This window comes from Sphingomonas alpina (genome assembly GCF_014490665.1).
Taxonomy (GTDB): domain Bacteria; phylum Pseudomonadota; class Alphaproteobacteria; order Sphingomonadales; family Sphingomonadaceae; genus Sphingomonas; species Sphingomonas alpina.
Genome location: NZ_CP061038.1, coordinates 5,119,455 through 5,177,125, shown reverse-complemented (window position 1 = coordinate 5,177,125; position 57,671 = coordinate 5,119,455). Strand labels below are relative to the sequence as shown.

The following is a 57,671-nucleotide window of genomic DNA, read 5'->3' as shown; positions in this document are numbered from 1 at the left end:
GCTCCGCCTGGATCGCCTCGGCGAGCCGCGCATTATCGGCCCTGAGCTCAAGCTCTAGCGCGCGCCGCCGCACCGCGAAGCGCTGCTCGATCAGGTCGATACGGCCATGCTGATCCTTGTCGAGATTGAGCTGCTCATGCAGCAGCTCATGCAGCTGATTCTCCACCGGCGGTTCGGGGACGACGAACTCGCGGCCTACCACCACGCCGGCGATCGCTGCCGCAAAGGCGATGAGCGCGATGAGAATGATGCGGCGATAGTCTCTCACTCGCCGGTTCCCAGAAGCGTCGAGGGGGCAAGTGCCGAGGGTGCGCCGAAGGGCGAGATCGGCGCGGCGCGGGCGGACCTACCGGGAAGGGCAGCGCCGGCAATGCCGATGGCAAGCGCCATGACCGCCGCCACGCCAAAGGCCCTGGCGCTGAGCGGCGGCGGGGCCGCGGCGCGCGCGGCGAGTTCGTCGAACACCGCCGCATCGATCATGGCGAGCCCGGGATGGACCGGCGCGTCCCGCAGGCGCGCGAGCATCGCCTCAATTTCGTTCATGCATCAGCCTCCGAGCTCATATCATCTCATACGCAGCAGATGGCGATCCCCCTCATATCGACCTGCGCAAAAGTACCGAGGGGTAAGCTCTGCCCTTGCGTATTGAGCATATCGGCCCCGAAGGAGATACCAATGAACTTTGTGCGTACGGCCCTTTTGGCAGCTCTTGCCCCGGCCGCTCTGATCGGCCTTTTCGGGGCACCCCCTGCCCTGGCGCATCCCAGGCTGCTGTCCGCGCAACCGGCCACCGGCGCATCGGTCGCCAAGCCGACGCGGATCGCACTCGCCTTCAGCGAAAAGCTTGTCCCGCAGATGTCGGGCATGGATGTGGTGATGACCGGCATGCCCGGCATGGCCAATCATGCGCCGATGAAGATGGGCGGCTTCAAGACTGCGCTCGACAAGGATGGCAAGACGCTGGTCGCGACTTTCGCGCGCGCACTTCCGGCCGGAACGTACCAGGTGCAATGGCATGTCGTTTCGGTCGATACGCACCGCGTGGAAGGCCGCATCGCCTTTACCGTGAAGTAATCGCTTGGGCGACTGGCCGATCATCGCGGTCCGTTACGCACTCTTCGTCGATCTCGGGCTGTTGTTCGGGATTGCGTTCTTCGGCCTGTATGGAATGAGTGGCCTGGGTCGGGACGGACGCAGCGCCCTACCGATCCGGCCCATGCTTCTTGCCCTGGCAAGTGCCGGAGTGATGCTTTCCGGCTTCGGGTTCATTCTACAGGCAGCCGGTATGGCCGGAACCTCGATCACGGAGGTGGATCAGGCGACCCTGGTCATGCTGTTGTCCGGGACGGCGCTGGGCTGGGCCTTGTTGATACGGCTCGCCGTTCTGTTCGGCATTCTGATCTGCGCGCCGGCAATCGCCCGACGGCCGGTCGCGGCCCTGCTTCCGGCTTCGCTGCTGAGCGGCGTGGCCGTCGCCACCCTCGCCTGGTCGGGCCATGGCGCCGCCACACAAGGCATGGCCGGCTGGATACATTTGCTGTCCGACATCCTGCACCTGCTCGCGGCCGCCGCCTGGCTTGGGGCGCTCTTCATCCTGCTGTTCCTGGTGCTGCGCGATCGAGCGGCGGCGGACGTCGAGCGGGTGAACACCGCCCGGCGCGCGCTTGCCGGGTTTTCCACCATGGGAACGATCATCGTCGCGCTGCTTGTCGCTACCGGGCTGATCAACAGCACGTTCCTTGTCGGCGCCGATCATGTCCTGACGCTCCCCGCAACGCCTTACGGGCAATTGCTGATCGTGAAGCTGATGCTGTTCAGTGCGATGCTTGGTCTGGCCGCGCTCAACCGTTTCCGCCTGACGCCAGCCCTGAAGGCCGCGCTCGATCAGGGCATGCCGCAACCCGCACTCGCGCTGCTGCGCCGCAGCCTTGCCGTCGAGACCGGCCTTGCGCTGCTGATCTTCGGGCTTGTCGCCTGGCTCGGCACGCTCTCCCCGCCTGTCGCCGGGGTCTGAGCTGGGATTAAGTGGTGGTGGAGCAGTTACGGTGCATAGATGGCAGGCCTGGACCCGCGCCAAGTTGACGATCGCTCGCCCATATGATCGTTCCTGGTACCTCGTGATGTTACACAGCGCGAAAATGTCGTGCGCGGACATTCCTCCCCGACGAAAATTGCGCTCCACACTGCGACCCGATTCAACTCCACCCCAGGGCCATGGCAGCGTCGAACCAGGCGTGACTTTACCAAGCCGCGCCGCGCTGTTTCTCATGACGATTTAATCGAGGATCCCCAATGTCGCCGTTCCCGCTGTTATGGCCGAACCTGACCGCTGTTATCCGCTGTTCCCACCGCTGTTCCACCGCTGTTATCCCGTGGCGGCGTATTGGGGTCATTGCACTGATAATAAAGGATAATCTCTATGAAATTCTCCAACTTAACAGGGGTGGGGTTTTTTATTTCCCGAACAACAGCGGTGGAATCGGATCATTTGGCGGCCGTTCCCCTGGCCCGGAGCGAGAATTTCACCGCAACGGCGGCGGGAATCTGGTCGGTCGTCGACCACTCCCCCTGACCGACCCCAAACAGGGTCCGGTCGATCGTGAACGTGCCATGCGCTGCTGCGGACTCATCCTTGATCCTGACGGTGAAGGGCAAGCTGAACTTCTTTCGTATGCCGCGCAGGTCAAGCGTTCCGCTCGCGACATAATTGTCGCCGCCGGTGGATCGGATTCGCTCGCTGCGAAAGACGGCGGAAGGATGTGTGGCAACATCGAACCAGTCGGAGGTCGGCAAGGCGGCGTCGCGCTGACTGTCTCCGGTCGATACCGATGCGAGATCGATGCGAACCGTCAGGCTCGACCGATCGAGAAGTTCGGGTGAGAAGACGATATCCGCGGTCCAGCGCGAGAAGGATCCGGTAATGGGCGTATCGGCCCAGTTGGTGGAGAAGCCGAGCTGCCCGTCCTGTACCGTCCAGCGGACGAGCCGGGCTGCGGATTCAGCCGGTGTGGGCGTGGGCGTCGGAACGAGCGGTGTCACACCCGGCGATGGAGTCACCGTCGAAGCCGGCGACGCGGTCGGTACGGCGCCGAGCGCTGCCGGCAATTGGGCGGTCGGACGCTGGGTGGCGGCACGATGTGGTCCCCGCTCACGCGCCAGGCTGGAGCCAATCAGCACGGCAATCAGCGCCAATGCGGCGAGACCCCAGAAACGCGGTTCTTTCCAACCGGGCAGGGCCCCCGGCGCCATGCGCGCGAACACTCGGTCCCTGTCGATGAGCTGATGCTTCAGAACGGCGCCGAGATGCAGCACCAGCAAGGCGATGGTGACATAGACCAGCACCGCATGGCCATTGCTGCCGAAACTGTTCCAGATCGCCCTGGTCGCGGGTTCGAGGTTGGACAGGCCCGGGATCGAGGGCCATGGCACCAAGCCAAACAGCCGTGTCGGAATGGCCAGCTTGCTGGTCGACACCATGATCCATCCGGTCGCGGGCAGGCCGATCATGATGGCATAGAGACCCCAATGGACGACACCCGAGGCCAGGCGCTGCCAGCGGGGCATTGGCTCCCCGGGAGGAGCCGGATGCAGCAGGCGCCAGGCGAGGCGAGCGACGCTGAGCAGCAGGATCGATATCCCGATCGACTTGTGCAGCTGGAACGCCGCATAGCGCGCAGGCCCGTCCGGGACGTCGTTCAGGCCCCATCCCAGCGCGATCTGCCCGAGGAGACACAGCGCGATGATCCAGTGCAGCGCGATCGCCACACGCGTGTACGATCTTGCGCCGGACAAGGCGGAGGTGGCGGGGGTGGCGGCTGCATCGACCGGATCGCTACTCGCAGGATCGGCAATCGGACTTGGATCGGTCATGGCTATATCGAGATTCCCTGCGGGCCTGCTGCGGAACCTCATGGACAGGCATCCCCAGGTCAACCGACGTTTCGCCCCTTCTTCTTGAATTCGGCCTCGATCGCCAGCTGAACGTCGTCGCTGGTGACGGTATTGGGCTCGAAGCGCCGAACCGGCGGAACGGATCACCGATTATGGCCCAGGCACATCATCGGCCATGGGCGTTGCCAGTCGCGCAAATGCGCAATTCAGGTCCGGATCGCCGCCGCCCCGCCGCTGGCCGGGGCAGTCGCGGTGCCGGCTGTGGTCGATCCGCCGGGAGCCACGGTACCGGCAGGCGGGTTTGGAGCGGCGCCCCCACTCGATGCACTGCCTCCAACCGCTGTCCCACCTGCAGCTGTTCCTCCGCTCCCACCCGCCGGTGCGCCGCCGCCCGGGGGACTACCCGCCCCGGCAGTCGGTGCTGACCCGGCACCGGTCCGGGCGGCACCTGCCGTGGTCGAGCTGCCGGCTGCGCCGCCGCCCGAGGTCGAGCCGGCGCCCGCGCCGCTCCCGGCTGCCCCTCCCGCGCTCCTGCCGGTAACCGCGCCGATCGCGGAATCGACCGCGCTCGGCGGTGGCGGCGGTGGTGTGGGCGCCAGCGCGGGCGGGCGGTTGGCCGCTCGCGCGGTGTTGGCCGCCTGGTCTGCGGTGATGCGTGCGCGATCGGTTTCCGCCGCGATCGACAATTCGCGTTCGGGATTGAGCGTATTGAGGCGAAGGCGCTCGACCGTCTGCTCCGACGCAATGCGGTCGAGCGGCACCTGATCGGTGCGGAAATGGAGTTCGACCGAGCTGTTGAGGTCAGCGGAGGCGTTGGTCTGTTCCCGCGTCGCGACATCGTCGGTGCGGACATAGCCGATCGTCGTATTCACCGAAGCCGATGCGCTCCACAAGCCAAAGCCGCCCGACGCGCTAGCGCCCATCGTCGTCCGTGTGTCGAAGCCGCTGTGCGACTGTTCCTCGGCCGCCGAACTCGCATCGATGTGAAAGCGCATCGATGCGTTGATGCGGCCCGAATCGATCACGATGCGCTGCATGCCCATCTGCACCATGGTGGCCAGCATCTGCTGGCGATTGCGCGCGAGCGACGCGCGCACGAACGGCACGAGTTCCTGCGCGCCGGTCGGCACCGCCGTGCCCGGTTCGACGCTGAGTGCGGCACGAATGGCATCCGCGCTCGGCGGCGCACCACGCGTCGTGAGCCGCACCGGTTCGGGCTCGTCCTCCGGGTCGGGCACGTCGCGCGGGTCGGGCGGCTCGGGTTCCTCGACCGCGAAGCTCTGCGGAAATTGCTGCGCGAGCCAGCGCTTCGCCGGATCGTCGCTGCTGCCGCCGAGCGAGGAAAATCCGTCGAGCGACTGCGAGACCCCGCGAACCAGCTCGACATATTGTTGCAGCTGCTGCTGGTTGGTTTCGACCATCGCGCGAAAGACGCCGGTGATCAGTTCGTTGACGAAGCGCGGGAAGCTGATCGCCTGCAGCATGCGCCGCGTCGTGCCCGCCATCCCCTCCACCGCCGAACCGCCATAATGTTCTTCCGCATCCATCGCACGGGCCACCGGCGCCGCCGCCCTCGCCGGAGCCGGAGCACTGCTCTCCTCCTCCAGCAATTTTGCCGCATGCGCGATGCGGACCAGCGCGTTGGCGATCGTCCGCCGGTCGTCCGGCGCGACTTGTTCGAACCCTTGCGCCTGAGTCAGTGCGTCGTGCACCACCGCCCGGACATGACCGGGCGGTTGCGCCAAAGCCGCGGTGGCGGGCGCGGTCGTCGTCATGTCAGCGCCCGAGGTCGCGCCAGGCCGACCCGCCCGCATCCGGTGCCCTGCCGCCCGCCGGAGCGCGAGCCGATACAGCCGGTTGTTCGCTTTCACCGCGCACGATCGACAGCGTTTCGTCGACCCAGTCGATCGCCGCGTCGACAACGAGATCGCCATTGGAGACCAGCGACCCGCCGCCTCCCTCGATCGTATCGACATGGTCGGCCAGCCAGGCGAGCACCGCCATCCCCGCGCGCCCGCGCCGCAGATGCGTCAGCGTCGGCCGCGATGTCCGGCGAAAGCGGCGATCGATCGCGGTCACCGCATCCCACATCGTTCGCGCGGCAAGCATCGCGCGCACCGAAGGATGATTGAGGATCGCGATCGCCTGACCCAGCGATTGCAGGATCTCGCGCGCCAGCATCTGCACCATGTCATTCGACGCCGCGGCGACGTTTTCCGCCAGACGGGCAGCGGCGGCGCGGGCACGTCCCTGGCCGCCGCCATCGACCGCTTTCATGATCGAGTCGCACAAATCGAGCAGCATTTCCTCGAAGTCGCTGTTCGCGCCGCCGGCGGCATCGTCCGGCCCGGCCGGCGCGCCGAACAACCGGCCGAACAGCGCCAGACGTTCGGGCTCGCTCGCGCGGTCGTTACGTCCATCCCAGAAGGCCTCGATCAGCGCCGCCGCTTCGCCGAGATCCCCGCCCAGCGCGCCGGTCCGCACCAGCCGCGTCAGGTCGTCGGCAGCCTGGATCAGGCCGGCCGCCTCGAGCGTCGAGGCGAGGTACAGGCTGGCGATCGCGCGGAGCTGCATTGCATCGGCGCGCTCCGCCGGAGGCAAGTCGATCTGGCCGAGCTCGGCCATCATCACGCTGTGCGCTTCGGCCGCCAGCACCAGATTTTCGGCCTCTTCGAGCACACGGCGCAGGCCGAAGGGTGTCGCCGTCGTGAGCGACCGGGTGTCCACGCCGGTCATTGTCCCGGCGTCGCCGGCGCGGCAGGCGTCGGCGTCGCTCCGGAACGCGCCATGTTGCGCGGCGGGGTGGGCTGCGAATTGCCCTGAATCGCGCCGATCATCTCGGGCGTCGCCATTTTCTCCAGCGGCAGATAATCGGACTTGAAGTTGACCCGGACCTCGCCCTGCAGCTTGGCCGTCAGATCGAGTTTCGACTCGCTCGTCTCGTCGACACCAGTGCTGACGGTCGCGACATGCGATTGTTCGTTGACGTTGACCGAGCCACCGCCAAAACCGAGGAACCCGCCGCCAAAGGCGCTGACATTCTTGTTCCGGCTGGTCTGGCGATCATAGGCCGAAGCACGATAGCCGCGCTTCGCTTCATCGGTCGCGCGCATGTCGAACTTCACCTTGGCGACGATCGAGCCGTCGGTCACGACGATACGGTTGATCCCGAGCATCACCATCGACGCCAGAAGCTGCTGCCGCGACTTGGCCATGGTCAGGCGCGCCGCATTGACCAGCGCCATCTCGGTCTCTTCTTCAGAAAGGTCGGTCGCCGCCTCCCCGCTCATGCCGAGCGTCGAATGCACTTCGGCCAGAGCGGCTTCCTCATCGTCCGAGGTCACCTTCAACTTCGAATTGCCGTCATCGTCGATGTCCACGTCGAGCAGATCGGGGAAGCGCTGCGCCAGATAATCGCGGCCCTGACCCATGCCGATATTCTCGGCCATATAATCTTCCGCGGTCTTCGCAACGGCGGCGACCAGCTCCCCATAAGCGCGCATCTGTTCGATCGAGGTTTCCACGATCGTCTTGAACACATTGTTGATCAGCCCGCCGACAAAGGCCGGGAAATCGACTTCCTTGACCAAGCGAACGAACTGGTCGGTACCCTGTGCCGCGGCGCCGGCGACGAAATCCTTGCCGGCAAAACCGGGCGACTGGGACAGGTTCTTGCGCGTCTGTTCATTGGCGTCGGCCTGCGCTTCGGCCAGGACGGGGGCCAGCACGGGGGCGGTCTGTTCGACGATGCGGTTGGGGTCGTCCATATAGGCGAGCACCTTGACCATGTCGTGCGCGAGCTTGGCCTGTTCCTCGTTCGTCATCTGCGCATAAGCGGGAATCTGCGTCAGCATCGACTGCACCTTGGGGCGCACGCGGGCCAGCGCATCGGGAGACAGGCCGGTCGGCGGCTGAACCGCGACCTCGTGGCGTTCGATGACGGATGCGGCGTTCATGGCTCAGGCCCTTGCCGGCGCCGGGGCAGGTGCCGGCGCAGGCGGCGGCGCAGCAGCGACCGGTGCCGGTGCGGGACCGGGCGTATATTGTGGCTTGTTGTGATCGATCGGCTTGGAGCGCATCTGGATCGCCGCCATCATTTCCGGCGTCGCCATCTTGTCGAGCGGCATATAGTCCGATTTGAAATTGACCTCGACCGCACCCATCAGGCTCGCCTTGGCGGAGAAATTGTCGTTCTGCGTCTCGCTCGCCATCGACTGCGCCGTCATGACCGGCTTCTCGGTATATTTATACTTGCCCTTGGTGTAGTAATCGGCGTCGTACGTGCCGGTGTAACTACCCTTTCCGGCCTCGTAGGAACTATTGCGCGAGCGCGAGCCCTTGTCGCTCGTTTCATTCTCGGTTTCGGTCGTCCCCATTTTCAGCAGATTGCCTTGCGCATCGCGGGCATAGTCACGCGCCATGGCGGTACGCGAGAGCTGACGTTGGCTCGACGCGTTGAAATCATACATGATCTTCGCCGAGATCTTGCCGTTGGTCACGACGATGCGCGACAGGCCCATCAGCACCATCGTCGCGAGCAGTTGCTGCCGCGACGTAGCGATCTGCCCGCGCGCGGCCTTGATCAGCGTTTCCTGCACTTCCGGATCGGACACGTCGATTGACTCGATCGGCTTGTCGGCATGCTGGTTGAGCGTACCGGCGACATTGGCGAGCGCCGCGTCCTGATCCACCCCGTCCTTCAGTTTGAGGACCGGTTGCGTGCCGCCGGTAAAGCTGTCGGGCCCGATATCGAACACATCGGGAAACGCCTCGCACAGCTGATCCTTGCCGTCGTCTGACGTCGTATTGTCGTCGCGAAACTGGTTGAGCGATTTCGAGACGTCGGAGACCATCTTCGAATAGGCCTCCATCTGCTGGATGTTCGACGTCACGATCGAATTGAACACGCCGTCGATCAGCCCCGAAACGAATTCGACGAAATTGACCTGCTTCATGAACTCGCCGGCGATCGCCGCGCCTTCGCGCGCAGCGCCGGCGGTGAAGGGGTCGTTACCGATCGCATCGACCGCCGCCTGGTCCGACTCATACTGGTCGACGCCGCCCGCCATCGCCTGCGACGAAACGGACGAGGTGCCCGGCGCGGCCTGACCGACCAATGCGTCGGCGATCCGCGCGGTGTCGCGCGCGACCTGCATCTGCTGGCTCGACGGCAGTTGATGAAAGGCCGGCGTCGCGGCGAGCAGTTCCTGCACCTTGGCGCGAACCTCCGGACGCGGTGGCGGCTCGACACCAATGTCGTCGAGCGGGATGCGAGCGGCTGCGTTCATGACATGGATCCTCGAACAATCGGCGGCAGAGCGGTGGCGGTAACAGAGCGACGACGGCGCGGTTCAGTGCACCGACAATGGCGTCCCCTCGGACACGAGCCCGGCGGACGGGCTGATCTCGAATTCGACCGGACGCAGGAACAGGCCGATCTTGGGTGGGCCCGATGGCGCGATCTTGACGCTCAGGATGCTGAAGCGTCCCGGCCAGACATTGTCTTCCGGCGTAAAGGCCTCGAGAAAACGTTCCAGCGTGCCCAGTTCGCGCGGACGCTCGCGCAAGTTCATGGTCAGCAATTGCAGGAAATTCGGCGGCACGTCGGGGATCGCGTCGAGCATCACCTGCAGCTCGAGTTCGACGCCCTGCGGGCTGCGGCCGAACGCGACCAGCGCGGCGCCGGGCGGGATCTCGAAGCGCCCGCCAAGCGCGACGCCGATTACCTGGAGGATGCTGGCGAGCCGCTTGCCCAGCCCGAGTTCGTCGAGCATCGGCTGCATCTCGGCAAGGCGGAAGCCGTTGGTCATCAGGAAGGTGACCATCTGGCTGCCATAATCCCGGCCCGCGACAAGCGTCGTGAATACCGGCCGCATGCCCGGCATGGTCGACATGGCGGCGCCGATCAGTCGTGCCAGCGCCGGGTTGACGTCGTTGGTCGCGCCCGAGCCGCCCTCATAGGTGACGGTCGCCGATTGCAGGCCGTTGGCATCGAAACTCGATCCGAAGAACGCGCCGTAATTGAGCGCGGAGGATCGCGACAGGCCGCGCTTGCTCTCGCTTGCGCCATCGTACCAATGCAGCGCTTCATTGCCGAAATTGTCGGCGACGAGGCGGCGCATCTCGCGCGTGGCGGCATCGCGGCGGTCGCCCGCCGACGCATCGGGGCCAAGCGGTTCCAGGTCGAAAGCCAGCGTACGAGGCTGCGCCGCGCCGAATTTCGGGACGAACGGCGCGGCACCGCGCAACAGCGGATTATCCTCGTAGCGCCGGTCGCCCATCGGATAGGCGAAACTGTCCTCGATCATGTTGTTGACGAAATGCCCCGGGTCGGCGGTGCGGAGCGAGCGCGACGCCGTCATCAGGCGGGTCTTGATCCGTCGGCTCAATGGTTCGTAGCGCATGGCGCAATCCTCCTTGTGCGGGCGTGGCTCTCAATAGCCCGCATAGCTGCCATGACCGTTGGCACGGCCGTTGGCGCGCGAGAGTCCCGGATCGAAACCCATCCCCAGGCCAAGTCCGGTGCCTTCGAGCAGATCGCGCGCGATCGACGGAATCTGGATCGGGCGGCTGGTCACCTGCGGCGATTCGCGCGGTTGCGACATCTGCTCGACGCGGTCCTCGCCCATCGCCGAGTCCGCCAGCCACATCTCGCACGCGTTGACGAGATCATAGTCGGTCGGCTTGGACACGGGTGTCTGGCCCGATGCGCGCGCCGGCGGATTCTCGACATCGCGCAGTTCGACCATCGGTGCTGTCGGGTCACGCAGCCGGTCGGTATGGTTGGCGATCCAGTTGGTGATGATCGCGCCGCTCGTCGCCAGCATGCGATATTTGGACGAGTTGCGGGCGCCGCCCAGTTCGGTCTGGGCGATCTGGTCGATCACGCCCCACATGTCGCGGGCACCGAACGCCGCGCGCAGTTCCGGATCGCGCAGCAACGCGATCATGTCGTTGATCTGCTTCTGCAGGTCGGCGGCGGCATAGAAGATCATGCCATAACCGCGCGACGACATGTTGACCGCCAGGTCGCGCGCCGCCTTCTTCACCTGTTGCTGGTTGATCGCGACCGGCAGCGACGAGCGGATCAGGCGATCGACGCGGCTCTCGCGAACCAGCGACGACACCGATGAGACGAAGCGCAGCCACAGGTCCTGGAAGTCGCTGTTGACCGACACACCGGGCTGACCGGTCGGCAGGCCTAGCGTCATGGCGTAGAAATTCTGCCGCTCGACTTCGCTCATCCGGTTCGGGGCTTCGCGCCAATAGCTGTAGAGCTGCGTGCCTGCGGGGCCGCGGATCAGCGGAATCTCGCCGCGCTGCGACATCTCGACCAGCTTGTCGACGACCTGGAACGCCTTCAGCTCCTCAAATGCCGATGCGAAGATGAACGAGCCCATCAGCCGGCAATGGTCGCCGACCACTTCGAACTCGGTCGTGGCTTCGAGGTCGGGCAAGTTGATCTCGAATTCGTGCATCGGCTTTTCGGCGCCGATATCCTGCACGCGCCCGAACGATTCCTCGACCTGCGGCTTCAGGTTCGGATCCTTCGCCGAGATATTGCGCTCGACCAGCTTTTCGAAAACCTGCGCGTATTCGAGGCTCGATATCTCCGGCTCGCGCGCGTCGCCCGCGACATTGACCGCATCGGACATTGTCTTGAGGATACGTACGGCGAGGTCGATACGCGTAGAGACGCGTGCCATCGCCTTGACGAGCTGTTCACCGAACTCGCCGAAATTCGGGCTGGTGTCGTCCGCCTTCACCTCACCGGTCGAATCCGCGATGAGACGCGGCAGTGGCGCTTTCCACAATTGCAGGAGCCCCAGGACCAGGCCGATCCGCGCGACTTCGCGGTCGCGCGTCGCTTCGTCGGCATTGGCGAGCTTGGGGAACTCCAGCCTGGCGCTGGATGCGGCAGTGAAGCCGCGATGCTCGACCTCGATCGGCTGCAGCCCGAGATCGTCCTGCCGGAGCAGGTGCCGCGTCGCACCGAACAGCGGATCGAGGAATTGCGGGGTCTTGGTGGCGGTGCCGTTCACCACGGCAAGCAGTTTGGTGAGGCGGTTATATTCGGCCTGGTCATCCTCGCCCAGCGTGCCGACCTTCTGCTTGCGCTGTTCGAGCATCTGCCAGTCGGAGCGGACGTCGCTACGAGCCGTGATCTCGCGATCGCGGATGTCCAAGAAATCGATGTTGACGATCTTGATGCCACCGCTGCCTTTGGATGCTGCACCGGACGGAGAGGCGGGCGGGGTCGGGGTTGTCGGAGTTGCCATGTCGATGTTCCTTTCGAAGAGAGTGTAAGTGTCGGTTCAGTGCCGGGCGGAGGGTGGATCAGCCGTCATCGGCACCTCCCAATTCAGTCGTTTCATCGGCGTCGAGCGCCTGATCGAGCAGTTCGAGCGCGCGCGCGGCATCAAGCACGCCCGCGCCATTGCCGGGGCCGACATCGCCGCGGTGCGGTTGCGCGCTGTCGATCAGCAATGACTTGATCGTAGCCGGGTCGAGCGCGGCAGCGCGCGTGTTGGCGCGCGCGACAAGCAAGGCGGCGGCGCCGGCGACGAAGGGCGCGGCAAAGCTGGTACCGGTCGCGCTCTGATAACCATCGAGCGACGCGGTCCGGACGCGCTCCCCGGGCGCACAAAGCGCAACGTGCTTGCCGTGCGTCGAGAAGCTGCTGACCGACCGGTCGAGCGCGACCGAACCAACCGCGATGACATCGGGAAATGCCGCGGGCCAATAGATATGGTCGTCGCCGCTATTACCCGATGCCGCGACCAGCGCGCAGCCACGCGCGGTCGCGAAAGCCACCGCCTCGGCATGTGGTTTCGGCGCGCCGGGTTCGAGCGCGTCATCCTCGGTGCCGAAGCTGCAATTGATGACTTTCGCGCCGAGCTGCGCCGCCATGACCAGCGCCATGTCGAGATCGCTGAGCGCGCCGACGCCCACCGCGGCATCGCGCCCGGGGAAGCGCGCGGCGCCCAGCGCGCGTAACGGGAGCATGCGGCAGTCGCCGCCAAGGCCCGGCGGCATCTCGCTGCCGCACCCGCCGATGATCCCGGCACAGCCCGTGCCATGGCCGACATAGCGGTCGGTGGGGTTGGTATCGGCACCCTGATTGTCACCGAGCAGCGCGACGCCGCCGGCCAGCTCGCCCTTGCCCAGTTGCACCGTGTCATAGCCATGGCGCAGCCGGCCGGCGAATTCGGGATGCTCCAGCGCCAGCCCGCTGTCGACCACACCGACGATGACGCTGGCATCGCCGCCTTCATAGGCGAGCGCGCGCCGCGCATTGACCAGGTCGCGCGGATCCCAGCCATCGTCATCGCCCGAAGGGCGCCGGGGCATATCGGGCCCGTCGAGACCGACGGTGGTGATATAATTGGGGATCGCGGACTCGACCAGATCGAGTTGCATCAGCGAGATGGCAAGCGACCCGACATGCGTGCCCTCGGCCACGTCGAAGCGCAGGACCCGAGCGATGCCCGACACCTCCTCTTCCTCGCTATACCCCATGTTGCGCGCGCCGACGTTGCGGAGCGCCCGCGCCGCGGCATGGAGCCGCGAGACCTGTACATGGCTGCCGAAACTGCTCACCACCCGGTCGAGCGCACCGTGCCCGGTGCTGCCGGCGGGCGACGCGGCCTTGCGCCGGACGTCGAGCGCGGCCGGGATCCCGGCAGGCACTTCGCCAAGCTTCAGCCGCACGAGCAGGCTGGTCGGCAATGCATAGGCACCCGAGCGATGCGCCCAGGGCAGGATGGCGCGGCTGACGCTCATGCGTGGCCTCCATTGCCGTACAGCGCACCATTGCCCTCGATGACGGGCTGCATCAGCGGCGGCGCGGCATGGCTCTGGTCGAACCACAATTCGGTCGGGGCTTTGCTGTCATGGCTCAGGCTCATCTGCCCGGCGAGCTGATCGATATCCGGCGCCAGCACGATTTCGGTATCGCTGGCATGGACGACATTGACCGGCCGTCCGGCGATCGACACGCGCGGTGGCGTGCCGTCGCGCAGCAAATTGCGCCCCTTGATACGCAGCCGCTGGCGCAACTCGTCGGCACCGTCGGGCTCGCTCGACACATCGTCGACCAATGGCCGGGTAGCGCGCGACAGCACGCTTTCCAGCTTGTCGATCGGCAGCCGCGTGATCCGCCCGACCGATCCGCCCAATCCCTGTTTGCGGATTTCGTTGAGCTTCGACACGGTGCGCACGCCGATCCCCTCGAGCCGGCGGCGTTCGTCCTGGTCAAGCTCGTCATCGCCGAGGGACGACAACAGGACATCGTCCTTGTTATCGATCGCGAGCTGGACCGCATTTTCCTCGATCATCGGCCGCGTGATCGCGGTGAAGGTCAGCTTCAGGACCGTTGGATCCTTGTCCTGAGGACCAGCCGGACGAATGCGGATTTCGCCGTCGTCGAGTTCGACATGCGCTTTCAGATCCATCGCGATGTCGCGAATCGCGAAGGTCAGCGGCAGCCTGTCGTTCTGCGCCTTGAGGCTCATGCGCGTCTGGGCGGTGTCGAGCTGAAGCTGGACCGCCTGGATGAAATCCTCCAGCGCGATGGAGCCGTTGCCGGTCATGACACGGCCTCGACCGGTACTTCGGCCAGGGTCAGCGTGAAGCGGCCGACCGGCAAGTCGAAATCGGTTCGCGTATGGGTGCGCGGCATGTCGGCTTCGATGCGCAGCCCCGCAGGACCGCGCGTGACGCGCGTTTCGACCGGCAAGGTGAGTTCGATGCGGGTGGTGCGCAGCCCGCCGCCCGCTTGCGTCTCGGGCAACGCGATCATGCTGTCGGCGAGCTCGCCGATCATGTCTTCGAGTAGGCGGCGGGCGGACGTCATGGGGTTGCGCCGATCGGCTGTGACGGGGTGATGATCGAGGCCGGTGCGAGGACGGGCGGCGCTGCGACCGGCGGCGACGGTGGCGCAGCAATTGCTGCCGGAGCGATCGTAGCGGGCGGGACGGCGGGAGCGGGAGCCGTGGCGGGAGCAGTCGGCGGCATCGGCCGCGCGGCGCGCTCGAGCATGGTCCGGCGCGCATCGTCGGCGAAACGGTCGAGCGGGATCGTCTCGCTGGCGAAATTGATCTTCACTTCGCCGAACAGTTCGGCATTCATCGTCGTGTCGGTCTGCGCATTGACGCCGACCGTCGATACCTTGGTGACGGGTGCCGCATAGGCGGTACTGCCGCGGGTCGACCAGTTGCCCGACGGCGTCGCGCTGCCGGGATCGTCGCTGACCGCATAATCGACCGACGATTTGTCGCTGGCTGCCGCGCGGAACTTCAGCCGCGCGGTGATCGAACCGTCGCGCACGACGATGCGGTTCATGCCGAGCATGACCAATGTCGCCAGGGTCTGCATACGGTCGCCCGCCAGCCGGTCGCGCGCCGCGGGTATCAGCACTTCCTCGATCAGCTCGGGGGTGAGCGGCTGATCGGCGGCACCGAAATCGCGCAGCCAGTCCGGCGACGGACCGCTGCCGAACTCGTCGAGCGCGCCGCGCGGCACGACCGCGACGCCGCTGTCGTCGCGCGCCAGAGCCAGATCGCCGGGATATTGCGAGACAAGCCAGTCGCGCGCCTGGTTCGCGGTGACATTCTCTTCGCGGAACTGCGCCATCGGCTTGGAAATCGCCGCGACCAGATCGGCATAGGCGTCCATCTGGCGGATCGACGAATCGACCATCGCGTCCCACGTGCCATGGATCAGGGAAGAGACGAATTCGGGAAAGTCGAGCTCATCGGTGACCGCGCCCGCCCGACGGCCAAGCGTTTCCGTCGCGGGCGGCGCCTTGGTGCTGGCGGGCGTGGGCGACGTCTCGGTCGTCGTTTCGGACATATCGCTGCCGTCGCCAGCGGGCGCGGTCGTTCCGGACCGGCCGCCCCAGAAGTCCCCCGCCAGGGCGCTGGCGGGAACACGCTTCGATGCCTGGAGCGAGCGGTGCGCGGGCGGGGAGCCGTAGGACGATGCCATGATCGATCTCTGTCCCTGGCTCAGAGTTCGCGACCGGATTCGACGTACTGGCCAGTCGGCAGCAGCGTGATCACCTTTTCATAGACCTCGTCGCCCCGCACCATTCGCTCGCGACGATAGGTGATCGTCACGACCAGCATCGCCCCGGGATTGTTGATATAGCGCGGCGCACTGGTCGGGCTGGTACCGATAAACGGTTTATCGGTTTCCGAAATCTGCGCGTGCACGGCCAGCGCATCGCCGACGGCATCGTTGAAGCCATGCGCGACCATGATGACGTTGCCGAGCGACCAGCCATCATATTGCCAGCGAATGTCGAGCTTCATCCCGATCGAGTCGAGGATCGAATCGTCATCCCAATCGATCGTGATCGACGCGTCTTCGACAATGTTGAGCGGCGCCTGGGCATCGAGCTGTCGCGGTCGCTTCCAGCCGCGATATGAATCGACCTGATAGGTTATGTCGGTGCCCGATGCGGAGACGATCGCGCCACCGATGACCGACCCGACAGCGATCCCCACTTCTACGGCGACTGCGGGCGCGACCAGTGCATTGGCCGGTACGCGGCGCCCGGAGGATGCCGCTGCGCTGGCCCGTGACCGCGCTTGCGGCGTGGACATCGCAAAGCCGGATGGCGCGCCGGTGCCCCGGTTGATCGCCTGCCCCAGGGGAACGCCGGCATAGATGATCTGGACATAAGCGGGGTTGCCCGCCGCGGCCATTTCATACTCGTTCTGGAAATCCTCGTAGCGCATGATGTAGCGGCTGCCGCTATTGTGCGTGCTCTCATAGGGGTCGGGCGCACCGGGCGTGCCGACCGGGCGATCCCAGGGGTCGACCACGCGGACGAAATAATTCTGCCCGTCGGAATACATGCCGACGACGAGCACAGCGTGACCCGAATGGATCGTGTCGCTCATGATCTTGCCGACATAAAGCGGGCCATGCTGTTCGATCAGGCCGGCAAATCCGTCCGGCGTGTAGCAGGCCGGCGCGACCGTCCCGAGACCGAGGGCGGCAGCGGCGTCGGCGCGGTTCGCCCAAGGCAAGCCATCATTGATGGTGCGTCCGCATTGTTCGGCGACCCAGGACGGCATGACGCTCTTGCTGTCGCGCCAGCCGATCAGCATCGACAGCGTCGTCGCCCAGCAGCTTTTGCCGGTCGGTTGCGGCACCGCATCGATGCCGTCCCAGTTGATCGACCAGGTGGTGGCGTTCAGCGACCGGGCCACGCCAAGCGGCAGCGCGGCCATCGGAGGATCGAGCTTGTCGAGCAGCGGCGTGATCGTCGCACCATCGAGCCCGAGGTCGAGCGCCTCGCCGATCCGCTGACCGAAACTGCCGCCGATGCGCGTCGCGCGCTGGCGCGGGTCGGAGGGCAGCGACGGCGGCACATAGGCGGGCGAACCCGCCTTGCTCTCGGTGGCTTCCTGCTCCGCCAGCTGCAGCGCGAAGCCGACGCCGATGCTGACCGCGCCGCCGATGCCACTGCCGGTCGAATCGAGCCAGATTTCCGCGCCGCCGACCAGTTCCTCACCGACGCTCACCCCGGCAACGGTATGAAGATCGGCAAATTTCGCCAGTCCGCCGCGATTATAGCCAAGCTTCATCTTGGCCTGCAGCGCGAGCTTCAGCGAGGTGACGAATTCGCTCAAGCTGTCGAAGTCGGCACTGATTTCTCCGGTTCCGAACAAGGCGACCTGCCCATCCGGCGCGAAGACCGCGCCGACCCCGGCGCCGAACAAGGGCGTGTCGAGGGCCGGGCCGATCGACAAGGTCACGCCGCTGTCGCGGGCAAGCCCCGGCAAGGCTGCGAGGAAGGCGCTGAACGGCGAGAATAGCGCGGCGGCTCCATGGCCGATTTGCCAGGCGCGCGTGAAGATGCTGCTATTGTCGCCGAGATAATACATCGATGGCGGGTCCACCGTGTCGCCCGCCAGCTGCACGCCCTGTTCGATTTTCGCGCGGATCCAGTCGAGCGCGGCAGTGGCCGTCGTCCCGCTGCTCATGGTGATGCCGACGCGACGGGCGGGGGCCTGTTGCGCCGCGAGTTGCAGCGCGAAACCGACGCCGATGCTAACCGCGCCGCCAATGCCGCTCCCGGTCGAATCGAGCCAGATTTCCGATCCGCCGACGACCTCCTCGCCGACGTTGATGCCGGCGACCGTGCTGATATCGGCGAATTTGGCGAGCCCGCCGCGATTATAACCGAGCTTCATTTTCGCGGTCAGCGCGAGCTTGAGCGATTTCACGAATTCGAGCAGGCCGTCGAAATCGGCGCTGATCTCGCCGGCGCCGAACAGCGCCACCTGGCCGTCGGGCGAGAACGCCACGCCAATCCCGCCGCCGAACAGCGGCGTATCGAGCACCGGCCCGATCGACAATGTCACGCCGGTCTCGGCAGCGAGTGACGGGATCGCCGCAAGAAAGCCGTTGGTCGGCACGAACAGCGCGGTCGCCCCGAACGTGATCTGCCAGGCGCGGATGAAGATGCTGCTATTGTCGCCGAGATAATAGATCGACGGCGGATCGACATGCGATCCCGCTGCCTGCACGCCCTGCTCGATCTTGGTGCGGATCCAGTCGAGCGCGGCGGCGGCGGTCGTGCCGCTGCTCATCGTGATCCCGACCGCCTGCCCGCGACCCATTTGCCGGCCGCTCGCCGTCGGGCGTCCGCGATAGCTGCTCTCACGCGCCGGGATCGCCGGCATCGGGCCGAATCCGTCATCATATTTGCCCGAGGGCTGAGGTGCTGCCGACGCGCCATTGGCGCCGTTCGACGCGATCGCCGATGCAGCACCATTGCCCGACCCGTTCGAGCCTTCGCTGCCGGGCTTGGGCGCATCGCCGGTCCATTCCAGACGCGGTGCGCCCGACCCGCGCGCACCACCGAAATTGCGCCGCAGCGTGCGGCCGGTGAAGCCGCGCAGCGACACATAGGGGCTGCCGTCGCGCGGCAGCGCGTCGACGTTCAGGCCGCCATTGCCGCCATGCCCGGTGGCTAGGCCGAAGAAGATCTTCTCACTGCCGATGAAGCGCGCCAGCACATCGGGCGGTACGACGAAGACGCCCTCGCCGCGCGGTACCGTCAGTGTGCCATGCTCCCGGCTGGAATAGAAATTGGCCGCGGTGCGCCGGTTGCTGTTCTGACCGCCGAACAGGGCGATGTCATTGGCGAGCACCACTTCAGCCTCGACATTGGGTTCGTCGGTGCGAACGGCAAAGCCGAGCATCGGGAACCGGTCGCTGACTTCCATGCGGTTGGGGCGAATCTGCGCAGTCATCGAATCACCTATGGTTGTTTGAAGGGGCCGAAGTGGAATGGGGCTGTTGCGAGCGCAGCGCGCGGGCGCGCTCCTCGAAATCGCCGAGCGGGCTGAGTACTGAATCGATCGGGCTGGAGAGCGCACCGACCACGGCGATCGGACCATATTCGGTTTCATGCTCGCGCACCGATCGGGCGAGCAGTGCCGACAGCATCTTGGCGTAAGGCGGGGCGAGCGCGATGCGGCTGTGAATCGCGGTCGCGCCTTCGCCGTCCGCAAGGCCGGGATGGAACTGGCCGAAATCGATCAGGAACTCGAACGGGTTATGCCCGAGCTCGAAATAGTTGACGTAGATCGCGGCAACGACGCCTTCGGACTCACCGCCCGCGCGCTCATTTGCTTCCGATACCGATCTCAACCGCTTCATGGGCAAGTCACTCCCTGCTTGCCAAGCATCAGCAGGTTGCGTGCCAGTTGATATTTGCCGGAAATCAGCCGTTTTTTCCGCGGTGTGTAACAGCTATTGTGTCACACTCCCCGATCGCGGCTGCGACAGTGTTACGCCCCCGGAGCCTCGAGCGTAAAAATCGGTCCGCTCCTGCCGAGGGATTATTGCGTGGGCGAAATCATATCGAAACCCCGCCTCGTGCCCAAGCGATGCCCAAGACCTTATGTGTCGCATTAGCCCTTGATATATAAAGATATTATATTAGCCGCCTGGCAGAGGTAGCGCAAAAAGATACGACACAACCGGTGTCCCATATCTCCCACGACCCTGTCGCCGGTGGCGATTCAACCGTCACACGGACTCGGGCATGTCATCGCTTGCCGGCCTTATATCGGCGCGCTCTTTCCTAGTGTCGAAACAGGATCGCCACGGCGCTGCCAGCGCGAGGCTTTAGCTCCCGGCGCCGCCGCGTGTGACATGGTGTTTGGTCAGCTTGCGGTACAATGTCATGCGCGACCAGTGCAGTTCCTTCGCGGCTTCGACCTTGTTCCAGTCGGTCTTCTCCAGCACCGACAGGATAAGGTTGCGCTCTTCGTCGCTGCTCCGCGAATAGCTCGACTGCAGCCGAAGGAAGGCGGCGGGAATATGACATACGCCGATCGGGCCGTCGGGCGGGTCGATAAAGACCCCTTCGACGAAGTTGCGCACTTCGCGAACGTTGCCGGGCCAGTCATAATCGAGCAGCACGTTCATCAGCTCATTGTCGGGGCTGCCGACCCGGCAATCGTCGCGTCGATTGAAACGATCGATGAAGTGGTGGAGGTAAAGCGCGATATCCTCGCGCCGCTCGCTCAGGTCCGGCAGATCGACGCGCGCGACATTGAGGCGATAATAGAGATCGCTGCGGAAGCTCCCCTCTTCGACCTGCTCCTCGACCGCGCGATTGGTCGCCGCGACGATGCGCAGATCGACCTTGACCGGACGCGGGGCGCCGATCGGATTGACCTCGCGCTCTTCGAGCATGCGCAGCAATTTGGTCTGGCTGAGTGGCGGTAATTCCCCGATTTCGTCGAGAAACAGGGTGCCGCCATCGGCCAGCACGGCCTTTCCCTTTTGTGCCTGGAAGGCGCCGGTAAAGCTGCCACGCTCGAACCCGAACAGTTCGGCCTCGAACAGCGTGTCGGGGATCGCGCCGCAATTGATCGCGACAAATGGCGCATGAGCCCGGCGGCTGGCGCGGTGGAGACCGCGCGCGAAATGCTCTTTGCCGGTGCCGGTGGAGCCGGTGATCAGGATCGGCGCGGAACTGCGGGCGATTTTAGGCGTCAGCGCGCGCAGACGCGTAATCGCGTCGCTCGTACCAAGCATCTCGCCTACCGCATCGGACATGCTTTCCCCGTGCGCGACCCGGGGTTGTTTTCGTTGAGTGGCACGATCCGCATCAAACCGACCGTCCCGACGAGAGGCCGGGCCGATTGGCAATGAATGTTGCAGACCGCAGATTTTTGCGACTCTCGACAGTAAACACAGCTTATCACCCGCCCAAAACTATGGTCAATCGACTCTGATCGGGAAAAGATCACGTACTGCCGCTTAACTACGGTTGGAGAAATGCTGGCGGGGTCTGGCGATGCAACATAGTTCGCGCAGACTTATCACCGATTCGCGGCGATTCCGGAATTCCAGTCAGGACTTCCCCGAACACCTCATTTGGCATAATATTAGTACAGCTATAAAATCTCTGAGCCACCGCACCGACATCCGTCGGAATATTTTAACGCTGGTTCGACTCGAGCGCCGATCCTGGTGGTTTCATTGTCGTCGACGGCAATGAACGCATGGCGCTTCGATCTATCGCCTCGGACGCGCTTGACCTCGACGCCGCAAGCCTCAAGCGCTCGCAATACGACTGCATCGACGATTGACCAGGCGGATCTATTGACGGACGTCGACCGACATCACCTTCTGTACGATCTTCCAGGCGCCCTGCACCTTCAGGCATGACAGCAGGTCGGTGAAGTAACGCGGCGGCATCTGAAGCCTGAGTTTTACCAGGGCAAGATTGTCCGAAACATCGATCGCGACGACCTCGTCCTTGCGCTCGAGCTTGAGCTTTCGCGGCGCGGTCGCATTGCGCACGCCGGCCAGCCAGGTCTCGATCGGCATCACACCGACCTCACCGTCATCGCCAATCCTGGTTACAGCACTGAGCGGGTGAAATATCGCCTGGAACTGCTCCGCATCCATGTCGTACGCGGCATCGAAATAGACTTGAGCCAAGGCTCGCAAACTATGTTCAGCGTCTTCCATAGATTTACTCCACTGCCTGGTGTCGGAGATTGCTGCGAATACGAGAAGAGCAGGTCCACTCTTCCGCTCCGGGGCGTTCTCTCCCGGTCGCCATATGGATTATTCTAGGATGGCATTTGAGTTTGAGCAAATCCCGCTCCCTCCGTGAACAAGGTTTTCCGCGCTTGCCGGTCGACGCCAGCGACGCTCACGGCAAGCGGCCGGAAGAGGTCGAGAGCTGATCCGATCCTATCGCAACGCGACCGTGCGGATTGATCAACGAAAGGGATGGTTAGGAACCGCCGTATCGGTCTACCTAGAACGCGGCCTAGCAGGGGGAAGCCATCAATGGTCGAAACACTGTTCGACAGGTTGCGCCGTGGGATCGGAGCTTTGACAGGTAGCACGGTCTCCGTGGACATCCGTGGTATCGGCGATCCGGCACCGCGCAACGGAGCCAAGATCGCGCGCCGTGTCGCGAAGCATTTCGATCGGCTGGGCAAGGCGGCTCCGGGAATCGAACGGCAAATTGGCGCTTATGTCGCATCTGGAGATGCCAGTTCGGTGCTGTCGACGCTCGCCACGGGCAAGGTGCAAGCCATTTGGGCGCGACGAATGCGCAGCTTTCCGCCGCGAGACGAGAGTGGGCTGTTCGCGCCCGGCGTTGAATGGGATGCAGCACAGATGCGGCGGCTCGGCGAAGCGCTGAGCGCACTGGAGGCCATACAGCATGACAGCTGGTACTTCGGTTCCAAGAAGTCGCCTGAATGGCTGCGCCAGGTCACGACGCAATGGCTTGGTCATGGCCGCAAGGATCAGTCACTCGACCAACTCGCTGCGCTGGCTGCGTTGGCAGATCTGGGGTTGCTGCCAGTCCTCGACATTCTGTTCGGCAATGACGTGGGAAATTATCGCGCCGAGAATTGCGTCGAACGTTTCGCCGGCGTGATGCCCTGGCTTGGAGCGCGGCACGATGCCGTCGTCGCGGCACTGCCCGCACTGGGCGCGGACCAGCGCGCAGAATTTGCAGCGGCGATGGGACGCCTCAAGCTTGCCGACGCTTTCCTGGAGCCGCTGGCCGAGCTCGCGACCGGGTCGTCGAAAAAGGCGCGTGAAAGCGCCAGGCAGGCGCTGACCGGCGCCGATGCCGATCTCCTCCGCGCGCATTTGGCGGCACGGTATCCGCAGGCGACACCCGCTGTACGGGCCGAGATGGTCGAGCTGGTTGCTACAAGCCTGGGCGACCTGGCCGCCGGATTGCTGGCGGAATGGAAGGCCGACGAGACGGCTCCACGCGTCCTCGCGGCGATTGAACGGGCGACGGGAAGTTTCGCGTCCACCACCACCGAAGCCGGTGCTGCCGGACCCGGCGACGGTCCCGAAGGCTACACCGCGGTCGACGGAAGCTGGGTGGCGACGCCGCCGCGTCCGATGATTGCCGAGGTCACGCCTATTCCCGATGAGGTGCTGGCGCTTCTCCGGCCAGCGGCGGCGACGTTCAACGTAAAGCTTGCCGCGGCGCAGGCAGAGGCGTCGCGTGAACGCTGGCATTGGAGCCGCCAGTTCAGCAAGGTGGGTCAGGCACAGTTCGACATGATCCGCAAACTTGGTGAGAGCGCGTACCAGATCGGCAACCAACAGAACACGTCACTCGGCTGGATCCGCTCACATGAGGGCCGCGGCACTGGCGTGGACGCGTTTTTCGACGATCCGCGGCTTACCCTCTGGCACAGCGTGCGCTTTGCGCTGGCCAGCACCAACGGGTATTTCGCCACGGTCTTCAGTGACTGGGCCGGCCCCCCGGGGAATGCACTCGCGCGGCGGATCGCCGCAGGCGCCGACATCCGCGTGGTGCTGGACCTGTGGACGCGCTTCGGCGGGCGTGACCCGATCGCCGAGCATCTCGGCGCAACATGGTACCAGCCGTTCCTTGAGCAGGACTTGCCGTTCTGGGTCGCGCTGTGCGACCGGTTCGACCTGCTCGATGAAGCGTTCGGCCTCAAGCCCCGCTCCGAAACCCGCGCTTTCGCCGTCCGTGCCGCGCTCGACCTGCTTGCCTTTTTCCCCACGGCGCCGCGCCGCTACCAGCAGCCGCTGATGCTCCTGGCGAGTGGCAGTAGCGCGACGTTGCGCGCGCGCGCCCGCCAGTTACTGCGAGCGGCGCCAGGGATCGATGACGCGATCGCCCGCCTGCTCGACGATGGACGCCAAGATGTCCGTGCTGGCGCCGCCGAATGGCTCGCCCAACGCGAGGCGCGCGATAAGATTGCGACGCTGCGCCGCGTGCTGAAGAAGGAAAGAAGCGAACTTGCGCGCGCAGCGATGATCACCGCGCTCGAGCGATTGGGCGATGATGTCGGCGATTTCTTCGACAGCGCGGCGATGATCAAGGAAGCCGATGCCGCGCTCGCCAAGGCGACGGACAAGGCGCTGACCTGGTTCCCCTTCGCTCAATTGCCGGCATTGCACTGGCGCAACGGCGAGACGATTGACCCGCGCATTCCGCAATGGTGGGTGACGCTCGCGGCCAAGCTCAAGCAACCGGGCGGTAATGCGTTGATCGACCTTTGGCTCGACCGGCTGTCGCCCGGCGACGCACATCGCCTGGGCTGGGCGGTGCTGACAAGCTGGATCGAGCAGGACATTCGGACCTGCACCGAGGAGGAGGCCAATCAATATGCCGCGGCCAATGTTGCAGCGACGCTGCGGCAGAATATCGATACGGTGAAGCGCTATCCGCAGGCGGCCGATTATTATGCGACCGATCGCGACACGGTCTTCGCCCAGCTAAGGCGCGTGAAGCTCGGCACCTATCTGGGCAGCGCGGTGGACAGCAAGGGCATCCTGGCGCTCGCCACCCGCGTCGATGGCGCTGATGCGGCACAGAAGGTCCGCCCCTTCCTGAAGGAGCATGGCGCACGCACGTCACAGGCCAAAGCGCTGCTGGAGATGCTGGCGAGCAACCCCGCCAGCGCCGCGCTGCAGCTCGTGCTCGCAGCCGCCAATCGCTCGAAGCAGCGCTCGGTCCAGGCGCATGCCGGCACGTTGGTAGAATCCGTGGCCGACCGGCGCGGCTGGAGCGCAGAGGAGCTGGCCGACCGTACCGTGCCTACCGCTGGGCTCGACACTGATGGCGCGATCGATCTCGATTGCGGCCGCGACCGCACCTACGCTCTCCGGCTCGACAGCGCAGATGGCCTCGTTCTGGTCAACGCCGATGGCAAGGAGGTAAAGGCGCTTCCCGCACCCCGCATCGACGAGGAGAAACCGCTGATCGAGGCCGCAAAGAAACTCGTCTCGACCGCGCGCAAGGAGAGCAAGCAGGTCTTCGCCAGCCAGACCGAGCGGCTACGCGAGGCCATGTATCTCGGACGGCGCTGGCGCCTTGAGGACTGGGAAAGCTTTCTCGCCGCGCATCCATTGGTCGGGCGGCTGGCGCGCCGGCTTATCTGGTTGGGGGTCGATGGCAACGGACGGGTCGCCGGGGCTTTCCGACCGCTCGGCGACGGCTCTTATACCAATGCCGCAGACGAAGATGTGGCGCTCGCAGACTTCGCCGAAGTGCAACTGGCGCATCGTTCGCTCCTCGAGGACGGTGCGATCGGCGCCTGGCAACGGCATCTTGCGGACTATGAGGTCGCGCCGCCATTCGACCAGGTTGGCCGCGCGCTGCCCGAAGTGACCGAGGCGATGGGCGGCAGGCAGGAAATCCGCGACCGCGAAGGCTGGATGATCGAGACTTTCAAACTGCGCGGCATCGCCACCAAGCTGGGCTATGTTCGCGGCGCCGCGGGCGATGGCGGCTGGTTTACCAGCTATGAGCGCCCTTATCGCAGTGCTGCGATCGTCGCGGAAATCGAGTTCAGCGGCAGCCCGCTGCCCGAAGAAAACACGCTGGCAGCACTCCACACGCTCAGCTTCCGCGTGCTGCGCGACAACGGCTATCACGGCCGTCAGCTCACGCTGAAGGAAGTGCCGCCAGTGCTGCTCGCCGAGACGTGGCAGGACCTGTACGATATCGCCGCCAAAGGCAGCGGCTTCGATCCCGACTGGCAAAAGAAAGTCCATTGATGGCCGAGCAACAGATCCTGCGGCCAGCCGCCGAGGCGCGGTACGCCGCCGAACTCGCCACATTGGCGGCCAGCGATACCAGCCCGCGCCCGCAGGGCTGGCAACTCTCGCCGCGCGCGGTGCGCCGTTTCCTTCTCGGCGATCCCAAACAGGGTATCTCGCGCAAATTCTATGGCGACGATCCGTTGGTCGACCGCGCGATCGTCAGCCTGATGAGCCAGCAGGGGCTGATGCTGGTGGGTGAGCCGGGGACGGCAAAGTCGCTGCTCTCCGAACTGCTCGCGGCTGCCATTTGCGGCACTTCCGGGCTGGTGGTGCAGGGATCGGCCGGAACCACCGAGGACCATATCCGCTATGGCTGGAACTACGCCCTACTTCTCGCCGAGGGTCCGAGCGAACGAGCGTTGGTGCCCTCGCCGGTGCTCAATGCGATGCGCAGCGGGCGGATCGTGCGCTTTGAGGAAATCACCCGTTGCCCGCCCGAGGTGCAGGACGCGCTGATCTCGATCCTGTCGGAAAAGGCGCTCGCTTTACCCGAACTCGGGCCTGATGCGGTCGCCAGCGCCGCGCCCGGCTTCAACGTGATCGCCACCGCCAATCTGCGCGACCGTGGCGTCCATGAAATGTCGAGCGCGCTGAAACGCCGCTTCAATTTCGAGACCGTCCATCCCATCGCCGATCCAGCGTTCGAGCAGGAATTGGTACTGCGTCAGCTCGGAGAGCGGCTGGGCCCTGCCGGCGTCAAGGTGCACGGCGAACGCGATGTCGCCGAAATACTGGTGCGCGTCTTCCAGGACCTGCGCACCGGCCGCACTGCGGAGGGCGCAAGCCTCAACCGCCCCGACGCAGTGATGTCCACCGCGGAGGCGGTCAATGTCCTTCACGCCGCCGCGCTGGAGGCCGCCTATCTCGATGATGGCAGGCTCTCGGCGGCGCATGTCGCGCGGCAGCTACAGGGCGTGGTGCTCAAGGATTCGCCTGAGGACGGCAAGCGCCTGCGCGCCTATATCGACCATATCGTCAAGGAGCGTGCCGGGCGGTCGGGGCCGTGGAAGGAATTCTACCAGGCGGCACGGTCGCTCAAGCTCGGCTGACCGGCGTGGACGAAGTGCCCCTCCACGATCCGACGCGTGCGCTGTGGGTGGTGCCGATCCGGCACCATAGCCCAGCGTGCGCTGCGCAGCTGGAACGGCTGATCGCGGCGGTGCAGCCGGTGGCAATCCTGGTCGAGGGGCCATGCGACTTCGATCCGTTGATCGAGCAGCTATGCGATCCGCGTACCCGCGCGCCGGTTGCGATCGTCTCGCTGCGTGAGGCCGTAGCGGGCCAGGCGACGCGCCGCGTGGCGAGCTATTTTCCCTTTTGCGCGCACAGCCCGGAACTGGTTGCGCTGCAGGCGGCCGCGGCGCAGGGGCTGCAAGCCCGCTTCATCGACCTGTCCTCGACCGCGCGCGAGATGGTGTTCGACGACGCGGGTGAGCCAGCGCGCTCGCTGCTTAGCGATGAGCACCCATTCGACGTCGGCGACTATGTCACCGCACTCGCGCGCGAGCTAGGGTGCCGTGATGGCAACGAAGTGTGGGACCAATTGTTCGAGGCTCGCATCGCCGATTCCGATTGGCAGCGCTTCTTCGCCGATGTCGCGCGCTATTGCGCCTGCATCCGGACCGCGACCGATCCGGCGCAGCTGGAACGCGACGGCACGCTGGCGCGCGAGGCGCAGATGCGCGCGATTCTCGCCGAGACCCGCGCCACCGCCTCGGGTCCGATCGTGGCCGTGGTCGGCGGCTTCCATGCCACGGCATTGTTCGAGCCCGCCACGGCTAAGCCGGTGGCAGCGCGCGCCGATGCCGGGCGATCCTATCTGATTCGCTATGGCATGCGACAGCTCGATGCGCTGGGTGGCTATGGGGCAGGACTTCCTCTCCCCGGCTTCTATGACCGGCTCTGGCAGGTCCGCGACAGTGGCGGACAGGGTCTCGCGCTCGCGCTGGTCGTCGGCTTCGCTGCGCATCTGCGGGCCAGCGGCAGCGCGGGGGCGCCGTCATTCCCGGTGATCGCCAACGCGGTCGAACAGGCCGAGCGCCTCGCGGCGCTGCGCGGACGCCCCTTTCCTGCGCGCGATGACATTATCGACGCGATCCGCTCGAGCTTCATCAAGGGTGAGATCCCAACCGAACATGTGCCTTTGCTCAACGAGCTCAGAGCATGGCTCACCGGCACGGCGATCGGCGAGGTGCCCCCCTCGGCGGGATCGCCACCGCTCGTCGAGGCGGTCCGCGCGCAGGCACGGTCGCTGGGCTTCGCCGTCACCGATGGTGAACGACGGAGCCGCGAGCTCGACATCTACCGCAAGCCCCGCCACCGCGCGGCAAGCCGCTTCTGCCATGCCATGGCGCTGGTCGAGGCGAATTTCAGCCAGCGCACCGCCGGGCCCGATTTCCGCAACGATGTTGCGCTCGATCGGCTGCACGAGATCTGGTCGGTCGCCTGGTCGCCGCTGGTCGAATCCAGGCTGATCGAATTGTCCGAAGCGGCGGATACTCTGGGCGAGGCACTGGCGTTCGTCCTGGCCCAGAAGCTCGCCGAGCTTTCCGAGCATGGCAAGGGGCGCAGCGCACTCGCCGCGATCGACCTTTTCTCCGCTGCCTGCCGCGCCGGGCTGGGCACCGAAGCCTATGCGATCCTCGCACTGGTCGAACAGCAGGTGATCGAGGACCCGCAATTGGGCTCGGTCGTCGCGGCTCTGACCGATCTCGTGCTGCTGCGCCGTGGCCGCGAGACGCTGGGAATCGTCGAGACCGCCCCGCTCGACCATCTGATCGGTGCCGCGTGGCGGCGCGTGCTGGTGCTCCTGCCCGGATTGGCCGATTTCGGGCCGGAGCAGGTGCGAGATGCAGTGAGCGCGCTGGCCGATCTGCGCGGACTGATCGAACTGGCGCGTTCGTCGGAGACGCCGATCGAGATCGCATTATTCGATGAAGCGCTCTCCCGGCTGCAGGCCCAGCCGCTGGCACCGATGCTTGCGGGCGCGGTGATGGCTTTCGTCGTGATCGACGGCAAGACCGATGCAGACGAGTTGAAGGCCCGGCTCAGCGGCGAACTGGCGAGCAGCTATGTCAATCCTGCCGAACGGCTGGCGTTCCTGGGCGGCATCATCGCCATCGCGCGCGAACTCCTCTGGACGTTGCCGGAGATCGTCGCGACGCTCGACGAACTGATCGCGGGCCTCGACGAGGAGGGGTTCCTGGCGCTGCTGCCGCACCTCCGTCTCGCGCTGATGCCGCTCGATCCGCGCGAGATCGACCGGCTGGCCGAGGAAGTGGCGATCCGCATCGGGGCGCAGCCGGGGCAGTTGGCCACAATCGTCGATATCTCCGAGGCCGAGCTTGCCGCCAATCTCGCGCTCGACCGCGAACTGGTACTCGTGCTCGCGCGCGACGGCGTTGGTGCATGAGCGACCCTGTCGTCCTAAGGCGCTGGCGGCTGGCTTTGGGACGCTATGCCGATCGCTCACTCCCCCCGATGGGATGACTGGAGCAGAGCGCCGTGCCGATAGAGCGCTCGACTATCTCTATGCCCGCGAGATGGAGAAACGCGGCCTGCGACGAGACAAGAATGGCGGGGGACGCGGTGGGTCGCTCGATCCAAGCCAGCTGACGCCGCTCGGTTGGCTCGGCGAGTTGCGCGATCTCTTCCCTCAGTCGGTCTGCGAAACGGTGCAAGCGCATGCGATCGACAATCTCGGCATGGCGGAACTGGTCAAGGATCCTGCGGTGCTTGATGCGCTCGAGCCGAACAAGGACCTGCTCAAGTCGCTGATCGCGTACAAGGGGCTCGCCGATCCGGCGATGCGCGAGAAGATCCGCGACGTGGCGCGCAAGATCGTCGAGGATATCGTCCGGCGCCTGCGTCCGCGCGTCGAGGCAGCGCTGGCGGGGCGCCCCAATCGCTTCCGTCGAAGTCAGCTCAAGTCGATGCAGAATTTCGACTGGCGCGCCACGATCCGCGACAATCTCAAGAATTGGGATGCGACACGCGGCGTGATCGTCGCTGATCGCCTGCGCTTCTATGGTCGCAGCCGGCGGCGACTGCCTTGGACGATCATCCTGTGCGTCGACCAATCGGGGTCGATGCTGGCTTCCACCATCTACGCCGCGGTCATGGCCTCGATCCTCACCGCCCTGCCCGCGGTCGATGTGAAGCTGATTGTCTTCGATACCGCGATCGTCGACCTGTCCAGCGAATCGCATGACCCGGTCGAGGTCCTGATGTCGGTACAGCTGGGCGGCGGCACCAACATCGCCGCGGCGATGGAGTATTGCGAGAAATTGGTCACCCAGCCGACCCGTACCGTCTTCGTCCTCGTCAGCGATTTCGAGGAGGGCGGATCCGTGCCGCGCATGCTCGCCGCGGCGCAGCGCATGGCATCGGCCCGGGTCACGCTGCTGGGGCTCGGCGCGCTCAGCGATGATGCCGCCCCGGTCTATGACCGGCGCATGGCCGAGCGGCTGGCAGAACGCGGAATGCAGATTGCAGCGCTCACGCCCGACCGGTTCGCCGAGTGGATCGGGAGCGTGATCGCGTGATCGATGCCGCTTTGCGGGTCGGCCTGGCCGCGTTCGACGATGCCGCGCTGGCAACGCTTTCCAACCCCGGACTGGTCCGGCGCGCGCATCGCGACGTCGAAGAGGGTAAGCTGCGGCTGGTCTCCGCCGGCGAAGGCAAGGCAGCGGTCGAGGCGGACGGCCAACTGGTGACGCTCGACGCGCGGGGCCCCCGCGCGGCCGACTGCGCCTGCAAATCGGTCGCTATCTGCCGCCATCGCATCGCGGCCGTGCTGTTCCTTCAGGCGATCGAGGATAGTGCGACCGGGGAAGGAGAGGTCGCGGAGGCGCTGTCCAAATCGGAGGACATTCTCGCCGCGCTGGACCTCACCGCGCTTGAACGCTGGTCAGGCAAGGCCGGCTGGCGTGCGGCGCTGGAACTCGTAGCAACGGTCCAGCAGGTGGAGCCGGCCCCAAACGCCATCTCGGTCGTCTTCGCCGACCTGGACGACCCCATTCGCATCCTGCGCGGCCAGGGTTTTGACGGTATCGTCTCAAAGGCAGTCAAGGCACGCGTAAAGGCCTATCATGCTGCCGCAGTTCTGGCCGCGCATCGCCACTTCGGCGCGACCTTGCCTGAGCCGGTCGAGGATGAGACTTTACCGGCAGAGGTGGAGATCGACTCCGCCTTCCTGCGCCGTGTCGCGGCAAGCCTTGGCGAAGTCGCGATGCTGGGCTTCAACCTCGCGCCGTTGCCGCTCGAGGAATCGCTCTTCGAGCTCTCGGTATCCTCGCGCGCGGACAGTCTGCCGCGCCTTTCGACGATGCTGCGCGCGATTGCCGCGCAGTTGCGGCTGCGACGGCAACGCGCGCTTGCCTTCGACTCCGATCGCATGCTCGAGCTCGCCGCTACTGCCTTTGTTTTGACGCGGGCACTTGCCGGCATCGAGCCCGACCGGCGGGCAAGTCTCGCCGGCAAGGTGCGGCGAGATTTCGCGCCCGCCGCCCCGCTCACACTGGTCGGCTGCGGGGGTGAGCGCTGGCGCACCGATACCGGCGCGCGGGGCGTGACCGCCTGGTTCATCGAGCCGGAGACCGGACGCTGGCTCTCGACCTCCTTGGCGCGTGGGGCGGGCCAGGACCCCGCATTTGCGCCAGCCGAAGCCTGGCGTACGCAGGCGATGTGGCAGGCCGAACCGCTGGCCGTGCTGGCGCATGCCCGGATCGCGCTTGAAGAATCGCGCCTGTCCGTCGACGACCGCCTTTCCGCGCCAGCCAGCGCGCGTGCCGTGATCATCGCCCGCCACGTGCGTCCGGATCCTCGCTGGCCAGGTATCGTCCGCGAATGGAGGGACCTTCGGGAAACCTGGCTTCGGCAGACTGGCCTGGGCCTCGATGCTGGCGACACAGCGGTCGCCTGCCTCTTATCGCCCAGCGCGGTTGGCTTGCCCTATTTCGACGATCTCACGCAACAACTCGTCTGGCCCGTGCGCGATACGGCAGGCGAATGGCTGGCGTTGACGCTGGATCACGAAGAGCCGGTGGCGACCGCCATCGGAGCGCTGGAAGCGCATGTGCGCAGCGGATGGGAAGGCATGGTGCTGGTACGGCTGGTCCGTGCGGGCGAACAGCTGGAAGCGCGGCCGATCACGTTGTTCGGCGCCGACGACCCAGTCGACCTTTCGCTGTGGCGGCGGCCCTATACCCATGGTCGGCAACAGGCTGGCCACGCTATGCGCGGCTGGCTGGAACGGTTGCGGAAAAGCGGCGCGCGGCGTTTCATCCGGCGTCAGCGTGGGGGCACTGAGGCGGCGTTGGCTGCGGCGTGGCGGCAACTGCTGGACCGGGCGGAGATCGGTCCTGCACTGGCGCAATCGCTCGACACCAGATCGCCCGGGGGCTTGCCGCCCATGCCGACCGGCTCGATCATCATGGCCTGCCGGCGCTGGCCGCTCTGATCCGCGGTGTACAGGATGCACCAACGCTTCTCGTCGCGGCCTATGGCCTGCTGGTGGCCCGCCAGCAGCGCTGCGGAGCGCCCTTGCTGCGATAGGTCACCAGGGCGAGAGTTTCTCCCACTCCGGATCGAATGCGCCCCTGGCGGCGACTGCATGATAGTCGGCCCAGCACTCGGCCAGCATCACCGGTGGGACGTCCTTGATGCGATAGGTCCCGCGATGGCCTTGTTTGGTGAAATGAAGTTCCTTGAGTGCGAGCGGGTTGTTCTCGTCCACGGCATGGGAGCCGGTGTGGAAGATCGTGGCGGTGATGCCGTGGCTGGGGAACTTCTTCTCATACTCGTGGCAACCGCCGCCATCGCGCATGATTCGTTCGTAGCCGCGTTTCTCCGCTGCACCCCGGAACGTCAGGCTGTCGGCCTTCCAGCCCTGGCGGTCGAGAATTGCCTCGGCTTCGCCCTGTTCGGCGGAAAGCGGCGCGCGCAGGGTGTCGAACTGGGCGAGGAAGGGTTTGATCTCATAGTCCTTGAGGTGGCCAGCCCAAGCCCGGCAGGTCGCTTCGTCGGTTAACGCGCCATGGGCCAGCCGGACCTTGGCGAAGCCGTCGATATCGACCGGATTGTCTCCGGCATCGGTGAAATCGCCCTCCTGGGTTGGCCGGAATAGCCCGAGCGGATGGCCGTCCTCGTTCAGCCCCTGCCAGACCAGTCGCTCGACCAGCCGGCGCATTACCGGATGTTCATGGAAGGCCAACCGCCAATCGGCCACCGGCCAGGCGCGTTCGACGCACATCGCTTCGAACAGGCGGGTACCTTGAAGTTCGATGACCTGTGCCAGTTCTTTCTTGGCCCCGGCGAAGGCCTTTTTCGATTCCCGGGTGGCTTCGTCGTCCCCTGCGGGCAGGCTCTTCACCGCCTTGTCGTCCGGATTGAACAGATGGATCGCCAGCATGGCATCGAGTCGGGCGGTGTAGAGCTTCCCATCCTCGCCGCTGGGCAGTTCCAATACACCGTCGTCATCGAACCCGGCGCTGGGCACGGTGCGGTCAGCCAGTTCATCGAAACTCCAGCCGCGATCTTCGGCATAGCGTTCGGCGATCTCGGCGGCGCGGGCCTGAGTGCTCTTCTGCTTGAGCCGGACCGAGGCGGCGATCACCACTTGCAGCGCCACGGGCTGGCCGATTCCGGCCAGCACTTCCAGCAGCGCCATCGCTTGGTTGGAGCGTCGCCCATGCTTCTTCAGGAACCAGCGTACCCGGTTGGCGGCAAAGACTGGATCGGCGCGGCAGGCAAGGGCGAGCATGCCCTTGGCCTCGGAGCCCGAGTTGAGCAACTCGCCTGTTTTTTCCCGGGTCATTTGCGCGATCACTTCCTCGCGCAATCCGGGCGGCTTGGTGTAACGGCACAGCCACGAAAAATGCTGCTGGTAGTTCGCCATGGCGTAGGCAGTGGCCTCTTCGAGCGACGAGGTGTGGGTATCGAAGGCAATCCAGGCATCCAATACCCAGTTCGAAAAGGTCCGTGCATCGTCTTGCAGCAACTGGTCGAGGTAGATTCCGAACTGTCCGCTGGCGGCCGGATCCTTGAGCCGGATCGCCAATGCCAGCCAGTGCTGCACGAGCAACTGCGGAACGGTGGAGCCATCGCGGAAGTGCGGTGCGGGAAGTCCGTTGGCGGTGAGCCAGGCGGGCAGGTTCGGCGCGGCCTTGGCGAAGGCTGCTTCGGCCTCGGCGATCAGCGTGAGAGGGCCAATCACGTCGGAAAGGTCGAAGCCCATGCGCTGCAGGCTTTCGATCAGCGCCGCGCGAACCGGATCGGATTTCTCGTTCTTCAGGCGCTTGCGCAACGCGCCTTCGCTGGCCGTCGACCGGATGTCGGCGAGCCATGTCGCGGCGTTGCTCCGCACCAGCTGGCGCTTGTCGTCGAGCAATGCCTCTATGCGTGTTGTCAGATCTCGGCCGTCGCGAAGCAGCGCCATGGCCCGACGTCGCAGCGGGCGTTTTTCCGACACTGCGATGTCCAGAAGCTTTGCGAAATAGCGTTGCGGCATCCGCGGGAGCAGTTCCAGCGCCTCCAGCGCGCGGTCGAGCGGGATCGGTTTTTCGGCCGGCTTCAGGCCCAAGGCTTCGTCGAGAACGCCCATGTTGCCGGCTAGCCAAGGCCAGACGGCGCGCGGATCGAGATCCCGGAGCGATTCGAATACGCTGCGGCGGTCGTAACTCAGCTGTTGCCGGTTGAGAATTTCGCGCAAGTGCAAAGCCGGGTTGAACGCGGGATCGTTCGCCGCCTGCGAAAAGGATAGTCCCGTCTTTGCCGCGTGATTGGCGGTTTCGATCTCGCGCAGCCCAATGCCATGGTCTGCAATCCAGTGGCCGAGGCGATCCAGCGCGAACCGCTCGCTTTCCCGGATATAGGTGTCGGCACCGGTCAAAAGGCGCATTTCGCTGTAACCATTGGCCATCAGCGCCCGCAATGCCGCGCCAACCGGCAGCCGTCCGAGATAGCCCGCATACCATGCACGTCCGTCCTCGCGTTGCCTGATAGCGCTGACGAGGGCGTAGGTCGTGCCGGGACGCAGTGGCGCCCCCTGCGTCATCAGTTCAAAGGTCGCGTCGATATCGTTATCGTCAAGGCGATGAAAGAAGCGGGTTCGGTCGCAGCTCTCCTCGGACAGGCTGGTGCGATGCGCAACGATCGCCTCGACGATCCGCATGAAGGCGGCGCGGTCCTCCGCGCTGGCTGAGCCCGTCTCGGGCTCGCCCAAATCCGCGAGCGGGGGCAGGGTCACGAAGCTGCCGTCGATAGCGGCATAACCGGATGCATTGGGTTGGCCATCGATGGGCGGCGCTTCCTCAACCGCGTCGACCTCTAGGATTGCCTGAATTGCGGCTTGCACCTTGGCCGCCTTTTCGACCTTCGCGCGTTCGGCCAGAAGGGCGAGAATTGTTGCCGCGCCATTGCGTCCCGCTGCTTGGACAAGGCCGTAACGCGTATCGATATCCGCCTGCGGAAGGTAGCGTTGGAGCCAGTTCAGGAGTTGTTCCGGGGCGAGCCGGGCAAGCGCGGACGTAGCGATTTCGCGGTCATTTTGATCGAACGGCCGGGTCAACATGGCGACCAGGACCGACTCGATCTCCGGCGCCGATGTTGCTTTGTGATATTCGGCCAGCTTTACGCCGTTTGCGCGGGGCCTCGGTTCGGCAAGGCGCAGCGCTTCGGCAAAGGCGGCGGGATAGGTGTTGAGATAACCGGCAAGGTCGTCGCTGGCGGACCAGCTGCCGACCGATTGCGTAACGAACTCGCTTTCCGTTCGACGCAGGATCAGCGCAAACAGGTCCAGCAAGGTGCCGCCGACTTGCCGGAAATGGGCAAAGGCGGTCTTGAGTGGAATCACTTCCTCCCACTTAACCTTGTAATTGCCCTGCATGAGAGACAGCCCGTGATACAGCATTTCGTTCAGCCCGGTCACCGCCAGTTCCGCGTCGGTCAGCTGCTTGTTCCACGGCGCCCTGACATATTTGGTCGCGATGCGGACCTGGAGCAGACGCAACACCTCCGGTCCTGGCTGGATTTCGCCCCTGACCAGCGCCTGGCTGGTCTTGCCGAGCATAACGGAAAGTGTCGGCTCGGCCTTCTGGTAGGACGAGGTTGCGACAAGATTGGCCTGGCTCAGCGCCGCGATCGCATCGAGTGCATCCAGGCGTTCGCCGCTCGCGACATAGTGCATTGCCGCGCGGCCAAGGCCCGGGCGGTAATGTTCGAGCCGCTGCAGTTCAGCCGCCATTGCCGGGTGCAATTGCGCGCCGCCGTTTGACGCCCGGGGTGTTTCCGCACCTGCTCCCTTGCGGCCGAATACCCTGCCAAACACGCTTTCCATATTCATGACCAAGCCCCAACCAGGTTCTGGAGTGAACTAGCTCGTAAATGTGAAAGAAGTTGAAAGCGGTTGTTCTTGCCGAGTTCGGATCGGCGATGTTTCGCCGCTGGGAAAAGTTTGTCAGGGATCAGTCCGATTCTGTGCAAGAGCTAGGTGCGAGCAGGAACGCGAATCCTCTCCTCTTCTTGGGATTGGCCAATCGGGAAAGCGAGCACGGCACCTCTTACGCCTATTGCAACAGGCAAAATCCGTTCGGCGCGACACCCCTGGAAGAGAGCACGGCCGGCCCAGGATACTCGTCTTTCAGCGCAGCGCGGAACCATTTGTATCCGCGATGGGGGCCAAGGGCACAAGGTGTTGATAGCGCCTCTACGGCTTGGCGGAGGTGATGTGGAGTTGTGTCAGCATCATCGTGATCCCGGTTTCTCCGGATCCGCCCAGCAGACACAAAATGAGACTCTATTTTGTGTCTTTTGCCGGAATCAATTGGATCAACCGGGCGGTTGCCAGCGATCGTTGATGAAATTATGCTGCGAAACCAGCCGCTTGCTTGGCGCCTCTGGACGAATCCAGAGGCAGCAAATGGTGCCAGAAGAGGACTCGAAACAGCAATATAACATGCTGAAAACAATCGAATAATCCCGGAGCCTCATTGTCGATACCATCGTTGATACCATGAAGCTTCTTTCGCGGGGCGGTTCGAGTCCCTTTGCCCTTTCCTGCTACGCACGTCCGGCCCGGCGACTATCCGACAATCATGATTCGGGCGAGCTGTTTCCCCGTGCTCCAATGCGCGCGCATGAGGGGCCGACCAGCGCCCATGCTGCTTCGACGACCTCCTCGAGAGTCAGGCTCTCCAGGTCGATCGACTGCGCATACGCTCGCCACTGGCGCTGCTTGGTTTCGTCGCCTGTCAGGGCCGGCGAAAGTCCGGGCGGCCGTCCCACCGGAATGTCGGTCTGACGTCGTTCGAATGTCGCCTGGATGGCTGCATCAAGAGCCGTTTCATCAAGCTCCACCGCTCTCGGAATCGCCCAGAGATCGAAATAGTCCTTCATGCGACCGTTCGCGACCCCGAGGGCGACCATGGCCTGGAATTTCTCCGCAATCACTGCTGTCGGTGGATAGGTTCTTATCTGCGGAGCTTCCATTCCAAGCAGCGAGGGGTAGGCGAGAGAAGGGGCGGATGCCGCCAGTGCGTCGCCGAACCCTATATCGATAGTGACCGGAATCCGGGACCGCTCGAGATAAGCCGTCGTGCGCAGCCGCACGCCGCCATATTCCATCTCTTCGCGGATGGCCGTGGCTCGCAGCCCCTCGATATCGAACACAAGCCCATCGTCGACATCGATGGCCATGATTTCGGCGAACGCATCGCGAAGCTTTCTCTCGTCGGAATCACCGTATCCGAGGAAGTCGACGTCGCGCGTTTCCCGATTTCCACCTTCGATCCACAGGGTGACCAGCATGCCGCCCTTCAGGATGAATCGGTCCCGCATTTCCGAGATCGAGATTCGATAGAGCAGCCGTTCGAGCGCGTACCGAACCAGTACGACGTCATATACCCTGCCTTCCGCGCGGGCGAGGTTCAGGAGCTGCTGCTTGATCGAGGCTGCGCGATTTGTGCCCTTAGCCATTCGAGGTCAGTGCCTCGAGATAGGGTCGCATGATCCTCCACGAGTCGGCCGCCATTGCGGCATCGGCGATTTCACCCGGTGTAGCCTTCCGCTGATCGAGTGCGGCCCGCAGCCCCTCGACCGCGACGGAGCGATCGACCAGCTTGCTGTTGCGGAAGACGTCGGCAAGCGTCTTCGACACCGAGAAGATCGGAACATCCACGCCCGAAATCGGATGATGCTCGATCCCGTGCTGCATGTACTTGTCGCGAAGCTCGACGATGCGAATTGGCGGGTATGAAGGAACCGGCGCCCAGTCCCTTGCGCTGATCGCGACCCATATCCTGCGCGGCATCTGATCGGTCAGCCCATGAAAGGCGAGCGCCGAAATCATGGCGATGACGCCCTTTGGAACCCGCTTCGCAGCTTCGGCCAGCGCCTGCTCGGTTTCGACCTCACTGTCGGCGCGCTGATAGAGGCCGCGTGCTATGCGAACAAGTTCACCACTCTGGACAGCACGCCTGATTGTCTCTCCGGCGATCCCGGCATTTCGGAGTTCGTAGGCGCGAACGATCGGACTGGTGTCCAGGAAGGCGCTGAGCTGCTCGCGCTGGGTTTGTTCAAGCCGGTCCATGGCGTGACATATCCTGGGTCTCGTTTCGATCATACCCAGGTTTTGTAACGCTGGGTGGCGTGACATAACCTGGGTCTCGTTTCCTTCATACCCAGGTTTTGTAACATGACGGAGCGTGACATAACCTGGGTCTCGTTTCATGCACACCCAGGTTTTGTAACGGGTTCTCGTCTAGCCGGGGGCGCTCCCAATCAGCGAACCACCGAAAACCCGCTTCAGTGGAGCCCGGTCAGCGCTCCAGCTCGGCGAGAAGCTGGCCGGCAAATGCATGCAGCTTGGGAAGCCAGTCGGCAAACAGCTCCACGTTGCCATCGTTATTGATCAGCCCGGCATCGGCCGCGGCCGCCGCTCGAAGGATCGGCGGCAAAATCTCCGGTGTCGCAGAGAACAGGATGGTGGGGACATCGCTCGCGTGCCTTTCGCCATCGATCACACCGCCGTTGCAGCTGGTAATCGGCACGGCCCCCGCTGCGGAGAGAGCGAAGATCGCGCCGGCCGTGCCGACATCGAAGCCGAACAGAAACTCCGATTCATAGGCATCGTCCATCAGCTGGTCCGCCACGCCTCCATCCCAGCCGGACGCTTCCAGCTCCTCCAGAAACTCCGCCTCCTCCGTCAGGGCCTGGCGCGCGTCCTCGATCGAGCAGCCGCGAACATCGACATACTGATGATTGACCTCCATGCCGGATTCACCGGCGGCCTGCCTCTCCGTCAACGGAGCGAAACAGGCCGGGTCCACATCCCGCCTGATCTCGACATCAGCATGATGAAGCACGAATCTCTCCCTTCGCCGCTAGCTCTCGATGCCGCCTTCCGCCAGCCAGGGATTTCGCCTCGGCGATCAGCATCGGGACAACCTGCCTTACCCCCGGAATCCGAGTGACCGGGCCTGCGCGATGATCTTCTCGCCGTGCGCCGCCTGCTTGCGGGTCGGCTTCTTGCCGGACCCTGCCACCCGGCCCAGACTGAACGACAGGGATCGCTCCCAGGGTTGCAATGTCTGGGTATCCTTGGCCCAGGCTGCCAGATCGAACCAGGTCTGTGCGGGCACCGCTGCCACGCGGTCCACCTGTTCGCTCTCGGCGGCGCTGGTCTGCTCTTCCAGAACGCTGCTCGACCCTGCAACGTGCGCACGGTCGCGCGATACCAGACCCGCTTCGACCTCCTCCGGAATCGGGATGGCCCTTTCCCGGAATGCTTCCCAGCACGCCTCCTTCTTGCACCACTCGGTGACGTTCTGGCCGCCGGGTGGCGTGGTCACATGGGCATGGGCGTGCACGCTCAGTACCTCGAGGAATGCCGCCAGCGCGGGCGGCAGCTCCTGCGAGGACCAGATCGCCTCGAGATCGATCCGCTTGGCCGTGTGATGGGAAAGCCAGGCGAGAGAATAGGTTACAATGTTGGCACGATAACCGCCGAACTTCTGCCGCGAGACGATCTTCTCTGTCTGCCGAAAGAGAATGGCGCGCGCGATGGCGCGCTCGAAATAGGGTTCGTCCGGTTCGTATGCGCCGCGCTGATCGAGCGCATCCATGAAATCGAGATAGCACTTCTGGCCGCCACGGCTGACGATATGGGGGAGCTGCGACCAGCTGTGCTCGTATTTTGCGAGATCGGTCTTCGTGACGAGCTGATTGCGGGGATGAATCAGTTCCCACTTCCGCCGCTCGGCCTCGGTCGTGTTTTCGGCAAGCGCATCATGATACTGCCCACGCGCACGTTCGTAGAACCACCGGGACTGCCGCTGCATTCCCCTGATGGGTGGAGCCCAGATGGATCGTGAAAGCTCCTGCATCTTCCTGTGAAACGGATGGTTCGACGAGAAGTCAGCCATGTTGACCTTGTTCTGGTTGTTCGCCGACTGGGAAATGCGGGGCGCGATATCCTCGATATCGCCGTCGCTCAGTATCTCCGTGATCTTGACCGGAACCTGGAGCAGGCTGGCATCCGCCTTGTCCTTTCTCCACGCACGGAAGATCGACCCCGTCGTCTGACCGCCGTTCACGATCTGGAAGTCGTCCGCGGCGATCAGGTCGGCCGTACCATCGCCATGGTCCTCGATCCTGAGCCCGCTCGCCGTGACGGAAAGCCCGTTGTTGAAGGCAAGGAACATCTGCGGCTCGTCGATGATCGTCTTGCGGATTCCCTGATTCACCTTTCCCTTGAGCTGCAGAAAGCTGCGAACGTTGCGCTCGAGCAGGCGCGGGCCATGCTGCCGGTACATTTCGACGAGCAGATTGCCGGGCAGCATCGTCATGAGACAGCGATAGCCGCCGCCCGGCGGGGTCGCGACGATGCAGCGAACGGCGCCGCCGAGCTTCGGGAAATCGACATGAATCGGCTCCCGGTTCGAACCGGAGGACACGGCGCGATGCAGTCGCCGGAGATCCCAGAGATGGCTGGAAACCTCGATCGAGCCCACCATCCGGCTCTCGATCTGATCGATGCCGGCAAGGCCATCGGTAATGACGAACAGGCGGACGTGACTGAGGTCGTCGCGAGCCTCCCAGATCGCTCGCGTCATGTCGTAGCCCGTCAGCGCTTCCTCGCGTTCCTTGTGCAGGCCGGTCAGCGCCTTCTCCAGATATGTCCCGATGCGTCGAAAGGCAGCATCGATATCCGCCTTGAGGACGGTCGAGGCGGTCCCGTCGAGCTGCGGAATCGCGAGAAACAGATCAAGCCGGTCGTTGTCTTCCGAGAGGAAGTAACCGGAGCAGCGTATTCCGCGCCCCTCGACAGCGCATGGAATGCCGTCATCGATCTCGCCGGCATCGACGAGGTGCTCGAACATCAGTTCGGCAAAGGCTTCCGCTCGCAGTGCCCCGTCCTCTGCGGCATCGGCCCGCGCGATGACGTCCTGCAGGATGTTGACGGCATAGACACGCAGGTCGTCGATTTCAGCCATTCTCGGCCTCCAGAAGCACGGCGGTTTCCTCCTGCGAAATCTCGAAGGCCCCAAGATCGTCCGCGATGATGGAATACTGGATGTCGCCGACGCCGGGCGGCAGGTTGTTCTCGGTCAGCCGCGGAAAGTCTCCGTGCACGCGGTAGAATCGGACGGAGGATACGCGCCAGCGATTGGGAAGATACAGCGGGACGTGCACATCGAGATAGCCTCCGAGCATCAGGCGGTCATCGAACATCCGCGACGCGACGGGGTCCCCGGCAAGCGCGTGGCGAAGGCGATCGACAACCGTCGGGAGGGCTTCGCCGAGGCTCGCGCTTTCGTCGAGCCGCAGGTGTGCCAGCACCAGTGTCCGGTGCGGCCGTTCGTCGAGCTGCTTCTCGTTGGCGATGACGATGCGCGCATGCCGTTTGGCAAGACTGGTCTTCACCTCGATCGCCGTGCCACCGTGGATGAAGTCCTGATGTGCGGGGTCCGGCCCGACCCAGGAGGTCACGGCTACGATCGGATCCAAGTGCTCGAGAAACAGCGTTTCGAGGATCAGAAGCTCGCCGAGCATGCCGCGCTGTCTTTCCTCCGACATTCCCTCGGCAGGTACACGTTCGAAGAGCCCCTGCCACATGCACAAGCGATCGATGCAGCGACGCAACGCCGCGGCCACCGTGCCGGGCGCAATGGCAGCCTCTACCAGATCGGCAGACAGCACCGCGAAGATGTCGAGAAGCCGGTCGTCCTCGAGCATGACGCGCAGGACGGTCCGTTCGCGCGGAGCCGCGACGATCTCGTGAACCGTTCTGACCCCTCGGCATGTCGGGATCCGATCATCCGCCGGGCGATGCGCACCGTCACCCTCGATCAGCAGTCCGGGACGGCCACCCGGCCAGAAGACGCAGGCGAAGATGTCGGCGGCCGCCTCGGTATCCACGCGGACACGCTGAATCCCCGCCGCCTGGGCCGGCTCTTCGCCAAGGCTTCGCCAGGCGTCCAGCAGTCGCTCGGGCGTCACTCGAAGATGCTCTCGAGCTGTTTCACGCTGTTCTCCGCATAGTCGATCAGCGGCGCTTCCGAGTCGAAGGGGAAGCTGATGGCGAAGCCCATCAGGGGAAGGTTGTCTGGCAGCCCTGCGTCGATCGGATAGATGATCAGCAGGCCACGATCAGGGCTTCGCTGTCGGCGAATGAACGGGCCGCTCGCCGTCTGCGGCCGATCCTTCTTCGGGTCCGGCTTCCTTTCCCATGCCTCGAGCGTTTCCTCCATCGCCCGCTTCTGGGCGGCACGGTCGAGATCGACAGTCTCGTCCGCGGGACTGACGAGCCGTCCGATGGTGATCTTCCCGTCATCACCCTGCATGTGCGTCTGGCGGTCGGTCAGCGTGACTTCATAGGGGCCGACCTTGCGAGCAACCTTCGACCGGCCCTGGCCGGCCAGCACGACCGTCCACTTGCGAAGCCTCCCGGCCGAGACCCGGTTGGCGACATACTCGGCGAGAGCTCGGGCATTGGCCTTCCAGGAGTCGCGGGACGTCTCGAGCTGACGGAGCAGGGCAACGATATCGCCTCCATCGACATCATCCCATTCTTGCCGCCCGGTGCCCGCGCGCGGCGGCAGGCTGCCAAGAAATGCGGCAAAGGCGTTGTAGTTTGTCTGCGCCTGCATTTCCTCGAAGGAGACCGTCTCCGAGATCGTTCCGGAGAACCCGGCCCGAACGCGCGTGCCGGCGCGCATCTTGTTAGCAGCCGTGATGAGCAGGCCATCGGGATGCGTGCGAACGCGGTGGCCGAACTGGAGGGGCGTCTGACCGGTATTGAAGGCCAGATCGAACTCCTCGCGGAGTTCGGCAGTCGCCGTGGCGATATGGCGATACCAGCGCACCAGAACGGGCGAGGTATAGAGGCGGCACAGGTCGGCGTAGCGTGGCCGATACCCGAACCAGCGGCCCATCTGCATGAGGGTGTCGTACATCTTGGTAGTACGGATGAAGTAGCTGACCGACAGGCCTTCAAGGGTAAGTCCGCGCGAAAGCTTGTCGCCACCTACCGCGATCACCGACAGCCCTCCCGGGTGATCGGCATAGTCGAGCGCGTCCTTTGCAGATCCGTTCACGCGACGAACGCGGATGCGATTGGCGGCGTCGAAGAGCTGATCCCTGACATCCTTCCATTTGACCGGTGGCAGATCGTGGTCGGACAGCTGCTCCCGCAGCTGAGCAGACTTTGCAGCAAACTCGGTTTTCCAGAGCTTCTCGAGCTCCACCAGGGCATTCCCGCCCGTGCCCGGAAACTCCAGCTGCCGGACAATATCGACCAGATGTTCATCGATCCGCGTTGCGACCCTGTCCTGCACCGCTACCAGTCGCGTGACGTGCACGAGCATCGAATTGTCGACATCGACATCACCGCGAACGCGGCGCGCTGCGCAGACCAGCAGGAAGGCCAGTATCGCTTCCTTCAGGGATGCGGGCAGGTCCGGGACCTGCAGGTCCATCTTGTGTCCGGGTGGAAAGACCGCCTCGGCATCCTTGATGCGTCGGATGATGGGCAACCCCGCGGCCTCGCCATTGATGCCGGGGCGACTGATGCCGAATACCTTCTCGGGCCCGATATAGCTCGATGGCGACGGAAGGTTGATGATGAAGCTGCGCGGAAACAGATCGGGCCCACCGGTCCTGTGCGTTGCCTCGTGGTGCATGAACACATTGGCGAACGGTGTTGCCGTATAGCCGACATAGGCACTCTTCTCGAACGAGACGAGAAGGCGCCGAATGAGCAGGTTCGTCTTAGTCGGATCGGCATCCTCGTCGATCGTGCCGTCATCGTTGCGATATTCGTTCGTGTTGGCCGAGGCATTGTCCGCCTCGTCGTCGATGACGAGCATGGGGACGTCGCGTACGATCTTGCCGCCGGGGGTTCCCGGATCATCCACCGCCCGTACCGACTGGACCCAGGCCAGCAGATTCTCGAGGATGCCGACCCGTTTCTTCACGACAAGTATGATCGGGTCGCGACCGCCGGGGATCAGACGCGTGCCGTTTGCAGTTGCGGCCTTAAAGTCTCCGCCATCCGCGCTGCTCGTAAGAGAATGCGCAACCAGGAACGGTGCGCTTGGCATCTTGCCCGCGCCGACGCGCTGATTTTCCTGATCGTCGGCGAGCAGGCTGAGCCGTGTGTCAAAGCCGAGAAACCCCTCGTCGAGACGAAGCTGCGTCTGACTTCTCAGGCTGTTGTGAACCCCGGCGAGCACGATCACGAGAGGGAAGCCGGCATCGACCGCCTTGCAGATCAGCGCCGTGTAGTTCGAGGTCTTGCCGGACTGGACATCGCCCACCACGAGGCCGCGACGATCCCAGCTGCCGGGCGTCTCCGGATTCCGGAGGCGATCCAGAATGTCGTCGGTCATGCGGTCCATCTGAACCAGCGGACCGGTCGCCCAGCGCTTGCCGCGGTCCATCCAGTGGCGATACCGCTCCCAGAACGCGAATGGCCGACTTTCCCGCGCGTTCTTTACCCAGGCGACGAATTCCTTGTCGTCGATGATCGAGTAGCCGCCGACGAGCGTGTTGTTCTTCGCCTCGAGTTCGCGCAGCAGTCGTGTCCGATCGACGTTGCTGTAGGGCGGCATCGCGACTATCGTGTCGACGGTGCGTTCGAGGGCTTCCTGGGTTATTCTCGTTTCGAGTTCGAGCAGCGCATTCGCCGCGCCATAGGCGCTGCGCAGCAGCTGTTCCGTCGATCCCCCGGTCATTTCTCTTCCTCTCATTTCGCCTTTGGCGATGCTTTCCTGGCAACTTCTTCCAGAAACGCCGTGACAACGTCAGGATGATTGTTGAACGGCTCCATCAGGAGCAGCGCCCTCGCGGCCTCGACCCGGTCACGTCCTGCGTCGACCATCGCGTCGAAGACCGCTTCCATGGCCTTGCGGAGTTCGGCCTCCGCCCCCTCGAAGGGCTGACCGAAGGCATCCGGCGTCTCGGCATTGTTGATCACGATCAGCGGCGCAGGAATGGTCTGCTCGATCAGGCTGAACAGCGCGCGCAGTGGCGCCCGGTCGTCGGCTGCCTCGAGCACCTTCCGGACGAGAGGGTGATCCCGATTGATCTTGTAAAACGACTTCCCGTGTTTCGTCAGATGCGTCCAGAGAAATGCCTCCTTGTCCCCCAGCTGGCGCTGAATGACCTTGCCGCGATGACGGTAGATGCTCGACGCCCGATTGCGCGCGGCTCTGGCGATCCGCAGCAGATCCTGCCGCAGGGCTGCCGGAGGACGAGCGCGCGACTTCTTCACGTCGATCTGCCACAGCAGGTCAGCCGAATTCGGAAGGTCGATGCGAATGCGCGCGAGCTTGAAATGCTCCTCCTTCTGCATTCCCAGGCCGAGCCAGTCGCCTGCGACCAGAAGCCGCCGGTTGCGGTAGATGTAGAAGCCTTGATGCGCGTTCCAGCCCTTCGGCCCTGCGGCGGTCTGATGCTGTTCGGGGCTGATCCGGCTGTGATGGGGCAGAATGAACGGCTTGATCTCCGCGCGTTGCCCGTCGGCGATCAGGGTCTCGCCGGAAAGCGGCTCCGTGAACTGCACATCCTCGAGAAACGGATCCCACGGTTCGAGCGCGCGGCCGTTCATATGAAGGGTGATCGCGCCGCGTCCCTTCAGAAAGCGGTGGAACACCATCGCAAGATGCCGCTTCGCTGCCTCTGCACGTTCTCTGAAGTGCTTCTGGGCCACCTCGTCATCGACATCCGCGCCGCCCACCAGCACGTCCAGGCGATCCCAGAAGAGGATGGTTCCGCTTTTCTGCGCAGCGAGCAGTGCGCGATCGGCGGACGACAGCAGGTCCATGCTTCTGAGCAGGCGCCACTCACCTGTTCCGGTGCCGGCGATATAGTCCAGGTCCCAGCGCCGAAGCGCCGGCTCCGACTTCGCGGTCTTGGACAGAACGGTGAGGCATCGGCACTGCGAGATGGACGCGGTCTTCATGCCCAGCCCGAAGCGGCCGAGATCGTTCGCTGCCCGGTCCGCCAGCGGACTCAGGCTACCGGGCTTCATCGCCTGCCGAAGCGCATCTTCGGTCATGCCCTTGCCATCGTCCCGGATCAGAATCCGGGAAGCCCGCCCGTCCCACTGCATGTCGATCCAGATGTTCTTGGCTTCGGCAGTGATGCTGTTGTCGATGATGTCGGCCAGCGCCGTCGGCAGATCGTATCCGAATGCGCGAAGCGACTCGAACAATTCGGCCGCGCCCGGGTTCGCGATGTCATAGTCAGTCGACATGGACTGCCTCGGCGTCGGCGGGCTCTGCTTCCCCGACGATCCGCTCGGCCGTCAGGATCGTGAACAGTGCCTCTCCGATCCAGCGGGCCAGCAGCGGAGGTACGGCATTCCCCACCTGAACGTACTGCTCGGTCCGGTTGCCCTTGAAGAGATAGTTGTCGGGGAAGGTCTGAAGGCGCGCGGCCTCGCGAACCGACAGGCTGCGGCACTGCATCGGATCCGGGTGGATGAAATAGTGCCCGTCCTTCGAGATGTGGCTCGTGACGGTCGTGGATGGTCCCCCGGACAGCTGCACCCGGAATCGGTCGGCGAACTTGCCCGTATCCCAGTTCTCATGCTGGGGTGCGAGTTCCTCCGGAAAGTCGGAGGCCTTCGGCGAACGCTCGACGATCTCGGCGAACACGGCCGCAAAGAAGTAGCGCGCCAGATCGCTCGCCATATGGCCCCGGGAGGCGTGATTGGGCAGCGTCTCCAGCTCCGGATCCGTCAGCCAGTCGCGAAGATCCGCCGGACAATCCTCCGAGATGCCGATGCCGTGCGCTTCCCGGTCGGGCAGATCGTTCAGTCTTCGAAACTGCACGAGACATTCCTTCGCTCTCTTCGCGAAGGCCTTGTGCAGTTTATCGGGGAGCCCTGTTTCCATGCCGGCGACGAAGACCATCGCGTTCGTTACGGTCCGCTTCCACTCCTCGGGGCTGTCGAGGCCACGGCTGAGGCCGCTGCGCAGCTTCGGCATTCCCTCCAGCACATTGCCAACCGTCGCGGTCAGATTGTGCCGGACCATCAGATCGGCAAGCACGGTGTCGGGCAGATCAGCTGCAATATCCGCTCTGAGACCGACCACGATCACGCGGTGTCGGGCCTGGGGCACGCCGAAATCCTCCGTTCGGACAACGAAGTCGTGAGCGCGAGGCTCGAACCGCGTGAAGTCGAACTGACGGCGCGATCGGGGATCGAGCGCGATCAGGCGATAGGGCGTCGCTGCGGGCCGCTCGCCCAGCGGATCTTCACCTCGGAGATCCCGCAGCACCTGATCGAAGATACGGTTCTTGCCGCCGTCGATGGAGGACGACAGCATGCCCTTGACGTTCTCCATGACAAACGCCGCGGGCTGGAGGCGATCAAGGATCCGGATGTATTCCTTGTAGAGGAAGTGTTTCTGGTCCTCCTCCGCCTTGTAGTCCTTGATACCCTGGTTACGGGCACGACCGACCAGCGAATAGGCCTGACAGGGCGGTCCACCGATGAGAATCACGTTGCCGTTTGCTGCTTCGCGAATAGCATCGAGCCGGGGATTCAGCTTGTCCTCAGGGTCTTCCTTGCCGAGCTCGAGCTTCCATGCCTCTTCCTCCGCGGCTTTCCACTCGTCGGGATACAGCACTGCCCAGTCGGGTTCCGCCCCGCCCTGGTTGATCAGCTTGTAGTAGCTCGCAGGGAGGGTTTCGCCGAACTGACGCGCGAAGCTGCGCAGTCGCAGTGTCGAGTGGGCGGCGGGCTCCTTCTCGATCGAGAGCGCGATCTTGAAGGCAGGCGTGCCGCCGACCCCCGGGACGCTGGAAAATCCTTCGGCGAGTCCGCCAGGGCCTGCAAAAATATCGACGACCGAATATGTTGGCAAGAATCACACGCTTTCGAAGTGTCGGGCAAAAGATCGATGATTACCACCTCCACGGCGAAATGACAGGCTGACTGCGCAGCGAAATGACTGGAAAAGGTCGATGGTGGATATAGTCGATCCTGCAACACGCTCGCGCATGATGGCCGGGATCCGCGGGCGGAACACGCGCCCGGAGCTGACGCTTCGCAGCGCGCTTCATCGAAGTGGGCGTCGCTTTCGCCTGCACGACGGGCGACTGCCGGGCAGGCCGGACATCGTCCTGCCGGCGCGCCGGGCAGTCGTGCTCGTGCATGGCTGCTTCTGGCATCGCCATGACGGATGCCACTGGTGCTCGACCCCGGGTTCGAATGCCGAATTCTGGCAGAAGAAGTTCGACGCGAATGTCGCTCGGGATGCCGCCCAGAAGCTTGCGCTTCGCGATCTCGACTGGCGCGTGGCGGTAATGTGGGAATGTTCGCTGCGGCGTCCATGGCAGGCCGACAGTATCGGCAGGCTGATCGACTGGCTGGATGCAGGTGAGCCCGAATTCGAGAGCCCTCTCGTCCGCCCGGCCGATAACCTGGATCCGAAGAACTGAAACGCCGAAGTCTTCGACGTCTGGCCACGGCCGGAGCGTAGCTGTAGGCTCGTCAAAAGCTCCGGTCGGGAGCGCGGGAGGACAATGGCAAAGGAACCGATCAGGAAGGCGTTCCGCCCGCGGGCACGACTGCTCTCCCTTCTGGGAGAACAGTTGATAGACAATGCCCGACTTGCCGTATTCGAGCTCGTCAAGAATTCGTACGACGCGGATGCGAATTCGGTCACGGTTCGATTGAAGCATCCGGACGATACGACCGGCAGCATCACGGTCATCGACGACGGCTCCGGCATGACTCCCGAGATTCTGACGGGGGTCTGGCTCGAACCCGGCGCCGACTTTCGCAGCCAGCAGCGGGAGGCGCGCGTCCGCAGTCCGCGGTTCGGGCGTCTTCCGCTCGGAGAGAAGGGTGTCGGTCGCTTCGCTTCCCACAAGCTGGGCGAGCATATCGCCCTGTGGACAAGGGCGGCAGGCGAATCCGAGCTGCACGTACGGATAAACTGGTCCGAGCAGATCGAACGACGCTACATGGACGAGACCGAGATCGCGATCTTCGAAACCGAGAGCGAGCATTTCAAGGCCGGCGAGACCGGAACGCGCATCGAGATCACCGACCTCAAGACCTCCTGGACCCGAGGCGAGGTTCGCAGGCTGTGGCGCAACGTCACCTCGATTTCCTCGCCGTTCGCCACCGCCGACGATTTCGACGTCAGTCTGAAGGCGCCTGACCGCAAGCCGTGGCTGGCAGGTCTGCTCGATGTCGGAGACATTCTCGAAAGCGCAATCTGGCGTTTCGAATTCACCTTCAACGAAGATGGATTCGAATGGGACTATTCATTCCGGCCTCCGCCAGGGATGCGGGTGAAGGGTGCTTCGGCCAGCGCGAAGGGAGAATCGCTCGCACTGCCCCGGCGCCTCGCGGAGGAATTCTTCTACGGTCAGAAACCGTTGCCGCGTACCGTGCCAGTGGAGTTCACGCAGGGGATCGGCCCGGTCAGCGGTACGTTCTACGTCTTCGATCAGGACAAGATCGTCGCCCCCTTCATTCGAGAGTCGAAGCAGGTCAACGACTTCCTCGAGGAGAATGGTGGCATCAGGGTCTACCGCGACGACATCAGGGTCTACAGCTACGGCGAGCCCGGCGACGACTGGCTCGGACTGGATCTGCGCCGGGTGAACGAGCCGACAAAGGCAATCAGCAACAACAATATCGTCGGCCTAGTCAGCCTCGACATGGAGTCGAGCAGCGACCTTCACGAGAAGACAAGCCGCGACGGGTTCGACCGGAATGACGCCTTCCATCGTCTCCGGGCGATCGTGCTTGCCGCGCTGGGCCAGCTCGAGGCGCGGCGGACCGTGGACAAGGCGCGCATGCGCCGCGTCGTCGGCGGGGTGGCGCGGGAATCCCGCATCAGTCCCGACCACGCGCTTGCCGAACTCCGCCAGGAAGTCGAGCGGCGCAGGCTCGGCCCTGACATGCTGAAGCTCGTCGACAAGGTCGGGAGCCGGGTGAAGGAAATGCAGGAGACCTTCCTGCGGCCGGGCGCCAGCCAGATGCATGTGGCCACGCTCTTCCACGAAGTCGATCACGGGGTGCGCGCGCTCTACTCGGCCATCAGGAAGGGCGAGCCCATCGATCGGCTCGAGCAGCGCTCACACGCGCTGATCGAACTGCTGGACAGCTTCAGCACCTTCTTCCGCAAGTCTCCCGAGGCTCTTCTGAAGATGTCCGACATCGTGCGGATGGTCTGTCAGCTGAATGCGGATCGCTTCGATCGTCATCGGATAATTCTCTCCACGCCCATTCTGACCGGAGAGGCGCCCGATTTCACGATCCGCGCTCCGCGGAATATCGTGATGGGAGCCATCACGAACATGATCGACAACTCGATCTACTGGCTTGACCAGAAGTGGCCGCGCGAGTCCCCGAGGAAACAGCGTGCGATCATCATCACGACGTCGAAAGACTTCGACGAGGGTCCGGCGCTTCTGGTCGCCGACAATGGCCCCGGCTACCAGCTCGCTCCGGAAGATGTCATGCAGCCCTTCATCACCCTGAAGGTCGATGGCATGGGAATAGGCATGTATTATACGCGCCTCGTCATGGAAGCATGCGGGGGACACATAGCATTTCCGTCGCGCGAGGACGTGGATTTGCCCCGAGTGTACGATGGTGCCAGAACCGCCCTGGTATTTGGTCGGGGGAATGGGCCTGATGATCGTCGGTCCGAAGGTTGTAGCAGTCGATGACAATGTCGAACACCTGACCATACTTGAGCAGGGGTTCGAGAAGCTCGGCGGTTTCTGCGTCGGCTTCGAATACACGCTGGCGCTTTCGAGAGCGGGTCCGCTTCCGACCGGTGTGCGTATCCTTTTCATGGACATCAATCTGATGCCCGGCGGAGCGGCGAACGAAGGGGCCAGAACCTTCCAGCCGATCGTTGCGATCATCCGGAAGCTCATCAAGCCCGAGAATGGTCCGTATGCTCTGGTGACATGGACCGACAGTCCGCAGAGCCACGGCAATCTCATCGAGTTTCTCGAAAACAACCTTGATGCGGCGCTGCTGCCCTGTGCGGATTTCAGCCTCTCCAAGGCCGAGTATCTGGAAGACGCACCTGCCCTGGCCGAAAGACTGCGGAATCTCGGAAACGAGCTTCCCGGACTGGCCATGCTTCTCGATTGGGAAAGTGCTGTCTTCAAGGCAGCTGATCGGACGGTCTTCGAAATGATCGCGCTCTCCGGCGAGAACGGAAAGGCGGCGGGGGCCTCCGTCGTCCAGACCGTCAATGCGGTGGCAAAGGCCGCACATGGCGTCAGTTCCGCCAGGGCCGCACCGTTTCGGGCATTCACGGCAGGAATGAGCGGCGTGCTCTCCGACCGCATCGACAATGCTGCCCCGGACGCAGACACCGAGAAGACCTGGTCGGCGCTGATCGCCGCGGCGCATCCGGCCGAGCTCGATGCACAGCAGCAGGCCAAGCTGAACAGCTATTTTCACCTGGCGTCGGTCGAGGGCGGCGTCCCGGCATCACCCGGCGTCGTCTACTCGTTTCCGCTGACCGAACTGCGGCGTTTCGTGATCCCACAGCTGGGCGAGTCGATCGAGGATGTGCTCGCCTCGGGCGAGTTCGCGCCACTGAGGGGCAACGCATTCGAAGGCGCAATCTCGAAGGAGGCTTTTGCTGCGGCCTGCCGCTGGCGGCTCGTTCGGCTGGGTGCCGACTGTGACTATGCCAACCTCAAGCTGAGGGTCTTCGAAGGCCATGTCGCGCTCGAGGTGCCGGAATCGATGCTGGGGCTCACGAAGCTGGGAGAGGGCAACAAGTTTCGCGACACGCCAGCCAAGAGCGAGTGGCTGTTCCAGACACCGCCCCTGTGGCGGAACGGGGAGCGCGTCGCGCTGGTCATCAACCTCCGGATGCCGTTCAGTGCCCCGCTGGCAAGCGTGAGCCGGCGGACGCCCCTCTATCGACTGAGAGAGACACTCGCCGCCGAGGTCGCCGCTCACTCCAAGGCATTTGCGACCAGGCCCGGGCTTGTGGAATTTCGGTGAGGACGGGGGCGTCGCGATCGATATTCGGAAACTCGACGCCGATCATTCCATCCTCTTGCTGGCACAGAACCGCGCGGCCCGGTGTCGGCGACCGGCAGCTTCTGTTCCGCTGTCCTGGACCTATCCACAGGACGCGCTCCTGGCGTTGAAGCGCGTCGTCGAGGAACGGCAAGCGGCGACTCCGGTCGCGACCGGAGTCGCGCCAGAGCAGCTGCATTTCAATTATGCGATCTCGGGCGACCGTCCCGCTTGGCGTCCGCTACGCGCGTTCGACGACGGGCGGCAGACCTATGTCGAGTTTCCGGCGAGCTTGGCCGTCGGAGAGGCGCCGCCTTTGTTCCTGGTCGACCGTAAGGGCGAGGCGCAGTTGGTCAACTATCGGCTGCAAGGGCGCTTCTATGTCGTCGACCGAATCTTCGATGTCGCCGAGCTGCGGCTCGGGCTCAAGCATCAGGACGTGGTGCGGATCACGCGCGTCGATGGAGCTCAGGCCAAGCGGAGGAAGTCGTGACTGACGCTACTCCCTCCGTCCCGCCCAAGGTCAATCCGGAGACGCTGGCGATCCGCGCGCGGCCGCGACGCGCGATCCGGTTCCGGCGCGGGGTGATCGTCGCGATCTCGGCGGTCGGCTCGGTCAGCTTGATCGCGGTCACCTGGATGGCGCTGAAGCCCGCCGTGTTCCGGCAGGTCGCGCAGGAGGAGGCGCTGTCGCAGCCCGCCAAGCCCGCGACCGATGCGCTGAACGGGCTACCCGTAGGTTATGGCGATGTGCCCAAACTCGGCCCGCCGCTGCCGGGCGATCTCGGGCGGCCGATCCTTGAGCGGCAGCGCCAGCTCGCGATGGAAACCCAGGCGCCAACGCCGGGCACCGATCCGGCAGCGCAGGCCGCCGCCGCCGAGCGTGAACGCGTGCTCAGTGAGCGCAAGGCCGCGCGGGAATCGGGGCTGCTGGTTTCGCGGGCGCAGGGCGGCGCAGCGGTCACGGAGCAGACGATCCCAGCGATCGCGACGGCGACGCCGGCGAGCCCGGCCAAGATTACGCTCGATCAGTCCAACGATCCGAATGCCCAGGGACGCAAGGCGGAATTTGTCGCGGCACTCGATCCGAAGGGCGACACCAATCCGCATGCGCTGACCGCTGCGCCGTCGCCTTATGTGCTGACGGCCGGCAGCGTCATCTCTGCGAGCTTGATCACCGGATTGCGCTCGGATCTTCCCGGACTCGTGACTGCGCAGATCTCGGAGCGGGTCTATGATAGCCCGACTGGTCGCATCATCCTGATCCCGCAGAGCGCGCGGCTGATTGGCAGCTATGACAGCGTGGTGGCGTTCGGCCAGAAGCGGGCGTTGATCGTCTGGCAGCGGATCATCATGCCTGACGGCAGTTCGCTGAGGATCGACAATGTACCGGCGACAGACCCTTCCGGCTATGCGGGCCTTGAAGACAAGGTCGACATGCACACCTGGCAGCTGGTCAGGGGCGTGGCGCTCTCGACCCTGCTGGGCATGGGATCCGAGCTGGCCTTCACCGGCGACACCGATCTGATCGAGGCAATGCGCCGCTCGACGCAGGACAATGTGTCGCGTGCCGGCGACCAGATTACGATGCGCAACCTGAACATCCAGCCGACGATCACGATCCGGCCGGGCGCTCCGGTCCGGCTGGTTGTTCACAAGGATCTGATCCTCGCGCCCTGGCGCGAATAGGAGTCGATGATGGTCGACCTGAAGCTCGCCAGGCTGCCGGACCGCAATCCGGTCAAGCTCACGATCCTCGTAACGCCTGACCTGCACCAGGCGCTCGCGGACTATGCCGCGCTCTATGCCGAGACCTATGCTCGGGAGGAGCCGGTGACGGAACTCATCCCGACGATGCTCGCGAGCTTCCTTGAAAGCGATCGGGCATTCACGCGAGCGCGGCGGGGACAGGCGGAATGATCGATCTCCGCCGATGATGATCGCCTACGCCTCGCGAACGGGCACCCGCCGTAACCTCGACGCACTTCGCAGTGCCGGATGGCGGCTCATGCTGTCCGCGCGCGGGGTGCTCCGTACCGAAGGATTCCGCTACGCGCTCGACAATGGCGCATGGACCTCGTTCCAGCGCGGCGAGCGGTTTCATGAGGCGGCGTTCGAGAAGGCTGTTGCGCTGGTAGGACAGGATGCCGACTGGATCGTCGTGCCGGACATTGTCATGGGCGGTATCGCCTCGCTGAGGTTCTCGCGGGCTTGGCTTGAAAGACTCCGGCGTCGCCAGACCCTGTCCGGCAAGACCCTCCTGATCCCGGTTCAGAACGGCATGAATCCCGGGCACATTCGCGACCTGATTGGTCCGCGGACGGGAATCTTCGTTGGCGGGGACACGGTCTGGAAGCTGGCGACAATGGCGCGATGGGCGCGCCTCGCCCATCATCGCGGCGCGATCTGCCATGTCGGACGTGTCAACAGCGCGCGACGCATTCGCCTTTGCGCCGCGGCCGGGATCGACAGCTTCGACGGCTCCGGCGTTTCGCGGTTTGCGTCTGCGCTGCCACCGCTCGACCTTGCTCGGCGGCAGGGCGATATCGAAGGCTGGCTGGCCGAAAGGACGGTGTGATGCGAGGATCAGGCATCGAAGAGCGGAAGCACCTCGCCGAGGAAGCGCTCGCTTCGCAGCAGGAGTTGCCGGCAGAGCCGATCAGCGTGCGCGTCGCGACTGCGGTGAAACTCACCGGTATCGGCCGGTCGACGCTCTACGAGTTGATCAAGTCCGGTCAGGTAGAAACGGTCAAGATCGGCCGATCCACCTTCATTCCCTATCGCAGCCTGAAGAAGCTGATCGGCGCATAGGCCTGCCGTGGACGAATTTGTCATTACCGATTTCGCTCCCAGGATTGTCACTCAGGCGGGCGATTGTGCCGCTCGCAATCGATACCTAGGGAGATTCTCGCCTTGATCTTGGACCTGATCGTCTCGGCAGGAGGGAAGCCTTGAGCGGGAATCCGGGGGCGCACGCCACAATCACGATCTCCCGCGAGGAACTGTATGCGCTCATCTGGGCGGCACCCCTGAAGAAGGTCGCCGAACAGCTGGGTACGACCGGGACCGAGCTCAGCAGGCTCTGGGGCCAACACAATATCGCGCGGCCCGACAATGGCCATTGGACGCGGGTGGAGCTCGGCATGCCGGTGAAGGTCCATGCGCTGGAACCGGCGCGAAGCGGGATTCCCGACTGCATCGAGATCGTCCGGAAGCCGCCACGGCCTCCGAAGGCCCTTGCGTCAGAAACGGACGCGCAGGTCAAACCCGAGAAAGCTCCGGGGATTGGCGAACGCGTGACCCGTCCCCATCCGCTTGTCGCGGAATGGATCGCAATACGCGAGAAGGAGGTCAGGGCAAGGGATACCGTCTATGATCACCGGCTGAAGCGCCTCGTCACGCCCGTGCCGTTGACGCCGGCTGACCGCAGGCGACTGCTCGTGGCGGACGCGATCTTCAAGGCCGTCGAAGCTCGTGGCGTTACCGTCAGGAAGGGCGAGCGGTTTGCCCTGCTCATGTTGCAGGGCGCGGAGCAGATCGAGTTCCAGCTCCGATATCGCATGAAGCGGGGAAAGCGCCCGCTGGATGCCCGGGAGCTTCGCTGGCGCGAACCCGGTGCGCAGGACTGGAGGTACGAACTCTATGAAACGGACAGCCTGGTGTTCGAAATCAAGACCTGGATGCCGGGTGGGCGTCCTGAATGGGAGGATTCCAGGCAGGGTAGAATAGAGGAGCGGCTCGGCGAAGTCGTGGACGGCATCCTGGCCGCCTTTCCGGCGCTTGAGGCCGTGCGCCGGCAGCGCGAGGACGACAAGCGCCGGCACCAGGAGGCCGAGCGAGAACGGTACCGACGCGAGGAAGAGCGCAGGCTCGACAAGGCGCGGTTTCGCAAGCTGCTGGAGCTTGCCGGCAACTGGCGGGAAGCAGAGGCTGCCAGAGCCTTCCTCGCAGTGCTTCGCGACGCCCTTCCCATCGATGGTGAAGCGGTCGGCGGCGTCGAAACGGTGGAATGGCTTGCATGGGCTGAACGCAGGATCGAAGCACATGATCGGCTGGCCGGCGATCCACGCTCCGTTCTGGAGGAAATCGCAAGCGTCACCGGCGGGACGTATCGCGACTAGGAACTGGCTCCAGCCGTCGGATCGACCCCGTCCGCGCCGAAGTACCGATCTTTCAGGACCGGATTTCTGGCGAGCGCTCGCTCGAGCTCAAGCACCGAGAACGTCAGCTTTTCAACCCCGCGCCTGTCGCATACCGAATCAAGCTTGTCATAGAGCGTCGCGTCGATCGGTGCAGAAGTCATGACCCCAAAGCCGCCTACGCCATAGTGGTCGAGCATATCGCCAATATCGAGCACCTTCGTTGCGGACAGCGACCCTCCGCCACGCACCAGCTTGCACTGGAAAATCCACTTTCGCCGGATGCCGCCCGTGTGGCGGGGCATGTCGAATACCTCGATGTCTCGCCCGCCGTCCCGGGACCGGGACTTGCCGTGCTTCCTGATCGTATCCGGGTCGAACCGCGGGTGAGCCAGAATGACGTCGTAGCACAGCTGCTCGAACAGTTCGTCGGTCAGCGTGGCCCAGTCACAGGTGACAGCAGGCGAACCACCCATGCCTGTCGCGATGAGTTCGGATGTGTCCATCAGCGTGGAGTGGAGGCTCGCCACGTCACCCGGGGGAAGAAGCTTCGTGTCATAAAGAATATGGCGGAACTTCCCATCGTTGATGATGACAAGCGAACCGTTTGAATCGACGAGACAGGCTGCGTCGCGCGGATCGGGCGCCCGCATGATCTCCGGCAGGCCGGAACGCCTCATGTGCCAGTAAGGTGAATGCGTGAAGGAGGCGTCCGACCAGTCAAACGACTCGGATGGCCAGCTTTCGCCGTGCTCCAGCACGGCGAAGCTCGCGCAAACCCGCGACTTGAAATACAGGCTCATCGGGAAGTGCATCATCACCCCGTCGGCAACCGCGTACGAGGCGTTCGCGATCGTCAGGATCTGCCCTTCTAGAAATTCCTCGGTTCGGTATTTCTGGTGCGTCGCCTCGAAAAGGGTATCGGGCTCGATGTCCGCCGGGATGAGCCAGCTGTCGCAGGAGGTATAGCAGGCCGTACCCAACCGCCCGCTGAAAGCGCTCTTCCAGAA

Annotated in this window: 42 protein-coding genes and 1 pseudogene (2 of these 43 cut by a window edge); 16 read left to right on the top strand and 27 right to left on the bottom strand. The window is 64.3% G+C overall.

All coding sequences use genetic code 11. The features are described from left to right. Together H3Z74_RS24160 and H3Z74_RS24155 are read right to left on the bottom strand one after the other, a co-directional pair. Positions 1-268: the 5' portion of a periplasmic heavy metal sensor gene (locus H3Z74_RS24160; protein ID WP_187761986.1), read on the bottom strand. Its footprint begins 173 nt before the window's first position; the window shows 268 of its 441 coding nt (coding positions 1-268); it begins with the start codon at positions 266-268; its stop codon lies off the left edge, out of view. Continuing rightward, the gene (locus H3Z74_RS24155; protein ID WP_187761985.1) at positions 265-543 is read right to left on the bottom strand and encodes a hypothetical protein; all 279 of its coding nucleotides are present in this window, start codon (positions 541-543) and stop codon (positions 265-267) included. Before H3Z74_RS24155 ends, H3Z74_RS24160 begins: the two co-directional genes overlap by 4 nt. 132 nt (positions 544-675) lie before the next feature. On the opposite strand from H3Z74_RS24155, the gene copC reads away from it, so the two are divergent. After that, entirely contained in the window at positions 676-1,074 is a 399-nt protein-coding gene (gene copC, locus H3Z74_RS24150) for a copper homeostasis periplasmic binding protein CopC (protein ID WP_187761984.1), read from the top strand. A 4-nt stretch (positions 1,075-1,078) separates the two neighbouring features. Further along, positions 1,079-2,014, top strand: a complete 936-nt coding sequence (gene copD / locus H3Z74_RS24145; protein ID WP_187761983.1) for a copper homeostasis membrane protein CopD — start codon at positions 1,079-1,081, stop codon at positions 2,012-2,014. A 470-nt stretch (positions 2,015-2,484) separates the two neighbouring features. On the opposite strand, the gene H3Z74_RS24140 is transcribed toward copD, so the two are convergent. The 15 genes from H3Z74_RS24140 to H3Z74_RS24070 all read right to left on the bottom strand — a co-directional run bounded on the left by H3Z74_RS24140 (position 2,485) and on the right by H3Z74_RS24070 (position 21,873). Further along, positions 2,485-3,870: a cytochrome b/b6 domain-containing protein gene (locus H3Z74_RS24140; RefSeq protein WP_187761982.1), complete on the bottom strand. Its 1,386-nt coding sequence runs from the start codon at positions 3,868-3,870 to the stop codon at positions 2,485-2,487. Between the two features lie 227 nt (positions 3,871-4,097). Then, positions 4,098-5,666 (bottom strand): hypothetical protein, encoded by a 1,569-nt coding sequence (locus tag H3Z74_RS24135; RefSeq protein ID WP_187761981.1) that lies wholly within the window; start codon positions 5,664-5,666, stop codon positions 4,098-4,100. 1 nt (position 5,667) lies between these two features. Further along, positions 5,668-6,627 (bottom strand): hypothetical protein, encoded by a 960-nt coding sequence (locus H3Z74_RS24130; RefSeq protein ID WP_187761980.1) that lies wholly within the window; start codon positions 6,625-6,627, stop codon positions 5,668-5,670. Next, on the bottom strand, positions 6,624-7,847 hold the full coding sequence (locus H3Z74_RS24125; RefSeq protein WP_187761979.1) for a hypothetical protein: 1,224 nt from the start codon (positions 7,845-7,847) through the stop codon (positions 6,624-6,626). Before H3Z74_RS24125 ends, H3Z74_RS24130 begins: the two co-directional genes overlap by 4 nt. 3 nt (positions 7,848-7,850) lie before the next feature. Further along, positions 7,851-9,179 (bottom strand): hypothetical protein, encoded by a 1,329-nt coding sequence (locus tag H3Z74_RS24120; RefSeq protein ID WP_187761978.1) that lies wholly within the window; start codon positions 9,177-9,179, stop codon positions 7,851-7,853. Between the two features lie 63 nt (positions 9,180-9,242). Beyond that, positions 9,243-10,295: a hypothetical protein gene (locus H3Z74_RS24115; protein WP_183109625.1), complete on the bottom strand. Its 1,053-nt coding sequence runs from the start codon at positions 10,293-10,295 to the stop codon at positions 9,243-9,245. Positions 10,296-10,325: 30 nt separating this feature from the next. Continuing rightward, positions 10,326-12,170 (bottom strand): hypothetical protein, encoded by a 1,845-nt coding sequence (locus H3Z74_RS24110; RefSeq protein ID WP_187761977.1) that lies wholly within the window; start codon positions 12,168-12,170, stop codon positions 10,326-10,328. Between the two features lie 58 nt (positions 12,171-12,228). Next, positions 12,229-13,674, bottom strand: coding sequence for a S8 family peptidase (locus tag H3Z74_RS24105; RefSeq protein WP_187761976.1), 1,446 nt, complete (start codon positions 13,672-13,674; stop codon positions 12,229-12,231). Then, positions 13,671-14,483 carry an IPT/TIG domain-containing protein gene (locus tag H3Z74_RS24100; RefSeq protein ID WP_187761975.1) on the bottom strand — a complete coding sequence of 271 codons (813 nt, stop codon included), beginning with the start codon at positions 14,481-14,483 and terminating at the stop codon, positions 13,671-13,673. Before H3Z74_RS24100 ends, H3Z74_RS24105 begins: the two co-directional genes overlap by 4 nt. Further along, a complete protein-coding gene (locus tag H3Z74_RS24095) occupies positions 14,480-14,746 on the bottom strand; it encodes a hypothetical protein (RefSeq protein ID WP_187761974.1) in 267 nt (88 codons plus the stop codon). Before H3Z74_RS24095 ends, H3Z74_RS24100 begins: the two co-directional genes overlap by 4 nt. Then, positions 14,743-15,879, bottom strand: coding sequence for a hypothetical protein (locus H3Z74_RS24090; protein ID WP_187761973.1), 1,137 nt, complete (start codon positions 15,877-15,879; stop codon positions 14,743-14,745). Before H3Z74_RS24090 ends, H3Z74_RS24095 begins: the two co-directional genes overlap by 4 nt. A gap of 20 nt (positions 15,880-15,899) precedes the next feature. Continuing rightward, on the bottom strand, positions 15,900-19,163 hold the full coding sequence (locus tag H3Z74_RS24085; protein ID WP_187761972.1) for a papain-like cysteine protease family protein: 3,264 nt from the start codon (positions 19,161-19,163) through the stop codon (positions 15,900-15,902). A 4-nt stretch (positions 19,164-19,167) separates the two neighbouring features. Further along, entirely contained in the window at positions 19,168-19,572 is a 405-nt protein-coding gene (locus H3Z74_RS24080; RefSeq protein ID WP_187761971.1) for a DUF3467 domain-containing protein, read from the bottom strand. Positions 19,573-20,043: 471 nt separating this feature from the next. Beyond that, positions 20,044-20,982: a sigma-54 interaction domain-containing protein gene (locus tag H3Z74_RS24075; RefSeq protein WP_229726787.1), complete on the bottom strand. Its 939-nt coding sequence runs from the start codon at positions 20,980-20,982 to the stop codon at positions 20,044-20,046. A gap of 546 nt (positions 20,983-21,528) precedes the next feature. Then, positions 21,529-21,873 (bottom strand): nuclear transport factor 2 family protein, encoded by a 345-nt coding sequence (locus H3Z74_RS24070; protein WP_229726786.1) that lies wholly within the window; start codon positions 21,871-21,873, stop codon positions 21,529-21,531. Positions 21,874-22,296: 423 nt separating this feature from the next. On the opposite strand from H3Z74_RS24070, the gene H3Z74_RS24065 reads away from it, so the two are divergent. The 5 genes from H3Z74_RS24065 to H3Z74_RS24045 all read left to right on the top strand — a co-directional run bounded on the left by H3Z74_RS24065 (position 22,297) and on the right by H3Z74_RS24045 (position 32,458). Further along, positions 22,297-25,953, top strand: coding sequence for a DUF4132 domain-containing protein (locus tag H3Z74_RS24065; protein WP_187761969.1), 3,657 nt, complete (start codon positions 22,297-22,299; stop codon positions 25,951-25,953). Then, the gene (locus H3Z74_RS24060) at positions 25,953-27,047 is read left to right on the top strand and encodes an ATP-binding protein (RefSeq protein ID WP_187761968.1); all 1,095 of its coding nucleotides are present in this window, start codon (positions 25,953-25,955) and stop codon (positions 27,045-27,047) included. The genes H3Z74_RS24065 and H3Z74_RS24060 overlap by 1 nt, the downstream gene beginning before the upstream one ends. After that, positions 27,002-29,410, top strand: a complete 2,409-nt coding sequence (locus H3Z74_RS24055) for a DUF5682 family protein (RefSeq protein ID WP_187761967.1) — start codon at positions 27,002-27,004, stop codon at positions 29,408-29,410. Before H3Z74_RS24060 ends, H3Z74_RS24055 begins: the two co-directional genes overlap by 46 nt. A gap of 73 nt (positions 29,411-29,483) precedes the next feature. Beyond that, positions 29,484-30,542, top strand: coding sequence for a VWA domain-containing protein (locus H3Z74_RS24050; protein WP_229726785.1), 1,059 nt, complete (start codon positions 29,484-29,486; stop codon positions 30,540-30,542). Next, entirely contained in the window at positions 30,539-32,458 is a 1,920-nt protein-coding gene (locus tag H3Z74_RS24045; protein WP_187761966.1) for a hypothetical protein, read from the top strand. Before H3Z74_RS24050 ends, H3Z74_RS24045 begins: the two co-directional genes overlap by 4 nt. Before the next feature lie 96 nt (positions 32,459-32,554). On the opposite strand, the gene H3Z74_RS24040 is transcribed toward H3Z74_RS24045, so the two are convergent. The 9 genes from H3Z74_RS24040 to H3Z74_RS24000 form a co-directional block, all read right to left on the bottom strand. After that, positions 32,555-35,926: a DUF4132 domain-containing protein gene (locus H3Z74_RS24040; RefSeq protein ID WP_187761965.1), complete on the bottom strand. Its 3,372-nt coding sequence runs from the start codon at positions 35,924-35,926 to the stop codon at positions 32,555-32,557. A gap of 1,163 nt (positions 35,927-37,089) precedes the next feature. Then, complete coding sequence (locus tag H3Z74_RS24035) at positions 37,090-37,971, bottom strand: nucleotidyl transferase AbiEii/AbiGii toxin family protein (RefSeq protein WP_187761964.1); 882 nt, start codon at positions 37,969-37,971, stop codon at positions 37,090-37,092. Continuing rightward, on the bottom strand, positions 37,964-38,584 hold the full coding sequence (locus tag H3Z74_RS24030; protein ID WP_187761963.1) for a type IV toxin-antitoxin system AbiEi family antitoxin domain-containing protein: 621 nt from the start codon (positions 38,582-38,584) through the stop codon (positions 37,964-37,966). Before H3Z74_RS24030 ends, H3Z74_RS24035 begins: the two co-directional genes overlap by 8 nt. A 229-nt stretch (positions 38,585-38,813) precedes the next feature. Next, a complete protein-coding gene (locus tag H3Z74_RS24025; protein ID WP_187761962.1) occupies positions 38,814-39,323 on the bottom strand; it encodes a hypothetical protein in 510 nt (169 codons plus the stop codon). Between the two features lie 123 nt (positions 39,324-39,446). Continuing rightward, the gene (locus tag H3Z74_RS24020) at positions 39,447-41,489 is read right to left on the bottom strand and encodes an AIPR family protein (RefSeq protein ID WP_187761961.1); all 2,043 of its coding nucleotides are present in this window, start codon (positions 41,487-41,489) and stop codon (positions 39,447-39,449) included. Then, positions 41,482-42,495, bottom strand: coding sequence for a PD-(D/E)XK motif protein (locus H3Z74_RS24015; RefSeq protein WP_187761960.1), 1,014 nt, complete (start codon positions 42,493-42,495; stop codon positions 41,482-41,484). The genes H3Z74_RS24020 and H3Z74_RS24015 overlap by 8 nt, the downstream gene beginning before the upstream one ends. Next, entirely contained in the window at positions 42,492-45,230 is a 2,739-nt protein-coding gene (locus tag H3Z74_RS24010; RefSeq protein ID WP_187761959.1) for a Z1 domain-containing protein, read from the bottom strand. Before H3Z74_RS24010 ends, H3Z74_RS24015 begins: the two co-directional genes overlap by 4 nt. Positions 45,231-45,241: 11 nt before the next feature. Then, entirely contained in the window at positions 45,242-46,753 is a 1,512-nt protein-coding gene (locus H3Z74_RS24005; protein WP_187761958.1) for an ATP-binding protein, read from the bottom strand. Then, on the bottom strand, positions 46,743-48,371 hold the full coding sequence (locus H3Z74_RS24000) for a DNA cytosine methyltransferase (RefSeq protein WP_187761957.1): 1,629 nt from the start codon (positions 48,369-48,371) through the stop codon (positions 46,743-46,745). Before H3Z74_RS24000 ends, H3Z74_RS24005 begins: the two co-directional genes overlap by 11 nt. Positions 48,372-48,471: 100 nt before the next feature. Here H3Z74_RS24000 and H3Z74_RS23995 point away from each other — a divergent pair, with 100 nt between their 5' ends. The 9 genes and pseudogenes from H3Z74_RS23995 (at position 48,472) to H3Z74_RS23955 (ending at position 56,643) form a co-directional block, all read left to right on the top strand. Continuing rightward, positions 48,472-48,948 carry a very short patch repair endonuclease gene (locus H3Z74_RS23995; protein WP_187761956.1) on the top strand — a complete coding sequence of 159 codons (477 nt, stop codon included), beginning with the start codon at positions 48,472-48,474 and terminating at the stop codon, positions 48,946-48,948. Between the two features lie 84 nt (positions 48,949-49,032). Then, positions 49,033-51,198, top strand: a complete 2,166-nt coding sequence (locus H3Z74_RS23990; protein ID WP_187761955.1) for an ATP-binding protein — start codon at positions 49,033-49,035, stop codon at positions 51,196-51,198. Further along, positions 51,155-52,504, top strand: a complete 1,350-nt coding sequence (locus tag H3Z74_RS23985; protein ID WP_187761954.1) for a hypothetical protein — start codon at positions 51,155-51,157, stop codon at positions 52,502-52,504. The genes H3Z74_RS23990 and H3Z74_RS23985 overlap by 44 nt, the downstream gene beginning before the upstream one ends. A 109-nt stretch (positions 52,505-52,613) precedes the next feature. Further along, positions 52,614-53,015 (top strand): annotated as a pseudogene (locus H3Z74_RS23980) (TrbG/VirB9 family P-type conjugative transfer protein); the annotation flags it as partial. Continuing rightward, entirely contained in the window at positions 53,012-54,211 is a 1,200-nt protein-coding gene (locus H3Z74_RS23975) for a TraB/TrbI/VirB10 family type IV secretion system protein (RefSeq protein ID WP_187761952.1), read from the top strand. The pseudogene H3Z74_RS23980 and the gene H3Z74_RS23975, both read left to right, overlap by 4 nt. A 9-nt stretch (positions 54,212-54,220) precedes the next feature. Continuing rightward, positions 54,221-54,442: a DUF2274 domain-containing protein gene (locus tag H3Z74_RS23970; RefSeq protein WP_187761951.1), complete on the top strand. Its 222-nt coding sequence runs from the start codon at positions 54,221-54,223 to the stop codon at positions 54,440-54,442. Between the two features lie 16 nt (positions 54,443-54,458). Next, positions 54,459-55,100: a hypothetical protein gene (locus tag H3Z74_RS23965; protein WP_187761950.1), complete on the top strand. Its 642-nt coding sequence runs from the start codon at positions 54,459-54,461 to the stop codon at positions 55,098-55,100. After that, complete coding sequence (locus tag H3Z74_RS23960) at positions 55,100-55,333, top strand: helix-turn-helix domain-containing protein (protein WP_187761949.1); 234 nt, start codon at positions 55,100-55,102, stop codon at positions 55,331-55,333. The genes H3Z74_RS23965 and H3Z74_RS23960 overlap by 1 nt, the downstream gene beginning before the upstream one ends. A 140-nt stretch (positions 55,334-55,473) precedes the next feature. After that, a complete protein-coding gene (locus H3Z74_RS23955; RefSeq protein WP_187761948.1) occupies positions 55,474-56,643 on the top strand; it encodes a hypothetical protein in 1,170 nt (389 codons plus the stop codon). Here H3Z74_RS23955 and H3Z74_RS23950 read toward each other — a convergent pair. Next, a protein-coding gene (locus tag H3Z74_RS23950; protein WP_187761947.1) for a hypothetical protein crosses the window boundary here: on the bottom strand, positions 56,640-57,671 show its 3' portion. 567 nt of this gene lie beyond the right edge of the window; the window shows 1,032 of its 1,599 coding nt (coding positions 568-1,599); its start codon lies beyond the right edge, outside the window — the gene reads right to left on this strand; it ends in the stop codon at positions 56,640-56,642. The genes H3Z74_RS23955 and H3Z74_RS23950 overlap by 4 nt on opposite strands.

Excerpts from the sequence above, each read along its gene's own strand:
- H3Z74_RS24155 (WP_187761985.1), bottom strand. The coding sequence starts at position 543 with ATGAACGAAATTGAGGCGATGCTCGCGCGCCTGCGGGACGCGCCGGTC.
- copC (WP_187761984.1), top strand. The coding sequence starts at position 676 with ATGAACTTTGTGCGTACGGCCCTTTTGGCAGCTCTTGCCCCGGCCGCT.
- H3Z74_RS24140 (WP_187761982.1), bottom strand. The coding sequence starts at position 3,870 with ATGACCGATCCAAGTCCGATTGCCGATCCTGCGAGTAGCGATCCGGTC.
- H3Z74_RS24135 (WP_187761981.1), bottom strand. The coding sequence starts at position 5,666 with ATGACGACGACCGCGCCCGCCACCGCGGCTTTGGCGCAACCGCCCGGT.
- H3Z74_RS24130 (WP_187761980.1), bottom strand. The coding sequence starts at position 6,627 with ATGACCGGCGTGGACACCCGGTCGCTCACGACGGCGACACCCTTCGGC.
- H3Z74_RS24125 (WP_187761979.1), bottom strand. The coding sequence starts at position 7,847 with ATGAACGCCGCATCCGTCATCGAACGCCACGAGGTCGCGGTTCAGCCG.
- H3Z74_RS24120 (WP_187761978.1), bottom strand. The coding sequence starts at position 9,179 with ATGAACGCAGCCGCTCGCATCCCGCTCGACGACATTGGTGTCGAGCCG.
- H3Z74_RS24115 (WP_183109625.1), bottom strand. The coding sequence starts at position 10,295 with ATGCGCTACGAACCATTGAGCCGACGGATCAAGACCCGCCTGATGACG.
- H3Z74_RS24110 (WP_187761977.1), bottom strand. The coding sequence starts at position 12,170 with ATGGCAACTCCGACAACCCCGACCCCGCCCGCCTCTCCGTCCGGTGCA.
- H3Z74_RS24105 (WP_187761976.1), bottom strand. The coding sequence starts at position 13,674 with ATGAGCGTCAGCCGCGCCATCCTGCCCTGGGCGCATCGCTCGGGTGCC.
- H3Z74_RS24100 (WP_187761975.1), bottom strand. The coding sequence starts at position 14,483 with ATGACCGGCAACGGCTCCATCGCGCTGGAGGATTTCATCCAGGCGGTC.
- H3Z74_RS24095 (WP_187761974.1), bottom strand. The coding sequence starts at position 14,746 with ATGACGTCCGCCCGCCGCCTACTCGAAGACATGATCGGCGAGCTCGCC.
- H3Z74_RS24090 (WP_187761973.1), bottom strand. The coding sequence starts at position 15,879 with ATGGCATCGTCCTACGGCTCCCCGCCCGCGCACCGCTCGCTCCAGGCA.
- H3Z74_RS24085 (WP_187761972.1), bottom strand. The coding sequence starts at position 19,163 with ATGACTGCGCAGATTCGCCCCAACCGCATGGAAGTCAGCGACCGGTTC.
- H3Z74_RS24080 (WP_187761971.1), bottom strand. The coding sequence starts at position 19,572 with ATGAAGCGGTTGAGATCGGTATCGGAAGCAAATGAGCGCGCGGGCGGT.
- H3Z74_RS24075 (WP_229726787.1), bottom strand. The coding sequence starts at position 20,982 with ATGTCCGATGCGGTAGGCGAGATGCTTGGTACGAGCGACGCGATTACG.
- H3Z74_RS24060 (WP_187761968.1), top strand. The coding sequence starts at position 25,953 with ATGGCCGAGCAACAGATCCTGCGGCCAGCCGCCGAGGCGCGGTACGCC.
- H3Z74_RS24050 (WP_229726785.1), top strand. The coding sequence starts at position 29,484 with ATGACTGGAGCAGAGCGCCGTGCCGATAGAGCGCTCGACTATCTCTAT.
- H3Z74_RS24035 (WP_187761964.1), bottom strand. The coding sequence starts at position 37,971 with ATGGCTAAGGGCACAAATCGCGCAGCCTCGATCAAGCAGCAGCTCCTG.
- H3Z74_RS24030 (WP_187761963.1), bottom strand. The coding sequence starts at position 38,584 with ATGGACCGGCTTGAACAAACCCAGCGCGAGCAGCTCAGCGCCTTCCTG.
- H3Z74_RS24020 (WP_187761961.1), bottom strand. The coding sequence starts at position 41,489 with ATGGCTGAAATCGACGACCTGCGTGTCTATGCCGTCAACATCCTGCAG.
- H3Z74_RS24010 (WP_187761959.1), bottom strand. The coding sequence starts at position 45,230 with ATGACCGGGGGATCGACGGAACAGCTGCTGCGCAGCGCCTATGGCGCG.
- H3Z74_RS24005 (WP_187761958.1), bottom strand. The coding sequence starts at position 46,753 with ATGTCGACTGACTATGACATCGCGAACCCGGGCGCGGCCGAATTGTTC.
- H3Z74_RS23995 (WP_187761956.1), top strand. The coding sequence starts at position 48,472 with ATGGTGGATATAGTCGATCCTGCAACACGCTCGCGCATGATGGCCGGG.
- H3Z74_RS23990 (WP_187761955.1), top strand. The coding sequence starts at position 49,033 with ATGGCAAAGGAACCGATCAGGAAGGCGTTCCGCCCGCGGGCACGACTG.
- H3Z74_RS23985 (WP_187761954.1), top strand. The coding sequence starts at position 51,155 with ATGGGCCTGATGATCGTCGGTCCGAAGGTTGTAGCAGTCGATGACAAT.
- H3Z74_RS23970 (WP_187761951.1), top strand. The coding sequence starts at position 54,221 with ATGGTCGACCTGAAGCTCGCCAGGCTGCCGGACCGCAATCCGGTCAAG.
- H3Z74_RS23965 (WP_187761950.1), top strand. The coding sequence starts at position 54,459 with ATGATCGCCTACGCCTCGCGAACGGGCACCCGCCGTAACCTCGACGCA.
- H3Z74_RS23960 (WP_187761949.1), top strand. The coding sequence starts at position 55,100 with ATGCGAGGATCAGGCATCGAAGAGCGGAAGCACCTCGCCGAGGAAGCG.